Here is a 42,744-nt window from a genome sequence, read left to right as displayed (position 1 = left end):
AACAAAACCAACATATCTGCTCTTGATCTGCTCTTGATCTTGCTTCTAAGTGCGCGATAGTTCAGGCGCCACCAATTGCGACTTCAGGAGGCCGAGTGGAGTTCTTGCGTAGTGGGCGACGGCCATGGATGGCCGTCGAGCGCTGCGCCCCAGGATGGGGCGTACAGCGCGGTACCCACGGGAGCAAGAACGGAGCGAGGGAACCCCGGAGCGAAGCGTAGGGGCCGTATGAACGGAGCCGAACGGTTTTGCCTACTTTTGTCAAGACAAAAGTAGGTCGCCGTAAAGGCGAAAGGGTGACTAAATGTCGATATCGTCTACGAATGTGCTTACAAATACCAAAACAATCTCTCAAGCCAAACCCAAACCCCTCAAACCAAAACCCGCGAACTTGCCACCCCCACCACTAACACCCCAATCAACAAATTAACCCCAACCAACCGCCGAATCCGCCCCAACACCCCAGCCCCCGAAGCCCAATCCCCAGCCTCCACCGCCGCACGCAGCTCAGGCAACAACAACCCCTGAACCCGCATGAACAACGCAAACATGACAATCCCCCCGCCAATCATCACCTGCACATAACGAGGCGCGGTCTCGAACCCGGCAAACCGCAGGTGGATCATGCCGACCCCGCTGACAGCCAGCACCGCCACCGCCAGCCAGACCCATCTGAAGAACCGCTGGAAAACCTCCACCCACAATCGCAGCCGCGCAGGCCCCTCCAGCGCTGCAACCGTGGCCGGCCGCAGCACCAGCCAGGCGAAGAACATCCCGCCGACCCAGACGAGGGCGGCCAGGACATGCAAGGTGTAGGGCAGGGCAAAGGCAAGCATCCGGATCTCCATGCGGCACAAAGGGCAATAGCGGGGTATGATAGCCGGCCCATGCGAAACACTGAAAATATATCCAGCCCTCCGGGCGCCTGCAGACCATGATCAGCAACGAACTCAAAGCCACCATCCAGGGCGCCTACTCGCGTTTCCTCGAAGCCAAAAGCCTCAAGCCGCGTTACGGCCAGCGCCTGATGATCGCCGAAGTGGCCAAGGTCCTCGGCGATATCGCCAGCGACGATGAAGGCCGCCGTGCCGGCGAGCCCGCGGTGGTTGCCGTCGAGGCCGGTACCGGTACCGGCAAGACCGTCGCCTACAGCCTGGCCGCGATCCCCGCCGCCAAGGCCGCCGGCAAGCGCCTGGTGATCGCCACCGCGACTGTGGCGCTGCAGGAGCAGATCGTCTTCAAGGACCTGCCCGACCTGATGCGCAACAGCGGGCTGAACTTCAGCTTCGCCCTGGCCAAGGGCCGTGGCCGTTACCTGTGCCTGTCCAAGCTCGACGTCCTGCTGCAGGAAGGCCACGCCCAGTCGGCCACCGCCCAGCTGTTCGAGGAGGAGGGCTTTCGCATCGAGGTCGACGAGCGCAGCCAGAAGCTGTTCAACAGCATGATCGAGAAGCTCGCCGGCAACCGCTGGGACGGCGATCGCGACAGCTGGTCGGAGGCCATCGAGGACCAGGACTGGGCACGGCTGACCACCGATCACAGCCAATGCACCGGCCGGCACTGTCCCAACTTCCAGCAGTGCGTGTTCTACAAGGCCCGTGAAGGCATGGGCAAGGTCGACGTGATCGTCACCAACCACGACATGGTCCTGGCCGACCTGGCACTTGGCGGTGGCGCCGTGCTGCCCGACCCGCGCGACACAATGTACGTGTTCGACGAAGGCCACCACCTGCCGGACAAGGCCATCGGCCATTTCGCCCATTATTCGCGGCTGCGCTCCACCGCCGACTGGCTGGAGCAGACCGCCAAGAACCTGACCAAACTGCTGGCCCAGCATCCACTGCCGGGCGACCTCGGCAAGTACATCGAGCAGGTGCCGGAGCTGGCCCGCGAGGTGCGTACCCAGCAGCAGTTCATGTTCACCCTGTGCGAGCAGGTGGCGGACTTCCGCGCCGGCGAGGACATGGAAGGTCGCGACCGCCCGCGTTATCGCTTCGAGGGCGGCGTGGTACCGGAGCAGATCCGTGAAGTAGGCATCGAGCTCAAGAAAGGTTTCGCCCGCCTCAACGACCTGTTCACCCGCCTGGCCGACCTGCTCAAGGAAGGCATGGACGGCGAGAACAACATCGGTATCGCCAGCCACCAGGCCGAGGAGTGGTACCCACTGTTCGGCAGCCTGGTGACCCGTGCCCAGGGCAACTGGGAGCTGTGGACCGCCTTTACCGCTGAAGACCCCGAAGACAACCCGCCCATGGCTCGTTGGCTGACCCTGGCCGAAAGCGGCGCGCTGTTCGACATCGAGGTCAACGCCAGCCCCATCCTCGCTGCCGAGATGCTGCGCAAGAGCCTGTGGAACGTCGCCTATGGCGCCCTGGTGACCTCGGCGACGCTCACTGCGCTGGGCAAGTTCGACCGCTTCCGCATGCGTTCGGGCCTGCCACGCGACGCGGTTCAGTGCGTGGTGCCCAGCCCGTTCGTGCATGGTGACGCCGGGCTGCTGCGGGTGCCCGACCTGGGTGCCGATCCGCGCGACGCCACGGCGCACACCGCGGCGATCATTCGCGAGCTGCCAGCCATCGTCGAGGACGCCCGCGGCGCGCTGGTGCTGTTCTCCTCGCGCAAACAGATGCAGGACGTGTTCGACGGCCTGGACCGCGACTGGCGCAAGCTGGTGCTGATCCAGGGCAACCTGTCCAAGCAGGAAACCCTGAACAAGCACAAGGCGCGGGTCGACGACGGCCAACACAGCGTGCTGTTCGGCCTGGCCAGCTTCGCCGAGGGTGTCGACCTGCCGGGCGCCTATTGCGAGCATGTGGTGATCGCCAAGATCCCCTTCGCGGTGCCGGACGATCCGGTCGAGGCCGCGCTGGCCGAATGGATCGAAGCCCGTGGCGGCAATCCGTTCATGGAAATCGCCGTGCCCGACGCCTCGCTGCGCCTGATCCAGGCCTGTGGCCGGCTGCTGCGTACCGAGCAGGACCGTGGCGTGATCACCTTGCTTGACCGCCGTCTGGTCACGCAACGCTATGGCAAGGCTATTCTCAATGCGCTGCCACCTTTCCGACGGGAAATCGGCTGACTGCCGGAGCAACACTCACAACCCGTTGTCCATTACTCGATTGCGAGCCCATGACGGGCTCCGAAGGAGAGCCACCGCCCCATGATCCGCCGCGCCTTGCCTGTCGTGTTCTCCGTGTTGTTCAGTGCGCCTTTGCTGGCCGGGCAGCAGACCCTGTTCAGCTTCGTGCGCCCGGCCTCGGTGGTGAATGTCATCACCCAGGACACCAGCCTGCCGCAGTACAACGCGGAGCAGACAGCCGAAGGCGAGGTGTTGCGGCGCGTGGTGTTCAACCCGGTGGCGCAGCCGACACTGCGCCTCGCGCCGCAGAGCGGGGCGTGGGACTGGTCTGCCGGCCAGGCGCTGACCCTGCGCCTGCAGAGCGGCATGGACTGGGCGCTGACCGTTGATGTGGTGGTGCAAAGCAGCGACGGACGCACACTCACCAGCCGCATCGACCTGCCGGCCGGGCCTGCGCAGACCGTGATGATACCGCTCAAGGCCCGTTCACCACTGAGCCAGGGCATGCGCGCCGGGCCGCCGATGCCCTGGACCTACGAAGGCCAGCGCCTGCTGCTGGCAAGCAGCGAAGGAGCAGCCGACCTGGCCCAAGTCACCTCGGTCAGCTTGAGCATCCCCGGCCCCAAGGTTGCGCAGAGCCTGTTGATCGAGAAGGTCGGCGTGCAGGATGACGACCAGGCGTTCAAGGCTGCCTACGACCAACTGATCGATGTCTATGGGCAATCGACCCGTGGTCGCTGGCCGGAAAGAATCGTCAACGACGAGCAGCTCAAGGCTGCCGACAGCCGTGAACAGGCACAGCTCAAGGGCTGGCTGGCCGAGCGCGACAAGCTCAAGCTGGATACCTATGGCGGCCTGCTGGAGGGTCCTGTGTTCGAAGCCAAGGGCTTCTTCCGCACCGAGAAACGCGACGGTCGCTGGTACCTGGTGACGCCGGAAGGGCATCCGTTCTATTCGCTCGGCGTCAATGCCGTCGCCGCCGATGGCGGGCGCACCTATGTCGCCGGCCGTGAGGGCATGTTCAAAGCCTTGCCGGGAGAAGGCGACACCCTGAGTGCCTTCTATGGCGAAGGCAACAACGATGACGGCAATGCGTCGTCCCAAGGACGTGGTTTCAAGCAGGGGCGCTGGTTCGACTTCTACGCGGCCAATCTTCAGCGCACCTACGGCAAGCCTTGCCCGCAGGGAGAGGTGGCGTGCCCGGTGGCGGTGCTGGACGCCCAGCGCTGGCAGACCCATACCCTGGATCGCCTGCAGGCCTGGGGCTTCAATACCCTTGGCAACTGGAGCGATGCGTCGCTCGGGCAAGCCAAGCGCCTGCCGTACACCCTGCCGCTGTCGATCGTCGGTGACTACGCCAGCATCAGCACCGGCATGGACTGGTGGGGGCGCATGCCCGACCCGTTCGACCCGCGTTTCGCCATGGCCACCGAGCGTGCCGTGGCCATTGCTGCCCGGGATCACCGTGACGATCCTTGGCTGATCGGTTACTTCGCCGACAACGAGCTGGCCTGGGCCGCGCCGGGGGACGACCCCAAGGCACGGTATGGCCTGGCCTATGGCACCTTGCGCCTGACCACCGATGTGCCGGCCAAGCGCGCTTTCCTCAAGCAACTGCGCGACAAGTACCGCAACCAGCAGGGGCTGTCGAAGGCCTGGGGTATTGAGCTGACCGCCTGGGAGCTGATGGAAGACCCGGGTTTCGAGGCGCCGTTGCCCAACCCGGAGCATCCGGAAATCGAGCGCGACTACCAGTACTTCCAGCAGGTGTTTGCCGAAACCTATTTCAAGACCATTTCCGACGCGCTGAAATGGCATGCGCCCAACCATCTGCTGCTCGGTGGCCGCTACGCGGTCAGCACCCCCGAGGCGGTGAAGGCCTGCGCCGAGTTCTGTGATGTGCTGAGCTTCAACTTCTATACCTTGAAGCCTGACGACGGCTACGACTTCGCCCGTCTGGCCGAGCTCGACAAGCCGGTGCTGGTCTCGGAGTTCCAGTTCGGCTCGCGCGACCGTGGTCCGTTCTGGCCAGGCCCGCTGGAAGTGGCCCGCGAGGAAGACCGTGGCCCGGCGTATGCCAACTTCCTCAAGGCCGCCATGAATCAGCCGATGATCGTCGGCGCGCACTGGTTCCAGTATCTCGATCAACCCGCCAGTGGGCGCCTGCTCGATGGCGAGAACGGTCATCTTGGCCTGGTCGCTGTCACCGATGTGCCTTATGCGGGGTTCATCGAGGCGGTACGCCGCAGCAACCTGCAAGTCCTTGGGCATTTGCGCACAGCGTTGGACAAGCCGTAGTTCCGGATAACCACCCAGCCATCTTCAGTAGGCAAATCGCCCAACTACTGAAACAATGCACCCCTTTGCAAGCCAGGCAGTAAAGAGAGGTAGTCGGGTGCAGATCCAGGGTCACTATGAGCTGAAGTTCGAGGCGGTGCGCGATGCTTTCGCCGCGTTGTTCGAGGATCCCCAGGAACGTGGTGCCGCGTTGTGCATCCAGGTCGGCGGAGAAACCGTGGTCGACCTGTGGGCCGGCAGTGCCGACAAGGATGGCCGCGAGGCCTGGCACAGCGACACCATCGCCAACCTGTTCTCCTGCACCAAGACCTTTACCGCCGTCACCGCCCTGCAACTGGTGGGCGAGGGCAAGCTCGCCCTCGACGCGCCGGTGGCGCGCTACTGGCCGGAATTCGCCCAGGCCGGCAAGGAGCAAGTCACCCTGCGCCAGCTGCTCAGCCACCGCGCCGGCCTGCCGGCCATCCGCGAGCTGCTGCCGGCCGAAGCCCTGTATGACTGGCAGGCCATGGTCGATGCCCTTGCCGCTGAAACGCCCTGGTGGACGCCCGGCAGCGAGCACGGGTACGCGGCGATCACCTACGGCTGGCTGATTGGCGAATTGATCCGCCGCGCCGATGGTCGTGGTCCGGGCGACTCCATCGTCGCCCGCACCGCCAAGCCGCTGGGCCTGGACTTCCACGTTGGCCTGGCGGATGAAGAGTTCCACCGCGTGGCGCATATCGCCCGCGGCAAGGGCAACCCTGGCGATGCCACCGCCCAGCGCCTGCTGCAGGTGACGATGCGCGAGCCCGAGGCCTTGTCCACCCGGGCCTTCACCAACCCGCCAGCGATCCTCACCAGCACTAACAAGCCCGAATGGCGGCGCATGCAGCAGCCGGCGGCCAATGGCCATGGCAATGCCCGCAGCCTGGCGGGCTTCTATGCCGGCCTGCTCGACGGCAGCCTGCTCGAATCCGAACTGCTTGACGAACTGACCCGCGAGCACAGCCTCGGCCAGGACCGCACGCTGCTCACCCAGACCCGTTTCGGCCTGGGTTGCATGCTCGACCAGCCGGAGGTGGCCAACGCCACCTTCGGCCTTGGCGCACGTGCCTTCGGTCACCCCGGCGCCGGTGGCTCGGTCGGTTTTGCCGACCCCGAACATGACGTGGCCTTCGGCTTCGTCACCAATACCCTCGGCCCCTACGTGCTGATGGATCCCCGCGCGCAGAAACTGGTGCGGGTGCTTGGCAGTTGCCTTTGATCGGGTAACGCGGGTATTGCCAGTTCCCTTTGACTATCCTCAATGCCAACGCCTGAAGCGTATGGGCAAAATTTCTTTCTATTTCATGGTGTATCGCTGATGTCTTCACATAAAACCTTAGCACTCGCCCTGTGCCTGGCCATGACCGGTTGCGCCAGCCACTCCCCGGACGCCGCAAAGGACGGTGGCCTGAACTGGTGGCCATTTGGTTCGGACAAGGTCGCTGACAAGGAAGTGAAGGAGGCCGTCGTCGAGAACGTGGCCAAGGCCGACGCCAAGTCCGAAAGCGGCAGCCGTTGGTGGTGGCCGTTCGGCAGCGATGAGAAAAAGGATACGGTCGCGGCGGTGCCGAAGATCGACCACAAGGCCACGCAGGCCTGGCTCGACCAGTACGAGCCGAAGGTCCGCGAAGCGATCAAGGGCAGCAAGTTCGAGCTGGAGCGCCGCGAGGATTTGCTGGCGGTGACCATCCCCGTTGACAGCTCCTACAACCCTGATCGCCCGAACATGCTGCTGCCCGCGACCCTTGGCCCGATCACCCAGGTCGCCAAGGTCATCGAGACCGATACCAAGACCGCTGTGCTGATCCTCGGCCACGCCGACACCAGCGGCGCCACGGCCGCCAACCAGAAGCTCAGCCTCGAGCGCGCCGCTTCGGTGTCGGCGATCTTCCGGCTCAGCGGCCTGCAGCGCGACCGCCTGATGCTCAAGGGCATGGGCGCGGTGATGCCGCGTGCCGCCAACGACAGCGCCGAAGGCCGTGCCTTGAACCGCCGTGTCGAACTGCTGCTGACCCCGCAGAACACCATGGTCGCATTGCTCGCCAAGTACCAGCAGGCCGCCCCGGCGCCGGCTCCGGCGGCGATGGTTGCCACCCAGGACGCCAAGGCCCCGGCCGCCAAGCCTGTCGCCAAGGCCGCCGCCAAGCCGGCTGCGAAGAAACCTGCCGCCAAAGCCAAGGCGCCGGTCAAGGCCAGCACCACCGCCAAGAAGAAAGCCGCTGTGGCCAAGCCAGCCGCGAAGAAGGTCGCCACCGACAAGAAAGTCGCCGCCAACAGCCCTGCGAAGACCAACTGATCGTCAAGGAAACGCAGCATGACCCAATCCCTGGCCGATATGCGCCGCGACTACACCCGTGATGGCCTGGCCGAAGCCCAGGCTCCCGGGGAGCCGTTCGCGCTGTTCCACCACTGGTTCGCCGATGCGGTGAAGACCGAGCAGCTACCGGTGGAAGCCAACGCCATGACCCTGGCCACCGTTGATGCCGAGGGGCGTCCGCATTGCCGGGTGTTGCTGCTCAAGGCGCTGGACGCACGCGGTTTTACCTTTTTCACCAACTATGAAAGTGCCAAGGGCCAGCACATTGCGGCCAACCCTTATGCGGCGATGACCTTCTTCTGGCCGGCGCTGGAGCGCCAGGTGCGGATCGAGGGGCGGGTGGAGAAGGTCACGGCCAAGGAGTCGGACGACTATTACCAGGTGCGCCCGCTGGGCAGCCGGCTGGGGGCCTGGGCGTCGCCGCAGAGCCGGGTGATTGCCGATCGCGAGGAGCTGGAAGGCCTGGTCAGGGCCACCGAGGCGCGATTTTCCGACAGCCAGCCGCATTGCCCGGAGCATTGGGGCGGTTACCGCTTGCTACCCGAGCGCATCGAGTTCTGGCAGGGGCGAGCGAGCCGCTTGCATGACCGCCTGAACTACCGCCTGGTCAATGGCCAGTGGGCGCGCGAGCGCCTGGCGCCCTGACAAGAATGGGGCCGCAACGCGGCCCCATCATCAACGATACCCCGCCGCCTCCCGTTCCAGCCACGCCGCCAACTCCTTGCGTCGCACCTTCTCCACCCGCGCCCGCTCCAGCAACTTGAGCATGAAGTCCTGCTTCGCCGGATCCTCCCCGGCCATCGACAGCGCCAGGTCCCGGTCCATCCAGCGGCGCATGCGCACATACAGCCACCCGTGAAAATACAGCCCGGCGACCGTCACGATGACGACGATGAAGTAATCCATGGCTATCCTTGGTCTCACCTGTAGGCCCGCAAATCAGCCAGCAACGGCTGTACCTGAGCTGAATGAGAACAATTTTATAACGTTTGCGCCGTGACACTTGTCAAGGCGCGGAGTCTAATGGACACCTGTCTTATGGAGATTGTCCCCATGCGTAAATCCGCTTTGCTGCTGGCCAGCTTCACCACCGTGTCGCTGCTGTTGGGCGGCTGCCAATCGTCGCTGACCGGCGACAGCTACTCCCGTGATGAGGCCCGCCGCGTGCAGACCGTGCGCATGGGCACCATCGAATCCCTGCGTCCGGTGAAGATCGAAGGCACCAAGACGCCAATCGGTGGCGGCGCTGGCGCCATTGTCGGTGGTGTCGCCGGCAGTGCCGTCGGTGGTGGCCGTGGCAGCATCGTCGCGGCGGTGATCGGTGCCGTGGCCGGTGGCTTGGCAGGCTCCGCCGCCGAAGAAGGCCTGACCCGTACCCAAGGCGTCGAGATCACCGTGCGTGAAGACGACGGCAGCATGCGCGCCTACGTGCAGCAAGTGCAGCAGAACGAGATCTTCCGTGTGGGTGAGCGTGTTCGCATCATGACTGTCGACGGCACCAGCCGCGTCACTCACTGACGGCACGCTTGAAAAGAAAACCCCGACCGGCTTGGCCGTGTCGGGGTTTCTTTTTGCCTGCAAAAGGCGATCGGGTTAGTCGTTCAGCCCGAGGATATCCCGTGCCACCGCTTCGGCGATGCGAATCCCGTCGACACCAGCGGACAGGATGCCGCCGGCGTAGCCTGCGCCTTCACCTGCCGGGAACAGGCCCTTGAGGTTGAGGCTCTGGAAGCTGGCGTCACGGGTGATGCGCAGTGGCGACGAGGTGCGGGTTTCGATGCCGGTCAGCACCGCGTCGTGCAGGTTGTAGCCCTTGATCTGGCGGTCGAAGGCCGGCAGCGCTTCACGGATCGCCTCGATGGCGAAGTCCGGCAGGCTCGGTGCCAGGTCGCCCAGGGTCACGCCCGGTTTGTACGACGGCTCGACGCTGCCCAGCGCGGTGGACGGGCGCCCGGCGACGAAGTCACCGACCAACTGCGCCGGTGCCTGGTAGTTGCTGCCGCCCATCACGTAGGCATGGGCTTCCAGGCGCTCCTGCAGCTCGATACCGGCCAGCGGGCCACCCGGGTAGTCGCGCTCGGGGTCGATACCGACGACGATGCCGGAGTTGGCGTTACGCTCATTGCGCGAGTACTGGCTCATGCCATTGGTCACCACACGGCCAGGCTCGCTGGTGGCGGCGACCACGGTGCCGCCCGGGCACATGCAGAAGCTGTAGACCGAACGACCGTTCTTGGCGTGGTGCACCAGCTTGTAGTCGGCGGCGCCGAGTTTCGGGTGGCCGGCGTACTTGCCCAGGCGCGCCTTGTCGATCAGCGACTGCGGGTGCTCGATACGGAAACCGACCGAGAACGGCTTGGCCTCCATGAACACGCCCTTGGCGTGGAGCATGCGGAAGGTATCGCGGGCGCTGTGCCCCAGGGCCAGCACCACATGCCGCGAGTGCAACTGTTCACCGCTCTGCAGTACAACGCCGGTGAGCTGCTCGCCGTCCATCAGCAGGTCGGTGACCTTCTGCTCGAAGCGTACCTCACCGCCCAGGGTGATGATTTCCTCGCGCATCTTCTCGACCATGCTGGTCAGGCGGAAGGTACCGATGTGCGGCTTGTTGATGTAGAGGATCTCGTCGGGCGCGCCGGCCTTGACGAACTCTTCCAGTACCTTGCGCCCGTGGTGATTCGGGTCCTTGATCTGGCTGTATAGCTTGCCGTCGGAGAAGGTCCCGGCGCCGCCTTCGCCGAACTGTACGTTGGATTCGGGGTTGAGCACGCTCTTGCGCCACAGGCCCCAGGTGTCCTTGGTACGCTGGCGCACCTCTTTACCGCGCTCGAGCACGATCGGCTTGAAGCCCATCTGCGCCAGCAGCAGCCCGGCGAAGATGCCGCAGGGGCCGAAGCCGACCACGATCGGGCGCGCAGGCAGCTCGGCCGGGGCCTGGCCGACGAACTTGTAGCTGACGTCCGGGGCCACGCCGATCTTGGCGTCGCTTTCGAAGCGGCGCAGCAGTTCGTCTTCGTTGCTGGTTTCAAGGTCGATGGTGTAGATGAACAGCAGCTCGCTGTTCTTCTTGCGCGCATCGTAGCTGCGCTTGAACAGGGTGAAGCCGAGCAGTTGCTCATCGCTGATGCCCAGGCGCTGGACGATGGCGGCGCGCAGCTCGTCGTCGGAGTGGTCCAGGGGCAGCTTCAGTTCGGTGATTCGTAGCATGGCAGGGTCCAGTATCCCGGCCATGGGCGGCCGGCGGCTTTACACAAACCGCCAAGTATAAGCTGTTAGCCGCCCCGACTGGCAGGATAAAAGCACCCGGTGATCAGAGGTCGCGGGCGCCGCCGTAGTAGGCGCAGCCCTGCAGGGTCTTGCCGTCGATGCGCAGCTCGGCCTTGAGGTGACGGATGGCGCCGGTGGCGCCGTCGACGCAGCGCTGTGGCGCGACCCACAGTTCGACACGCTGGCCGTTGGCCTCGCTGGACAGGCTCAGGCCACCGCCGGGCAGCGCTTCTTCCAGGTAAGGCAATGGCAACGGCTCCTGGCCGATGCGGTTGAGCACCATGCCCTTGCCGCTGGCCTTGATGTCCCAGTCCGGCTCGTGGCCGCCGGCGCGCAGGGTCAACTGCTTGAAGTTGGGGTCTTCGCAGCCACGGTATTCGGAGGTGTCGAGGCGGTACAGGCGGGTCACGTCGAGCTGGCCGTCGCTGCCTGCCTGCTTGCTGCCGGCCATGCGCGCGCGGACATCGGCAAACAGCTTGTCACCGGCGTCGTCGGCCAGGGTGGCGGCCTCTTGCAGGATGCCGGTGCTGGCAGCGTCGTTGACGATGAAGCGGCGGCTCTCGTTGCAGGGTTTGAACAGCAGATGGCCGCCGGCCGCGCTCAGTTCGCCTTGCAGACGGGTGGTGCCCAGGTTCGGGTCGACCGGTTTTTCGGCCAGCATCTGGCAGCCTGCGAACAGCGGCAGCAGGGCGGTGAGCAGCAGGGAAGGGGTGAGGCGCATCAGGCGGGCTCCGGTGTTCGGGCAAAAAGTGCCGGTCACGTTACCGAGCCTGCCGGGCCTCTACAAGAGGCACGGCCTCATCGCGGCGCAAGAAAAAAGGGCCCGAAGGCCCTTTGATCATTCAACCCCCGAGGTACGCATCGCGTACCTTCGGGTCGGTCAGCAACGCTTCACCGGTACCCTGCATCACCACCTTGCCGTTCTCCAGCACATAGGCGCGGTCGGCGATCTTCAGCGCCTGGTTGGCGTTCTGCTCCACCAGGAACACGGTCACGCCATCGCGGCGCAGCTGTTCGATGATGTCGAAGATCTGCTGGATGATGATCGGCGCGAGGCCCAGCGATGGTTCGTCCAGCAACAGCAGCTTGGGCTTGCTCATCAGCGCCCGGCCGATGGCCAGCATCTGCTGCTCGCCACCGGACATGGTGCCGCCACGCTGGATGTAACGCTCCTTCAGACGCGGGAACAGTTGCAGGACCTTGTCCAACTGCTCCTGGTAGTCGCCCTTGTTGGTGAAGAAGCCGCCCATGGCCAGGTTTTCCTCGACGGTCAGGCGGGCGAACACGCGGCGACCTTCCGGCACTACCGCGATGCTCTTGCGCATGATGTGCGACGACGGTTGGCCGACCAGTTCCTCGCCCAGGTACTTGATGCTGCCGCTGCTCGCCTGGGGCGAGCCGCACAGGGTCATCAGCAAGGTCGACTTGCCGGCGCCGTTGGCGCCGATCAGGGTGACGATCTCGCCCTGGTTGATCTCGACGTTGACGCTGTGCAGCGCCTGGATCTTGCCGTAGAAGGTGGAAACGTTCTCGAACTTCAGCATTTACGCCTCCCCCAGGTAGGCCTTGATCACATCAGGGTTGCCGCGAATCTCTTCCGGCGTGCCGTCGGCCAGGGGCGTGCCCTGGTTGATCACCACGATGTGGTCGGAAATGCTCATCACCAGCTTCATGTCGTGCTCGATCAGCAGCACGGTCACGTTGTGCGATTCGCGCAGGTAGGCGATGAGGGCCTTGAGGTCCTCGGTCTCCTTGGGGTTCAGACCGGCGGCCGGTTCGTCGAGCATGATGATCCGCGGTTGGGTCATCATGCAGCGGGCGATTTCCAGGCGTCGTTGCTGGCCGTAGGCCAGGGTGCCGGCGGTACGGTTGGCGAACTCGGTCAGGTTGACCTTCTCCAGCCAGTACTGGGCGCGCTCCATGGCCTCCTTCTCGCTGCGGCGGAAGCTCGGGGTCTTGAACAGGCCGGCGAAGAAGTTGGTGTTGAGGTGGCGGTGCTGGGCGATCAGCAGGTTTTCCAGCGCGGTCATTTCCTTGAACAGGCGCACGTTCTGGAAGGTTCGCACCACGCCCTTGCGGGCGATCTGATGGCCGGCCAGGCCCTGGATCGGCTGGCCGTCGAGCAGGATGGTGCCGCCGCTGGGCTTGTAGAAGCCGGTCAGGCAGTTGAACACGGTGGTCTTGCCGGCGCCGTTCGGGCCGATCAGTGCCACCACCTGTTTTTCCTTGACGGTCAGGGCCACGCCGTTGACCGCCAACAAGCCGCCGAAGCGCATGCTCAGGCCGCTGACTTGCAGAATTTCGCGGCTCATCGAGGCAGCTCCATGTGCGGACGTTGCATGGGCAGCAGGCCCTGCGGACGCCAGATCATCATCAACACCATCAGCGCACCGAACATCAGCATCCGGTATTCGCTGAACTCACGCATCATCTCCGGCAGCAGGATCATCACGATGGCCGCGAGAATCACGCCCAACTGCGAACCCATGCCCCCCAGCACGACGATGGCGAGGATGATCGCCGACTCGATGAAGGTGAACGACTCCGGTGTCACCAGGCCCTGGCGGGCGGCGAAGAAGCTGCCGGCGAAACCGGCGAAGCAGGCACCCAGGGTGAACGCCGAGAGCTTGATCACGGTAGGGTTCAGGCCCAGCGCGCGGCAGGCGATCTCGTCTTCACGCAGCGCTTCCCAGGCACGGCCGATCGGCATGCGCAACAGGCGGTTGATCACGAACAGCGCCAGCAGGGCCAGCAGCAGGGCGACCAGGTAGAGGAAGATGACCTTGTTGATCGAGTTGTATTCCAGCCCGAAGAACTCGTGGAAGGTCTGCATCCCCTCGGCGGCGCGGCGCTCGAAGGTCAGGCCGAAGAACTCCGGCTTGGGGATGTTGCTGATGCCGTTGGGGCCGCCGGTCCAGTCGGTGAGGTTACGCAGGAACAGGCGGATGATCTCGCCGAAGCCCAGGGTCACGATCGCCAGGTAGTCACCGCGCAGGCGCAGCACCGGGAAGCCGAGCAGGAAGCCGAAGGTCGCGGCCATCAGGCCGGCGATCGGCAGGCACACCCAGAAGCTCCAGCCCAGGTAGTGCGAGAGCATCGCGTAGCTGTAGGCGCCGACGGCGTAGAAGCCGACGTAACCCAGGTCGAGCAGGCCCGCAAGGCCGACCACGATGTTCAGGCCCAGGCCCAGCAACACGTAGATCAGGATCAGCGTGGCGATGTCGACCGCGCCGCGGGAGCCGAAGAACGGCCAGATCAGGGCGGCGACGATCAGGCCCATGATCACCCAGCGCTGGGTTTTCGGCAGGGTCAGGAAGTTGCTCACTGAAGGCGGTACCAGCTTGCGCTCCGAGCGGCGGCCCATCACCGCGCTCCACTGCTTGTCGAACAAGACCCGCAGGAACATCAGCACCGAGCACGCGGCGATGATGCCGATGGTGAACGAACCCTGGCTATGCACCACCAGGCTGATGCCATCGATGCTGAGTTTCAGGCCCAGCACCGGGAAGGCCACGGCCCAGACCAGCAAGGCGCTGAAGAACGCCTGTTTCAGATTTCTGTTCATACTTTTTCAACCTCCGGGCGGCCCAGGATGCCGGTCGGCCGGAACAGCAGGACAAGAACCAAAAGACCGAATGCCACCACGTCCTTGTACTGGTCGCCGAAGATGTCGGCGCCGAACGCTTCGGCCACGCCCAGCACCAGCCCGCCGAGCATGGCGCCCGGGATGCTGCCGATGCCGCCCAGTACCGCCGCGGTGAAGGCCTTCAGACCCACCAGAAAACCGGCGTTGGGGTTGATGACTCCGTACTGCATGCTCAGCAGCACGGCCGCCACCGCCGCCAGCGCGGCGCCGATGACGAAGGTCAGGGCGATGATGTTGTTGGTGTTGATGCCCAGCAGGTTGGCCATCTTGATGTCCTCGGCGCAGGCGCGGCAGGCGCGCCCCAGGCGGGAACGGGAGATGAACAGGGTCAGGCAGGTCATGGCGACGAGGGTCACCACGAACACCAGGATCTGCATGTACGAGACCAGCACTTCCTCAGCGCCCCCCGGGCCGAACGAGAAGCTACCGGGGATCAGGTTGGGGATGGACTTGTCTTTCGAGTCCTGTGACAGCAGGACGGTGTTCTGCAGGAAGATCGACATGCCGATGGCGGAGATCAGCGGGATCAGCCGGTTGCTGTTGCGCAGCGGCCGGTAGGCGACCCGTTCGATGCTGTAGCCGTAGGCACTGGTGACGAAGATCGTGGCGACGAAGGCCACGGTCATCAGGATCGGCAACGAGTGGATGCCCATCATGGCCAGCCCGGCGAGGGCGATGAAGGCCACGTAGGAACCGATCATGTACACCTCGCCGTGGGCGAAGTTGATCATGCCGATGATGCCGTACACCATCGTGTAACCGATGGCGATCAGCGCGTAGGTACTGCCGATGGTCAATCCGTTAACCAGTTGTTGTAGGAAATGGTAGATCTCAGGCATTACAGCGCTCCTAAAAACCTGATTTGCATTTCTCTGGCGGGGGATGACCCCGGCCCCTTGTTCTCGTGGTCTTCGCCACGTGATCTTTTTGCGGGCACGGCCAGGAAACCGCGGGTGACGGTTTTAAGATTTTCAGGTGAACCGGCTCCCGGATCGCGGGAATCAGGTTCATGAACCTCGTAAAACAAAGCCCACTGCTCGCACAGTGGGCTTCTCGGTCAGCTATTAGTCACGCAGTTACTGAGGGGAGACTTCGGTCTTCGGCTTGCCGAAGTGCCATTCGTAGACCACGAACTTGAAGTCTTTCAGGTCGCCCTTGTCGTCATACGACAGGTCGCCGGTCGGGGTCTTGAAGGTGCCTTTGTGAATGGCGGCGGCCACCTTGTCGGTGTCTTCGGAGCCGGCAGCCTTGATGCCCTGGGCGATCAGTTCGACAGCCGAGTAGGCCGGGAACACGAACGGACCGCTTGGGTCCTTGCCGTCGGCCTTGATGGCGTCGACGATGGCCTTGTTCTCAGGTGCTGCGTCGAACGACTTGGGCAGGGTCACCAGCAGGCCTTCGGAGGCGCCCTGGGCGATCTGCGAGATGGAGTCGTTACCCACGCCTTCCGGGCCCATGAACTTGGCTTTCAGGCCTTTCTCTTGTGCCTGGCGCAGGATCAGGCCCAGCTCCGGGTGGTAGCCGCCGTAGTAGACGAAGTCGACGTTGTTCTGCTTGAGTTTCTGAATGATCGAGGAGAAGTCCTTGTCACCGGCGTTCAGGCCTTCGAAGACGGCGACCTTGGTGCCTTTGCCTTCCAGGGTGGTCTTGACCGCGGTGGCGATGCCTTCGCCGTACTGCTGCTTGTCGTGCAGCACCGCAACGACCTTTGGCTTGACGTGGTCGGCGATGTAGTTGCCGGCGGCCGGGCCTTGGGCGCTGTCCAGGCCGATGGTGCGGAAGATCAGCTTGTAGCCACGGGCGGTGATTTCCGGGGAGGTGGCGGCTGGGGTGATCATGATCACGCCTTCATCTTCGTAGATGTCGGACGCAGGCTGGGTGGAGCTGGAGCACAGGTGGCCGATCACGTACTTGACGCCATCGTTGACCACTTTGTTGGCGACGGCCACGGCTTGTTTAGGGTCGCACGCGTCGTCGTATTCCTTGGCTTCGAGCATCTTGCCATCGACGCCGCCCTTGGCGTTGATGTCCTTGATTGCCTGTTTGGCGCCAACGAACTGCATGTCGCCGTACTGGGTCACCGGCCCGGTCTTGGGACCGGCGATGCCGATCTTGATGGTGTCGGCGGCAAACGAATGGCTGGCGACTCCGGCCAGAACCATCGCGGCAAACAGCTTGGAAATCTTGATCATAGTGCTCCACTCATTCTGTTGTAATTCTTATAGTCCTGAGGCCAGGGCTACAGACCGGGCGGGATTTGCGGCCTGGCTACGCCAATGCCGTAAGCCCACCTTCCCCCGGAACATGTCCCGGAACTGTACCGGTACAGTGTAGAGCGCTGTCCGAGCGCTTGAAAAGCGGGCGAAAAGCGTCTGTCTCAAGGGGTGTCGCTTGATCGACATAAAGATACAGAAAAGCGCCATCACTTTGCCTGTATTCCCGGCCCGCCCCCACAAGTTCGGGCCTGATCGACCAAATTACGTATTTGAAACCGGGTTTTTCTGCAAAAATGCCGGCCTTTTTGTTGGCCGATCTTTGCGCAGGTAAACCCATGACTGATCAAGTAAGCACCCTCTATGCCAAACTGCTCGGCGAGACCGCCGTCATCGAGTGGAAAGCCCTGGAGCGTTTCTGGGCCAAGGGTGACCTGATTTGGGTCGACCCCAGCCTCGACCTGATCGCTGTTGCCGAGGCGATGGCCGAGAATCGCGGCGAGATCTTCGCCAAGTGGCGCAATGATGGCACTGTCGGGCCGGTCTCCGCCGAGCAGGCGCTCGACCTGCAAACCCGCGATCCAGAGATCTGGGCGGTGGTGGTTTCGCCGTTCATCGTGATCCAGACGAAGAAAGCGGGATAAGCGCGGGCTTTTTTAGTGCGTGAAAACGCGCAAACGCTCCGCAATGGTGCGCGTTGACGCTCACGTAAGGTGGAAGTTGGTAACAGTGGCGGGGTGATTCGGCGGGGCGGTAACAGTTTACGGGATGCGTAAATAGGGCCGCTTTGCGGCCCCAACTGAATCAGTAGTCCACACGCCCGGTATGGCTGTTCAGCGAAATCACCCGGGTCTTGCCGATGCGGTGGCGGAAGATCTCGCGCAGGTACTTCACCGCCTTCTTCACGCACTCGCGCGATAGGCGGATATCGTTGATCGAGACGAAGCGGCTCTTGTCGTTGATCAGTTCGCGGTACTTCTTCTCGTACATCGGCTTGATCGCGTACCAGTTGGTGTCGAGGATCTTCGCCGGGTTCTCGAACTCGTTGAGCAGGTCGTCGATGCTGTCCTCATCGAAGTGCTCGCTGGTGATGAAGTCGAGGATCGCATTGTCCATGGTGTCGTCGAAGCGGTACGGGTTGCGCGCGAAGCAACGCTTGATGAACGCCACGATCAGCGTGAGGAAATCGTCCGACAGGCACGGGCTCTTGGCGATCAGGGTGGTCAGCGACAGGTTGGCCGAGGCGCCGATCACCAGCGCATAGCGCTTGAGCGTGGTGTTGGGGAACAGGCTGTTGAGGTGGGTCTTGAGCCGGTTCAGGTCCATGTACGACAGCTTGTAGTCCTTGGGCAGTGAGACGATCGACACCACCGACGAACAGTTCTTGAAGAAGTGCAGGTCGTGCAGCGCCGCGGCGTCGTAGCCCGAGGCCTGGTATTGCTCCAGCGCGGCGCGGTAGCGGCGCGACTCGATCGGCAGCAGGCTGATGCCTTCGATGGCCTGGGTCTGCTTGTTGAAGTGCGGCAGGTCGATGGAGCGGAAGAACAGGTCGTCGATGTCCAGGCGCGGTTGTTCACGCTCGAACACCTTGAACTTGTCCGACCCTGCCGGCGGCACTTCCGGCACCACCGACTCGGCATAGGCGATCGCCACGGGGCCGGCCAGGCTCATGAACAGGTCGTTGGCGTCCAGGCGGATGGTCTCGCCGATATCGATGCCGGCGCGGCGGAAGTAGTTCTGGTCGTAGTCGGTGGTCACCGCCTGCGCCGTGAGGATGTTGAAGATCTGCTGGGAGATGTACTGGTTGGCGTGCTTCTCCATGGCGTTGACGTCGATGTTCTGGATCGTGCCGTCGTCGCTCTCCTCGGCGTAGCGCATGATGTCGTTGGAGATCAGCATCATCGCGTTCCACGGGCGGATGCGGCCCATGACGCTGGCCTCGCTGCTGTCTTCATTGTCGAAGTTGTACGAGAAGTCCCATTCCTCCGACAGGTATTTGCACAGCAGGCGCCCGGCGTTGATATGGAGCGCCTCGGACATTTCGCTGCGGTGATCGGAGGCATTGGGCAGCACGCAGATACCGCTGGTGAAGATCGGCTCGAACACAAACGAATGCCCGCTCTTGCCGTCGTTCTCGTCGGCCGGCTTGGTATCGAAGGTCTTGTTCATATACGAATACTGCTGGGCCAGGCCGAATTCCGAGGCCATGCCCGAGCCGGTACCGCCGCCGGCGCTGAAGATGTAGAAGTACAGGCGCGACTGGTTGGCCTTGATGCCGCAGGAGTCGATCAGGTACGAGTGGATCAGCTTCCAGTCGGCGCTGGAGAAGCGCTGGGTGTCCTTGTTGAGGATGATCTTGGCCAGGTACTGGCCGAGGATCGGCGCGTTGCCGGCGCCGCCGGCATGCACCTCGGACAGGTCCATGATCTTCATCTTGCTGTAGTCGCGCAAAAAACCGCCGCGCTCGCCCTTGCGCGAGAAGCGAATGCGCCCGGCGATGTCCTTGTCCAGGTCGCCCAGCATCACCAGCGGCTCTACCAGGAACACTGGTTTGGCGGCCTTGTTCTGCACCAGGCGCAGGTTTTGGCGGATCCAGCGTGCCGGGCTGTAGCCCGCGTCGCCCTTGAAACGGTCTTCGTTGTTGTACTCATTGAGGAAGAAGGTGCGCGCGTTGTACACCAGCTCCGCCACATCCAGGGCGATGTTCGATCCGCAGCGGCCCAGGCCGATCAGGCACACCGACGGGAACTGCTGCTCCAGGCGCAACTGGTCCTCGTCCTCGACATGCAGGTTGGCTGGAAATACCAGGTCGCGCAGGCCGTCGAGGTTGTCGAGGATGCGCTGGATGTCCTGCTCGGTGAAGTACAGGTACTGTTGAGCCGGCATGCTGCGCGCCGCGGGCAGGTCTCGAGCACCGCCGGCGGTCAGCGAGTGGGTGCTGAGGGAGGGCTCGGGAGCCGCATTGGCAGAAGTGTTCGTAGAGGTCATAGTGCGCCATTTGCCTGGAGTGGTTGGCTTCCCGGTGATGCATGTCATCTAGCCATCACGGAGAAATTTCGCGACTTTATCAGTGCGTCTTTTTCTTGTGCGATAGGGGGTTTCCTTAGTCGGACTAAGGTTTTTCCTTTCTCACCCGCATTGCATCGTCCGTTTGTCACGCTTCTTTAATCTGGAGTTGCTCATGAGTACTGCGTTGCCTTCGTTGGGGTTTGCCGGGATCGGTCTGATGGGCCTGCCGATGTGCCGTCGGCTGCTGGCCGCGGGCTATCCGCTGACCGTGTGGAACCGCAGCCCGGATAAATGCGCCGAGCTGGTTGCCGCCGGCGCCCAGCTGGCCGGCAGCCCTGCCGAGCTGTGCCAGGCGGCGGACATGGTGCTGCTGTGCCTGGCCGACACGGCGGTGGTGCGCGAGGTGGTGTTCGGTGAGCAGGGCATCGCCCGGGGCGGGCGCAGTGGCCAACTGCTGGTGGACTTCTCCAGCCTCGAGCCGACTGCCACTCGGGAGATGGCGGCGGAACTGGCGGCTTTGTGCGACATGGCCTGGCTTGATGCTCCAGTGTCCGGCGGCACGCCGGGGGCCGAGGCCGGCACCCTGGCGATCATGGTCGGGGGCGAGGCGAGCGACCTGCAGCGAGCGCGCCCGGTGCTGCAAACCCTGGGCCAACGGGTGACGCACATGGGCGCGGTGGGAGCCGGCCAGGTGACCAAGGCGTGCAACCAGATGATCGTGGCTTGCAATGCGTTAGTGATCGCCGAAGTGGTGGCGTTGGCTGAACAGTCAGGGGTCGATGCACGGCTGATCGCCGAGGCGCTGGCCGGCGGGTTTGCCGACTCGAAACCCTTGCAGATCCTCGCCCCGCAAATGGCCGAAAGCCGCTTCGAGCCGGTCAAGTGGCACGTGCGCACCTTGCTCAAGGATCTCGACACCGCAGTGAAATTCTCCCGCGAGCAGGGCTCGGCGACGCCGCTCAGTGGCCTCGCCGCGCAACTGATGCGCCTGCACGGTAGCCAGGGTTATCTGCAAAAAGATCCGGCGACCCTGGTAGCGCTGTATCGCAGCAAGGATTGAGCTCGCCCGGCTGGCGGCCTAGCCGTTCGAGGATCGGCCGCAGCTCGGCCAGCGGCACCGGGCGGCTGAGCAGGTAGCCTTGCAGGTAGTCGCAGCCGTGGCTGGCGAGGAATTCGTGCTGCTCGACAGTCTCGACGCCTTCGGTGACCACTTTCAGGTGCAGGGTATGGGCCATGATGATGATCGCCTGGACGATCTCGCGGTCTTTCTGGCTGCCGGGCACGTCCTGGATGAACGAGCGGTCGATCTTCAGCACGTCCAGCGGCAGGCGCTTGAGGTACGCCAGCGATGAATAGCCGGTGCCGAAATCATCGATCGACAGCGCCACGCCCTGGGCACGGATGTGCTTGAGCAGGCTGATGGTGTGGTGGATGTCGCCCATCAGGGCGTTTTCGGTGACCTCCAGCTCCAGCTGGCGGGGCGCGAGGCCGGCCTGGAACAAGGCCATTTCCACCTCGGTGGCGAGCTCCTCGCGGCCCAGGGTGAGGGCCGAGCAGTTCACCGTGACCTTGAGATCGCCATAGCCATGGCGGTTGAGCTGGGCCAGGTCCTCACAGGCCCGGCGCAGTACCCACAGGTCCAGTTCGGCGATCAGGCCGTTGGCTTCGGCAATACAGATGAAACGGTCGGGGCTGAGCAGGCCATGTTGTGGGTGTTGCCAGCGCACCAGGGCCTCGAGCTTGGCCACCTGGCCGCTGCGCAGGTCGAAGATCGGCTGGTAGTGCACGCACAGGCCGCGCTCTTCGAACAACGCCACGCGCAGTTCTTCTTCCAGTTGCAGCTCGAGGGTGGCGCGGGTCTTCAGGCCGTTGTTGAAGAAGTTCAGGCTGTTGCGCCCGCAGCCTTTGGACTGGTACAGCGCCAGGTCGGCGTTCTTCAGCAGTTCCTCGGTGCTCTGGCCGTCGTCGGGGAAGATGCTGATGCCGATGCTGGTGGTCATCACCATGCGCCGGCCCGCCAGGTCGATCGGCTCCTTCATGCGCTGCATGATGCGCTGGGCCAGGTGGCGCGCCTCGTCGCGGCTGTTGAGGCTGGTGACGATGCAGAACTCGTCGCCACCGAAGCGGGCCACCAGGTCCTGGCCGCGCGTGGCCGCCTTGATATGGTCGGCGATGACCTTGAGAAGCTCGTCGCCAGCGGCATGCCCGAGGCTGTCGTTGATCCGCTTGAAGTGGTCGATGTCGAGGAACATCACCGCGAGCATGCCCTCATTGGCGGCCTGCTCGGCCAGGCGCTCGGCGAATACCTGGTTGAAGCCGCGGCGGTTGACCAGGTTGGTCAGGGCATCGTAGTGGGCGGCCTGCTGCAGCGAGGCACGGGCCTGGTCGAGCTGGCTGAGCAGTACGTTGACCCGGCGCAGGTCGTGCTCCTTGCTCTGCAGCTTCTTGTCGGCCAACGCCGCGCTGATGCTGCCAGCGCTGATCAGCAGCGTGATGACGGCGATGGTCAGCGCCAGTTGCAGGCTGTTGTCGGCCGAAGGCAGGCGCAGCGCGGTCTCGCTGGGGATCACCAGGGTCATCGCCGCCATGCCAGTGAAATGGGTCAGGACGATACCTGCGGCCATCAACAGGCTGGCGCCGTACTTGAGCAGCAGGTGCAAGGTGCCGCTGCCCTTGTTGAAATAGCGCGCCATCAGCAGCGCCACCAGGCTGGTGAGCACGGCGATGCCGATAGAGGCGAGGAGCAGGCCGGTCTGGTAGTACTGCTGGGCGCTGGTCTGCAGGGCGGCCATGCCGGTGTAGTGCATGACACTGATGCCCAGGCCGATGAACAGCGCGGTCTGCAGGTAGTGGCGCAGGCGCATCTGGCTGCGGTTGAGGCTGTTCATCGCCAGCCAGGCAGCCAGCAGCGCCACCAGCAGTGACAGGCCGGTCAGCGGGGCGTCGAAGTGGATTTCCAGGGGCGCCTGGAAGGCCAGCATGCTGATGAAATGCATTGCCCAGATGCCCCCGGCCAGGCAGCAGGCACCGAGCACACGCCATTGGCGGCGGGCGAAGCGGTCTTCGCATTGGCTCTGGCGTTCGCTCATGTCCAGGGTGGCGAAACAGGCGGCGCTGGCCACGATGAAGGCAAGCAGCACCAGGAAGGGGTTGTGTCGGCAGTCGAGGATGATCTGTCCGGTCGCCGGCAGCTCGGCGAACAATTGCAGTCCCAGCCACTCCATTGCAGGCCTCTTCGTCGAGTCTTCACTCGTCCCCAAAAAGCACGGATGGAGACTGTTCCTGCTGGAGTATAGGAACGGGTACCTAAGCCTTCCTGATTAATGGCAATTTGATTTCTACCATTTGGATATGGAGGCAATAGCCAGATGGTCTAAATGAATGGTTTGCAGGCCGTAACGAGCGCGGGGCAAGCCTGCTCCCTGCAATTCCGGGCCGGAATTGTGGGAGCGGGCTTGCCCCGCGATGACCGCCATGGGATCAACCGGCGACGAGCACCCGGATTGCCTCGAGGCGCAGTGCCGCTTTTTCCAGCGCCGCCAGGCCCTCTTCGCGCTGCTTGCGCAGGGCGTCGATCTCGCTGTCGCGCACGCTCGGGTTGACGGCCTTCAACGCAGTCAGGCGCGCCAGCTCCTCGTCGGCTTCGGCGGCGAGGCGTTGGCGGGCCTGGGCCACGCGCTCGTCGTGGGTTGGCAGGACCTTGGCCTCGCCCGCGGCGATGCGTTTGGCCAGCACGTCGCGCTGGGCCTGGATGAACTTGTTGGCGCTGGCCTTGGGCACGCTTTCAAGCTGGTCGTTGAGGGTTTCGAAGGCTACCCGCGGACCCAGGTCGTTGCCGTTGGTGTCGAGCAGGCAGCGCAGCGCGGCCGGCGGCAGGTAGCGCCCCAGCTGCAGGCTGCGCGGTGCCACCACTTCGCTGACATAGAGCAGTTCGAGCAGCACGGTACCGGGCTTGAGCGCCTTGTTCTTGATCAGCGCCACGGCGGTGTTGCCCATCGAGCCGGACAACACCAGGTCCATGCCACCCTGGACCATCGGGTGCTCCCAGGTGAGGAACTGCATGTCCTCGCGCGACAGCGCCTGGCCGCGGTCGTAAGTGATGGTCACGCCTTCGTCGTCACCCAGCGGGAAGCTGGCGTCGAGCATCTTCTCGCTTGGCTTGAGGATCAGGGCGTTTTCCGAGTGGTCCTCGCTGTCGATACCGAAGGCGTCGAACAGGGTTTCCATGTAGATCGGCAGGGCGAACTGGTCGTCCTGCTCAAGGATTGCCTCGACCAGCGCCTGGCCTTCGCCTGCGCCACCGGAGTTGAGCTCCAGCAGGCGGTCGCGACCGGTGTGCAGCTCGGCCTCCAGGCGCTCGCGTTCGGCGCGGGCCTCGCCGACCAGCTGGGTCCAGCCTTTGTCGTCGCCACCGGCCAGCTGTTGCAGCAGGCGCGGGCCGAACTGATGTTGCAGGGCGTTGCCGGTCGGGCAGGTGTTGAGGAAGGCGTTGAGGCCTTCGTGGTACCACTGGAACAGGCGCTCTTGCGGGCTGTCCTGCAGGTACGGGATGTGCAGTTGGATCGTGTGCTTCTGGCCGATCCGGTCGAGGCGGCCGATGCGTTGCTCGAGCAGGTCCGGGTGGGCCGGCAGGTCGAACATCACCAGGTGATGGGCGAACTGGAAGTTGCGGCCTTCGCTGCCGATCTCGGAACACACCAGCACCTGGGCGCCGAACTCTTCGTCGGCGAAGTAGGCGGCGGCGCGGTCGCGCTCGAGGATGCTCATGCCTTCATGGAACACCGAGGCCGGGATGCCGGAGCGCACGCGCAGGGCGTCTTCCAGGTCCATGGCGGTCTCGGCGTGGGCGCAGATCACCAGGACCTTGGTGCGCTTGAGCATCTTCAGGGTGTCGATCAGCCAGTCGACCCGAGGGTCGAAACGCCACCAGCGCTCGTCGTCGCCGGCTTCGCCCTGGGCCTGGAAGGCCACTTCCGGGTACAGCTCGGCGCGCTCGCCCGAAGGCAGGTCGGCGTAGGCCTCGGGGTTGGCCAGCGGGTAGGGGTGCAGTTGGCGCTCGGGGAAGCCCTGGATCGCCGCACGGGTGTTGCGGAACAGAACGCGGCCGGTACCGTGGCGGTCGAGCAGTTCGCGGATCAGGCGCGCGCTGGCCTGGCTGTCGCCATCGCTGACTGCGGCCAGCAGTGCTTCGCCTTCGGCGCCGAGGAAGCCCTGAATGGTGGCGTGAGCGTTCGGCGACAGACGGCCTTCGTCGAGCAACTCCTGTACGGCTTCGGCCACCGGGCGATAGTGCTCGCTTTCGGCGCGGAAGGCGGCCAGGTCGTGGAAGCGGTTGGGGTCGAGCAGGCGCAGGCGGGCGAAGTGGCTGTCCTGGCCGAGCTGTTCAGGCGTGGCGGTGAGCAGCAGCACGCCGGGAATCACCTGGGCCAGCTGCTCGACCAGCGAGTATTCGGGGCTGGCCTGCTCTTCGTGCCAGACCAGGTGGTGGGCCTCATCGACCACCATCAGGTCCCAGCCGGCGGCGAACAGCGCGTCCTGGGCCTTTTCGTCCTCGACCAGCCACTCCAGCGCCACCAGCGCCAGCTGGGCATCCTCGAACGGGTTGCTGGCGTCGCTTTCGATGAAGCGCTCGGCGTCGAACAGCGCAACCTGCAGGTTGAAGCGCCGGCGCATTTCCACCAGCCACTGGTGCTGGAGGTTTTCCGGTACCAGGATCAGTACGCGACTGGCGCGACCGGACAGCAGCTGGCGGTGGATGACCAGGCCGGCCTCGATGGTCTTGCCCAGGCCCACTTCGTCTGCCAGCAGTACGCGGGGAGCGATGCGGTCGGCCACTTCACGGGCGATGTGCAACTGGTGGGCGATAGGTTGGGCGCGCACGCCACCCAGGCCCCACAGCGTGGAGAGCATCTGCTTGCTGGTGTGCTGCAGGGTGTTGTAGCGCAGGGAGAACCACGACAGCGGGTCGATCTGCCCGGCGAACAGGCGGTCGCTGGCCAGGCGGAACTGAATGAAGTTGGACAGCTGCGTCTCGGGCAGTGTGCGCGGCTGGTTCTGCGGGTCGATGCCGTGGTAGACCATCAGGCCGTCGATGTCCTCGACCTCCTGCACGGTGAGCTTCCAGCCTTCGAAATGGGTGATCAGGTCGCCTGGCGAGAAACGCACGCGGGTCAGCGGCGCATTGCGTAGCGAGTACTGGCGGGTGTCGCCCGTGGCCGGGTAGAGCACGGTCAACAGGCGGCCATCCTGCGCCAGGATGGTCCCAAGACCGAGCTCGGCCTCGCTGTCGCTGATCCAGCGTTGCCCCGGTTGATACTGCTGCGCCATACTGCCAAAACTCCCGCGATGAAAAAGCTGGCCATGTTACCGGATCGGCTGCGCCAGACCAAAGAATCTCAGTGAGTCTAGCGTGTTCATCGACGAACACCCGTCACGAGGGCCATGCGCCAACATGTTTGCCAAGCACCGCTGGTTGAACGTCACCTTGGGCCTGGGCAGCCTGGCGCTGCTGGCCGCCTGCGAACAGAAAAGCTTCGAGATCCTGCCGCCAATCCCGGTCGAACAACTGGAAGTGCTCGGTGTGCAGACGCCGATCAAGAGCGTGCATTTTCATGACCGCGAGGGCGAGGGCCTGCTGGTGCTGAGCCGGGTCGACGGCCAGGCCACCGACCCCGATACCGAGGAGGAAGTCGACAAGGTGGTGCTCAAGGCCACCCTGTATGGCCGTGCCGCCAGTGCCGATGTCTTCAAGCCGCGCTGGCAGATCGAGCAGGAGACCACCTGCGCTGGCCTGGACCTGGACGTCGACTTCTATACCGATGTCAGTGATGTCGGCGACCTGAACAAGGACGGTGTCGCCGAAGTGACAGTGGCCAGCCATGCCTTCTGCGGTGGCGGTATCGACCCCCACGACATCGCCATCGAGATGCGTGAAGGCCAGGCGATCTACACCATCACCGGTCAGTCGCTGATCAGCCCGCCCGGTGAGGACCCGTTCGGCGGCGAGCGCGAAGACAGCGCATCGTTGAAGAATGCCCCGCCAGGTGTGCGCGAACATATGGATGCGGTCTGGCAGCAGGTTTACAAGCGGCCATGGAGCGAGGCGAGCCCTCCACCCGACGACCCGGACGAAGACGCCGAGTAGGCCCGCGCTATACTCCAGCGCAATGCGGCGTTGTGACACGCCGCACACCTTCGACCGCAGGCATTCAAGGCGGCGCACCACCAGCCGACAACAAGGCTACAGGAGACCTCCCATGCTGCCGCCAATCATCCCGCTCAGTGCCGCCCCCGTGACCTCGCAACACGACCCGGTCAAGCCGCCGCCGACCATTGCGCCGGTGGTGCCCACGCAGCCGACCTCCAGCGATGGCACGATCGACCTGAAGAATCATCGTGATCCCGAAGAGCAGGCCTTGCTGCTGCGTGACGAGCAACGCCGCCAGCAAAAAAGGCGCAAGCAGGCTGAAGGTGATCGTTACGAGGCGCTGCCGGGCGAGGAACTCAACGCCGACAACACCGTGCCGGTGGCGCCGATGGGCGAGCGCACGCGCCAGGGGTTGCTGGTGGATATCGAAGTCTGACTAGTCAGCGCCCTGGCAAGCCTTCATTATTGAGGCCTCTGCTGTCCGTCGAGCCCGCCATGAGCCAAGACAACCTGATCGATTTCGGCGCCGAACGCGCCAAACGCATTCACGACCTCAATGACAAGCGCCTGGACGACATGCGCCAGGCCTTCGAGCAGGCCATGCCACTGAGCCAGGCCAAGAAGAAAAAGCCCAAGGGCAAACCGAAGAAGCGCTGAAACTTGATGCAGGTCAACCCTGCACCCGCCTTCCGCGCCCGGCTCCGGGCGCCATTGACTCCGGTCAATTTTCCCCCTCCTCGCATTGGTTACCTTGCCCCCATCGGATGACGGCACATCAAGGGAGGAGCCGACATGTTCTTCGACAACGTGGTTATCGCCGGGGTGGTAACAGTCGGGTTGATGTTGGCCTTCTTCGCCGGTCTGGGCATTTTCATCTGGAAGGACTCGAAAAAGCGCAACCAGCGCTGATCCTTCCCGATACACGAGCACGCAAGGCATTTAGGGCGACTTCGGTCGCCCATTTTTTTTGCCTGCGAAAATCTGTCCATCTAGATGATTAGCTAGCTAATTAATCGTTTGCGCTTTATCCTCTCTTTCGTTGTCTATCTTTCTTCCTATTACCCCCTGCGCGCCCAAGGTCCGTTTCGTGCCCATCACCTTCCAGGCCCTGTTTGCCCCCAGCAGCCTCGCCCTCAAGTTCGCCATCAAGACCTTGCTCGGTGGCGGCCTGGCGTTGTGGCTGGCGATGCGCTGGGGCCTGGAGCAACCGGCGTGGGCGCTGATGACCGCCTTCATCGTCGCCCAGCCGTTGTCGGGGATGGTGGTGCAGAAGGGCTTGGCGCGGTTGGCCGGCACCCTGGTCGGCACCTGCATGTCGGTGGTGTTCATCGGCCTGTTTGCCCAGACCCCGTGGCTGTTCCTGCTGACCCTGGCCTTGTGGCTGGCCCTGTGCACCGCTGCCTCGACCCAACTGCGCAGCGCCTGGGCCTACGCGTTCGTGCTGGCCGGCTACACCGTGGCGATCATCGCCCTGCCGGCGATCGACCATCCGCTGCAGGTATTCGACCAGGCCGTGGCGCGCTGCACCGAGATCTGCCTGGGCATCGTCTGCGCCACCCTAACCAGCGCGCTGCTCTGGCCAATGCGCGTGGAGCAGCAACTGGCCGGCCAGGCTCGCCAGGCTTGGCACAACGGCCTGCAGGCGGCCAGCGCCATGCTTGGGGGCGAAGACGAGGCACGCAGCGGCCTGCTAGACAGCCTCGGGCGCATCGTCGCCATTGATGCCCAGCGCGAACACGCCTGGTTCGAAGGCAGCCGCGGCCGCCAGCGCGCCCGGGCGATCAGCGGCCTGAGCCAGTCACTGATGGTGCTTTTGCGCATCTCACGCTCGGTGCGCAGACAGTGGCGCCAGCTTGAAGAGGGCGAAGCCAGGCATCTGGCGCCATGGCTGGAAGAGGTGCGCGCTCACCTGGCCAGCCCCGACCAGCCCAGCTTGCTGCTGTTGCGCCAGCGTGTCTGGGACGCCGCCCACGACGAGCGGATCAGCCCCGCCGAGCATTACTGCCTGGCGCGCCTGAGCTTGCTGCTGGACTACACGATGGCTTGCACCCAGGCCCTCGACGACGTCGAGCAGGGGCGGGCGCCAAGAAAGGCGACACAGAGCCTGGCAACTCATCGCGACCTGTCCCTTGCCCTGCTGTTCGGTTCGCGCAGCGCCCTGGCCTTCCTGGCCATGAGCAGTTTCTGGCTGGCCACGGCCTGGCCATCGGCGCCAGGCGGCCTGGTGCTCACCTGTGTGGTCTGCAGCCTGTTCGCCAGCCGCGAGAACGGCGCGCAGATCGGCCTGAGTTTCCTGCGCGGTATCCTCCTGGCCATCCCGGTGGCGTTCCTGGTGGGGCAGATCCTGCTGCCGCAATGGAGCAGCTTCGCCATGCTCTGCCTGGGCATGGGCGTGCCGCTGTTCTTCGGCGCACTGGGCATGGCCCATCCGCGTACCGGGGCGACTGCCACTTCCTATTGCCTGCACTTCATCGTTTTGGTGGCGCCGCTCAATGCCATGCATTTCGATGTGGCGACCATGCTCAACAGCGCCCAGGCCATGCTGCTGGGCGTGGGCGCCGCGGTAATGGCGTTCCGCTTGCTGGTGCTGCGCCACCCGGCCTGGCTTGGCCGGCGCCTGCGCGCGGCCACGCAAGGCGACCTGGTGCGCCTGACCCGGCGCGACCTGCGCGGCGCCGACAGCTGGTTCGGTGGGCGCATGGCCGACCGCCTGATGCAACTGGCGCGGCATGCCAGTGAGCTGCCCGAAGCCGAGCGCAAGCGCTGGGACGATGGCCTGCACGGTCTGGATATCGGTGACGAACTGGTGCACCTGCGCATGTGCCTGGCCGTGGCCAAGGCGCCGCTGGGCAATGCCGAGCGCCAGTACCTGCAGCAGTTGCAGGCGGTACTCGCCAGCGGCCCGGCGCCGGGGCGGGGCCAGCGCCTGGACGCCGCCAGTGAAGAGTTCATCGAGGCCCTGCGCCGCCAGCCGCCCAGTGACCCGCTGCGCCTGGCCATCGGCGCGGTGCTGCAATTGCGCAAGAGCTGGGGCAAGTGGTGCCGCTGGCAGGAGGAAGCCCATGGAGTTGCGTGAGTGGGCAGTGGGCGGCGTGCTGCTCAGCCCGTTTTTGATCTATGTGTTGCTGGCGCTGGTGCTCACCGGGCTGTTGCGCTTCGTCGTGCAGGCCACCCCCCTGGGGCGCTGGATCTGGCACGAGGCGTTGTTCGACGCGGCACTGTTCGTCTGTGTGCTGTATGGGGTGGTGCGCCTGTCAGGCCCTTTGTAAGGAGTAAGTCCATGCGTACAGTCGTACGTACCCTGGTCACCTTGTGTGTGGTGATCCTCGCTGTTTTTGCCGGCTATCAACTGTGGCAGTACTACATGCTCACGCCCTGGACCCGGGATGCCCGGGTGCGTGCCGACGTGGTGGTGATCGCCCCAGACGTGTCTGGCTGGGTCAGCGCGTTGAAGGTGCATGACAACCAGCAGGTGAAGGCCGGCGAGCTGCTGATGAGCATCGACCGCGAACGCTTCCAGGCCGCCTTCGAGCAGGCCACCGCCGTGGTCGAGACGCGTACCCAGCAGTTGCGCCTGCGCGAGCGTGAGGCCGCCCGGCGCACTGCCCTGGGCCCTGAGGCGATCAGTGCCGAGTTGCGTGAGAACGCCCAGATCAACGCCGCTGTCGCCCGCGGCGAACTGCACGAGGCCGAGGCCCAGTTACAGGTGGCAAAGATCAACCTGGCCCGCAGCGAAGTCCGAGCCCCGCGCGGCGGGCATATCACCAATCTACGCCTGGCCGAGGGCAATTTCGTCAACACCGGGCAATCGGTGATGGCGCTGGTGGACGATGCCACTTTCTATATCCAGGCGTATTTCGAAGAAACCAAGCTGCCGCGGATTCGCGTCGGTGACCCGGTCAAGGTCTGGCTCATGGGTGCCGGCGATGCGATGCAAGGGCAGGTGGAAAGCATCAGCCGAGGGATCACCGACCGCAACTCGACGCCGGATGGGCAGTTGCTGCCCGAGGTGGAGCCAACGTTCAACTGGGTGCGGCTGGCGCAGCGCATTCCCGTGCGCATCCGCCTGGACCAGGTGCCCGAGGGCGTGACCCTGAGCGCCGGCATGACGGCGAGCGTGCAGGTGCATGAAACGCCTTGAAGGCGCAGGCCTGCGCCCACTGGATTGCGCATGACTTGAACCCGGTGCGGTCGGTTTGGGAGCCGGCTCGCCGGCGAACGGGGCGCATGGCGCCCCCGGTACTCAGCCTCAAGGCTGCTGGGCAGTCGCCGCCAGCACGATCTCGCGAATGCACACTTGCTGCGGCTGCTGGTAGGCCCAGACGATCGCCCCGGCGACATCCTCCGCCGACAGCACCACGCCGCCCATGTCATTGGCCTTCCACGCTTCGTAGTCGCGCTTGATGCCCTCGTCGGTGGTATGCCCGAGCAGCTCGGTCTCCACTGCGCCCGGCGCGATGGTCACCACCCGCACATTGTGCGGCGCCAACTCCTCGCGCAGGTTCTCCGACAACCCGTGCACGGCGAACTTGCTGCCTACGTAGGCCACATGGTTGGGGAAGGTCTTGCGTCCGGCCACCGAGCTGACATTGATCAGGGTGCCATGGCGCCGCTCGACCATCCCGCCGATCAGCGCGTGCACGCCGTTGAGCAGGCCTTTGACGTTGATGTCGAACATGCGCTCCCATTGTTCCGGGTCCTGTTCGTGCATCTGCCCCAGCAGCATCACCCCGGCATTGTTCACCAGGGCATCGGCCGGCCCGTACACGGCTTCGGCCTCGGCCACGGCGGCCACCAGCGCCGCGCGGTCGCGGATATCCACGGCGCGGCACAGGCAATCAGGCAACGCCAGCGCCTCCAGGCGATCCAGGCGGCGGGCGATCAGCAACAGCGGATGGCCCGCGGCGGAAAAGCGTTGGGCGGTGGCGGCGCCGATGCCGGAGCTGGCGCCGGTGATAATGATCAGGGGTTTGTTCATGGTTGCCTCCCAGGCATAATCACTTTCGATGGCCAGGATTCTAGATAACCCTTTCGGCCATGAAAAACGGCTTATTTCTCTGGCTGGCATCGGTTCTATCTATGGATATCCGGCATCTCAAGGCTTTTATCGCGGTATTCGAAGCGCGCAACATCACTGTAGCCGCCCAGCGCCTGTGCGTGGCGCAGCCGACCTTGTCGGTGACTATCCGCCAGCTGGAGGATGACCTGGGCGCCGAGCTGTTCCTGCGTCAGGCCCGTGGGGTCGAAGTCAGCGAGCAGGCGCGTGAGCTGTATCCCCAGGCCTGTCGCATGGTGGCCGAGGCCGATGCGCTGCGCCTGCGCTTTCGCCAGGGGCAGGAGCGGATGCCTTTGGCCCTGGGCATCGAGGCGGACATCGCGCCGGCCCAGGTCGAGGCTTGCGTGCGCCTGGCCAACCAGGCGGTGGCGGGCCTGCAATTGACCTTGCTCGAAGGCTGCGACGGGGATGCGCGGCTGGCCGATGAGGCCCAGCGCTGCGAGGACGAACTGTTCCTGCCGTTGTGGGAGGAGGCCTTTGTGCTGGTGATGGCGACCGGCAGCCAGCCGGACGGGCGCTGGATCACCTGTCCGCAGCATCCTTCGCACCAGCGCCTGATGGGGTTGTACGGCGAAGGCGAGCAGGTTGGCCAGGCCGGTTCGTTGCAACTGGCGCTGGCCATGGTCGCCGCCGGGCTGGGCGCGGCATGGTTGCCGCAGTCCCTGGCCGAGCGCTGTCCCGGGGTCTACTGGCGGCCCGGCAGCGGCCTGGCACTGCGGCGCCGGATCGGCTTGTGCATCACCCATGAGGCTTTGTCACTCCCTGCCGTCGCCGCGCTGCACCAGGCCTTGAACAGAGCTTGAGCGCATTGCGCAGCGTGCGCCTCAGAGGAACATGCCCCCCGACACCTCCAGCCGCTGCCCGCTGATCCAGCCATTGCCATCTTCCAGCAACAGGGCGATGGCCGCGCCGATATCGTCGGGCAGGCCGACCCGGCCCAGCGCGGTGTTGCCAGCGATGTAGTCATTGACCTGCTGATTGTCACGCACCACGCCCCCGCCGAAATCGGTCTCGATGGCGCCCGGCGCGAGAATGTTCACCCGGATGCCGCGCGCGCCCAGTTCCTTGGCCTGGTAGCGGGTCAGTACTTCCATGGCGCCCTTCATGGCCGCATAGGCGGCATAGCCGGGCAGGGCGAAGCGGGTCAGGCCGGTGGAGATGTTGACGATGCGCCCGCCGTCGGCCAGCAGCGGCAGCAGGCGCTGGGTAAGGAAGAACGGGCCTTTGAGCTGGATGTTCAGCAACTGGTCGAACTGCGCCTCGCTGGTCTCGCTGAATGGCACGTTCAGGCCGATGCCGGCGTTGTTCACCAGGAAGTCCAGCTGACGGCGGCCGAACTGCTGTTCGAGGGTGTCGCCCAGGCGTTCGACGAAACCTGCGAAGCTGACGCTGTCGCTGACGTCCAGTGGCAGCATGGCGGCGCGCACGCCGGCCTGCTCCAGCGTGGCCGCAACGGCGCGGGCTTCGTCGGCCTTGCTGTGGTAGGTGCCGATGATGTCGATGCCACGGGCGGCCAGGTGTTCGGCGGTGTTCTTGCCCAGGCCGCGGCTGGCGCCGGTGATCAGTGCGATCTTGCGAGTCATGTCGGATACCTCGTTATGGCTGGCTGTTGCGGACAGGTTATTGATCGTGGATAGGCTGTTAAATCCACGGATTCCGGAAATACTGTTCGTATAAATAGGACAATGAGGATGGGTATGAACAAGCTGGATCTGCTGCGTACCTTTGTCAGGGTCAGCGAACTGAGCAGTTTCACCCTGGCCGGCGAAAGCCTGGGGCTGCCGCGCTCGACTGTCTCCGAACAGGTGCGGGCGCTGGAAAACCTGCTCGGCACGCGCCTGCTCAACCGCACCACGCGCCGGGTGCGCACGACCCAGGACGGCGCCTTGCTGTACGAGCGCAGCAAGGACCTGTTGTCGGGCATGGATGAGATTGAAAGCCTGTTCAGCGCCGACGACGCCGAGCTGGCCGGGCGTCTGCGGATCGACCTGCCTACCATGATGGCGCGACGGGTCATCGTGCCGGCGCTGCCGCGGTTTCTCGAGCGTTTCCCGCGCCTGGACGTGGAGATCAGTTGCACCGACCGCCAGGTCGACCTGCTGCGCGAAGGTTTTGACTGCGTGATGCGCATCGGCATGCTCAGCGACCTGGATGTGGTAGCGCGCCCGGTTGGGCGGCTGAGCATGCGCAACTGCGCCAGCCCCGCCTATCTAGAGCGGCATGGCCTACCCCGCAGCCTGGAGGACCTGGCCGACCATAGATTGGTCCACTACGTGCGCAACCTCGGCGCGCGCAGTGCCGGATTCGAATACGAGCAGGGCGGCGAACTGCGCTTCCAGGCCATGGCCGGCGTGGTCACGGTGAACAATGCAGAGGCCTATTCCGCTGCCTGTCTTGCTGGGCTCGGTCTGATTCAGGTGCCGGCGGTAGGCGTCGACGAGCATCTGCGTGACGGTGAACTGGTGTCGCTGCTCGAGCCCTGGCAGGCGCGGGCCATGCCGGTTTCGCTGTTGTATGCGCGGCAGCGCCATGTGCCGCGCCGGGTCCAGGCGTTCATGAACTGGCTCTCGGTGCTGCTGGAGTCGCAGGTCGATCCGCCGGCAGGTGAACACTGAACAGCGTGCCCGCCTCGGCACTGGACGTCACCTCCATGTGACCGCCGTGGGCCAGGGCGATCTGCTTGGCGATGTACAGGCCCAGCCCCAGGCCTGCCTGGGGCGCGCCGGAGATCGGTCGGGTGAAGGGCTCGAACAGCAGGGGTAGGGTTTGTGGGTCTATCGGCGTGCCCTGGTTGTGCACGCTAAGGTCGAACGTATTATCGCTGAGGGTCGCACGCACGGTGACCGGGCCCTGTGGATCGCCATGAAGCAGGGCATTGGCTATCAGGTTGGACAACAGTTGCGTGATCCGTTCGCGGTCACACAACAGTCCTCCAACTTGGCCAATGTCAAGGATGATGCGCCGTCGCGGGTGCACACGCTGCAGTTCGGAGGCCACATGGCCGAGGGCTTCGGGCAGATCGTGGCAAGGCTGCAAGTTCAAAGGGATCCCCGCACCGAGGCGGCCACGGGCAAAGTCCAGCATATCGCGCACCAGTTCGGTGGCTCGCCGGCCGCAGGTACGGATATGCAGGGCGATAGCACGTTGTTTGTCGTCCACCAGCCGTTGGCTGAGCAATTCGGCACCGGCAGTGATGGCGAACAGCGGGTTGCGCAGGTCGTGTCCGAGTACCGCAATGAACTGCTCACGGACCTCGGCCATGGCGCGCTCTTTGTGCAGGGCACGCTCAGTGCGCTGGGCGCTTTCCTCGCTTTCGATCTGGATGGCCAGCAGGCGGGCGAACGATTCCATCATTGGCTGGATTGCCGTGCCTTTGAGTTGCGTTGGCTGGGCGTCCAGGGCACAGATGGTACCGAAGAAGCTGCCGTCGGTACGTAGCACCGGAACTGAAATGTAGCTTTCGAAGCGATACTGGTGCGGGGCGTGGTGGCGGCAGTACTGCTCATCCTCGCTGGCCTTGTCGATGATGATGGTCTGGCGTGTACTGCGGATTTCGTGGCACAGCGTGGAGGCGACCTCGAGTTCACCGCCTACTTCGAGGCCGAATCCCAGGGTGTCGAGCACCGCGCAGGCCGTCCAGCTGCTTTCGGTCACCCGGGCCACGGCGGCAAAGCGCAGGCCCGTGGTCTCGCAGATGACCTGGAGGATGGCCGGCACGGCGTTGATGCGACCAATGATGGCGATGTCGGCGGTGACGGCCTGGGTCATGAGGGGCGGATCCGATAACGACGAAGGGGCTCGAAAATCCAGTCTAGCGGGCCTTGGCGCGATGGGTGAAAAACCTTGGCGAACGGTCTGGCACTTGGGTTAGGCTGGCACTTGCGCGTTGCCCGCCAGAGGCGACCGCCCCCTCTGCGTGCGTCACTTCCGAATTCTTTGCGAGGTTACGCCATGGCCATCACATCCCAGGACATCTGCATCGCCGCCGACCAGCTCAAGGGCTTCGTCGGCTTTCACGGCAAACGCGGCACCCATATCGTGCGGTTTTCAGAGGACGCGTTCGGCATGGACGTGGCCGACGACAGCATCACGCCCTGCAGCGAGTTCGTCTGGCGGCCCGAGGCCGATGCACGCATGGCGCTGTGCCGAGAGCGCCTGGCGTTGCTGCTGGAACAGCATGTGGATGACAGGTTAAATATCGGCGAGCCGTTGCGCATCTACCTCAACCGTACCGATTTGCCCGAGATTGTCGCTGAGCGCAACCTGCGTTGAGCCTGGGCAGTGCATTCAGGACGCATCCTGGCGAACTTCCCGGTTAGCCAGCAGCGCCTCGAACGCGGCCCGGTCCACCGGCCTGCTCAAGTAGTAGCCCTGCACCTCATGGCACTGCTCCTTGTCCAGCGCCTTCAATTGCTGCTCGGTCTCCACGCCCTCGGCGGTCACGGTCAGCCCCATGGCCTTGCCGAGGTTGATGATCGCCTGGACCACGGCCCGGTCGTTGCCGCTCTGGCTGCTCAATCCGGCGATGAAGCGCTTGTCTATCTTGATGCTGTCGAAGGGGTAGGTGCGCAGGTAGCCCAGTGACGAGTAGCCGGTGCCGAAGTCGTCCATGTTCAGGCGCACGCCCAGTTCCTTGAGCGCGAGCATGGTGCCCAGGGCGCCTTCGATGTCGTTGAGCATCACGTTCTCGGTGATTTCCAGCTCCAGGCGCTGGGCGGGGAATCCGGTGTCCAGCAACACCTGGCGCACATCGGCGACCACATCGCTACGGGAGAACTGCGCGGGCGACAGGTTGACCGAGACCAGCAGCTCTTCGGGCCAGTCACGGGCATTGCGGCAGGCTTCTTCGAGCACCCAGCGGCCCAGCGGGACGATCAGGTCGCTCTGTTCGGCCAAGGGAATGAAGGTGTCTGGCCCGATAAGCCCTTCCTGGGGATGCTCCCAGCGCAAAAGAGCTTCCACCGAAACAATGCGCAGATCGTCCAGGCGGTAGCGTGGCTGGTAGTGCAGCACGAACTCGTGCTGCTTGATCGCCCGGCGCAGGTCGTTTTCCAGCTGGCGGCGGTACTGGATCTGCTGGTTCATTTCCGGCGAGAAGTAGCGCCAGGTGTTCTTGCCGTCGGCCTTGGCCTGGTACAGGGCAATGTCGGCGCAACGGATCAGTTCGCCGGCATCGTAGCCCTGTGCCCGGGTCTGGGCGATGCCGATGCTGGCGCCGATGTGCAACTGGTGCTCCTCGAAACCGATGGGTTGTTGCAGCAGGTCGAGCAGGCGTGCGCAGAAGCGGTCGATCTCGCTGCGGTTGTCCAGGCCATGCAGGGCCAGGACGAACTCATCGCCACCCAGGCGGGCAACCAGGTCATCGTCGCGGGTAGTATCGCGCAGGCGGCTGGCCACTTCCTGCAACACCGCATCGCCGGCGGGGTGGCCGAGGGAGTCGTTGATCGGCTTGAAGCTGTCCAGGTCGAGCAGCAACAGCGTCAGCGGCGGCGAGTCGCTGCCGCGCAGCAGGGCTTGTTCGAGATGGCGCGAGAGTTTGTTGCGATTTGCCAGGCCCGTCAGGGCGTCGTGCATCGACAGGTGCTGGATGCGGGCATGGGCGGCAACCTCGTCGGTGATGTCGCTGGCGGTGCCGCGAAACCCGGCGAGCTTGCCTTCATAGATGATCGAGCGCGCCGACACACGGCAGTAACGGTTCTGCCCGGTGGCGTCATCGTAGTTGCAACGCAGGTTGGCCAGTTGCTGCGTGTCGCTGTCGGCCTCGTTGTCGAGCCAGGGCAGCAGGGGCGTGGTGTCGCAGGCCAGCAACTGGTTGAGCGGCTGGCCTAGCCAGTCCTCGATGCGGTAGCCGGTGACGCTGACGAAGCGCTGCGACAGGTAGGTCAGGCGGTGATGGCGGTCGGTTTCCCAGATCCAGTCGGAGGCTGCTTCGGCCACTGCGCGAAAGCGCTGCTCGCTGGCCTCCAGGGCGCGGTTGCTCTGCTGCAATCGCAGCAGGCTTTCATCTATTGCCCGGGAACTGCGCAGGGCGTGGCGGAACAGGTAGAGCACCACCAGGCCAAGCATCAGGAATACCGCCAACAGCGGCGGCAGGAAGGCATGGAGCAGTTGGCGGCCCGGCAACGGCGTGTTCCATACCAGGTGATAACCGGTTTCGCCGAGGGCGATATGCGGTTGTCCGGCCTCAGCGACGGTGCTTTTCTCCAGGCGCATGCCGGTCAAACCCGCGCCTTTGCCCAGAACTGCGAGCTTGGTTTCGGTCAGCTGGTCGACGAACACCATCACCGGCGCCTGTTTTACATCAGCCTCGGTCACTTCCTTGTCCGGGCGTACTGCCGCGGCGCTGAGCACTGCGGGCCAGCCGTTGAAGCGTACGAAGTGGGTTACCTGCTCGCGGGCCGGTGCTGCCCTGCGCGCCGCGTCGATGATTGCCGCCAGGGGGCTGTCGATATGGGCGCTAGCCGGCGAGTCGGTGGGTTTGCCCTTGAACAGGGCGTAGGTGGTGCGCTCATCCTCGACCACGAACACACCTTCGTAGCCGCTGGCGCTGTACAGCGACTCACCGACGTTCTTTTCGTCATATGCCCACTGCCAGTCGACCTTGCCTACCAGATGTGCGTAGGCGGCGTCCCAGACGGCGTAGCTGGAGAGGAACTGGCGCGAGGCCACCAGCCGTTGTTCCAGTGCCTGAGAGGCCTGGAAGGTGCTTTGCTGCAGCGCCTGGCGGTCCAGCGTGGTGGCGATGTTGAACAATGCCACCAGGGTGAACACGCAGGCGAGCCCGAACAGCGCGCAGAAACCGCCGACCAGGCGGCGCACCTGCAGGCGCGAGGTGGGTCTGGAGGATGAAAGGTCGACGTTCCTGTCCATGTACGGGCGACTCCTTCAACTGCTGTCTTGCGCCCGAGGCCTGGGCGAAGGTTCAGTCAGGATAGGCCAGCCTGAGCGTGGCGGCCTCGCCGCGAGCGAAATTGACCTGGTCGCGCCCCTGGTGCTTGGCGGCATACAGGGCCTTGTCGGCCTGTTCCAGCCAGTGCTCCGGTGAGGCGAGGCCCGGACGGAAGTCGGCCAGGCCGATGCTCAGGCTGATGCGCAAGCCCGGCAAGTGCGGGTTGCGGTAGGCGGCCACGTGTTCGCGCAGGCGCTCCATGGCCTGGCAGGCCTGGGCTTCGTGGGTGCCGGGGAGGATTACGCAGAACTCGTCGCCGCCATAGCGCCCGGCCAGGTCGTCTTCGCGCAAGCTGCGCTTGAGCTCCTGGCTGAGTTGGCGCAGCACGCAGTCGCCGACCACATGGCCGTAGGTATCGTTGATGGTCTTGAAGTGGTCGATGTCGATCAGCGCGATGACCGCCGGCAGCCTTTGCTGCTGGCAGATCTGGAACTTGAGCAGCAGCAGGTCTTTCCACGAGCCATGGTTGAGCAGGCCGGTCAGGCTGTCGGTACGGCTCAGGGCGCTGAGGCGGCGCTTGTGTTCGGTCAGCTTGATCGCCAGCTGATAGCACACCCAGCCCAGGGCCAGGGGGTAGAGGGTCAGCATCGGCAGGCAGGCGAGGACCTGCAACTGCGTGGCCTGTGTCTGCAGGCCTGTGCCGAGCAGCGCGGTGGCCAGGAGCATGCCGCACAGCTGCGCAAACAGGCCGCGTAGCAGCACGCGTTTGCCACCGGCGGCGACGTTGTTCATGGTCATCATCGACAGGATGGTGACGCTGGGTAGCGGGTTGAAGTGGATAGCCGCAGTCCAGAAACCGCCCATCAGCGAATCCAGCAGGATGTTGCGCTGCTCGGCCTGGTAGGGAGTGGCCGAGCGCAGGGCCCACAGGTAGGCCGCATGTGGCCAGACCAGGCCATTGAGCAACAGCAAGGCCCAGGCCCAGGTCGGTGGGTTCAGCGGGGCGATGGCGGCCATCACGGCGAACAGGCCGATCCCCAGGCCGATGATGCGCGGCAGGTAGATGCGCCTGACGAAAGAGAGCCCCTTGCCGCTGCGGTTGTCGATCATGGTTATCGTTCTTCTGTGGAGCGCCGTTTATCGCATAAGTAATGTGAATATTGTTGAACAATCCTTCATCGGCGAAAAATGACCTTGCAAGCCATTTCACGGTTGATCCGACCCTGTGGAGTAATATGAAGGCTTTCCTCTTTTGCGGAGTGCTGCTGCTCATGGTCCCCATGGCTATCCCCGCTGGCGAGCCGGCACCGCAGCGTGACGGACGCTTTCTCAACCAGGTCGAACTGCCCAAGGATGGCGTGCTCAAGAAGCTGCGCATCGGCGTCAAGTACCTGTTGCTGCGCAAGCCACCGCAAACACGACCGGATGCGGCGCTGACCCTCCAGCCGATGACCCGCCAGCAGGTGGCTGACGCACCGGATCACAGCCTGTGGCGCCTCGGCCATTCCACCGTGCTGCTCAAGTTGCGCGGGCGCTTCTTCATTACCGACCCGGTGTTCGCCGAGCGCGCCTCGCCGGTGCAATGGGCCGGGCCGTTACGCTTCCATGCGCCGCCGCTGGCGCTGAGCGACCTGCCGCCACTGACTGCGGTGATTCTCTCCCACGACCATTACGACCATCTGGATGAGCAGGCCATCCGCCAACTGGCACCGCGCACCGAGCATTTCCTAGCACCGTTGGGCGTGGGGGACCTGCTCATCGAGTGGGGCGTGCCACCGGCCAAGGTGCGACAACTGGACTGGTGGCAGGAAACCGAAGTCGAAGGGGTGCGCTTCGTCGCCACGCCTGCCCAGCATTTTTCCGGGCGCGGGCTGTTCGACAGCAACCGCAGACTCTGGGCGTCCTGGGTGATGATCGACGAAGGGCTGCGGCTGTTCTTCAGTGGCGATACCGGCTATTTCGACGGTTTCCGTGAAGTCGGCGAGCAGTATGGGCCGTTCGATCTGACCCTGATGGAGACTGGCGCCTATAACGTTGCCTGGCCCAATGTGCACATGCAGCCGGAACAGACCCTGCAGGCGCACCTGGACTTGCGAGGTCGCTGGCTGTTGCCGATTCATAACGGCACCTTCGACCTGTCCATCCACGGTTGGCAGGAGCCCTTCGAGCGTATCCTGGCCCTGGCCAATACCGCCCAGGTGCTACTGAGCACGCCGCAGATGGGCGAGCGGGTCAGCCTCGACTCGCCGCACCCCGGGCAGAACTGGTGGCGGCCACGGCCATTGCCGCAGCGGGGCAGGGGAGCCGAACGGGCGGTTGCGGCGCGCTAGTCCTTGGTCTGTTTGTCGTCCTTCAATAGCTTCGAGGGAGGCTTGCCGCTGTCGCTGCGTACCTGGGCGTGGCTGATCAGGGCGAAGATGAAGCTGCCGCCGATGATGTTGCCCGCCAGGGTGGGCAATGCGAAGTCGAGCCAGAACGCTTGCCAGGTTTCATCGCCGGCCCAGACCAGGTACGACACCTCCACCGAGCCCACGACAATGTGGGTGAAGTCGCCGAGGGCCATCAGGTAGGTGATCACCAGGATGATCCAGATCTTGGCGTGCTCCATGGACGGGATCATCCAGACCATGGTGGCGATCATCCACCCGGAGACGATGCCCTTGGCGAACATCTGGCTGATGTCGTTGGTCATCACCTTGCGGCCCACCTCAAGGAAGGCGATGTCGGTCTTGCTGTCGAAGATCGGCAGTTCGAGCATCACCCAGGCCACCAGCAGCGTGCCGGCCAGGTTGCCGAGCAGGACGACGCACCACAGGCGCAGCAGCCGGCCGAGATTGCTCAGGGTGGGCGCGGTCATCACCGGGAGCACGGCGGTCAGGGTGTTCTCGGTGAACAGTTGCTGGCGGGCGAGGATCACCGCCAGGAAGCCTGCGCTGTAGCCCAGGCTGGCGACTACCTGGGCGCTGTCGCCTTCGGGCAGGCGGGCATAGAACAGCCCCATGGCCATCAACGACAGGCCCATGGTCAGACCGGCCGCCAGCGCGGACCACCACAAGGCGGCGAGGGTGCGCTCCAGTTCCTGGTCGCCCTGGTAGCGGATGATCTCGTGCAAGACAGCCGCCCGCGGCGGCTGGTTGTGGCTGACTTCCTGCTCTTCGTCCGCCGATAGCCCCGGGGTCTTCTCATTCTGTGCATCGCTCATGGCAAAGCCGCTCCGCTTGCGTGTTTCTCTACAGAGCGGCAACCGTGGCGAATAGTTGCCGACGTGCCGTCGGATGGTGATCGAAAGTTTTTCAGATCAAGGTGTTGACTCTGAAATCAAACCGCGTATTATTCGCCTCCTCGCAGCGTTGAACGCCACGAGGCAAGCGGTAAGTTGTTGAGGTAGAAGGTGTTTTGCAAAAAGCGGCTTCTGAAAAACTTCAAAATAAACGCTTGACAGCAAATGAGGAAAGCGTAGAATGCGCGCCTCGGTTGAGACGAAACGCTCTTAACCAAACGCTCTTTAACAAATTGAATCAAGCAATTCGTGTGGGTGCTTGTGAGTATGGATTGATAGTCGCCAAGATTATCAGCATCACAAGTGGCCATGCGAGAAATCACATAGTCATTTGAGATTGCTGAGCCAAGTTTAGGGTTTCTTAAAAACCCAAGCAGTATTGAACTGAAGAGTTTGATCATGGCTCAGATTGAACGCTGGCGGCAGGCCTAACACATGCAAGTCGAGCGGATGACGGGAGCTTGCTCCTTGATTCAGCGGCGGACGGGTGAGTAATGCCTAGGAATCTGCCTGGTAGTG

The 42,744-nt window shown here is 64.2% G+C and carries 37 protein-coding genes and 1 rRNA gene; 20 read left to right on the top strand and 18 right to left on the bottom strand.

Annotation, left to right across the window (positions count from 1 at the left end):
- Positions 1-371 precede the first annotated feature (371 nt).
- Positions 372-836, bottom strand: coding sequence for a CopD family protein (locus BMY03_RS25175; RefSeq protein WP_046854476.1), 465 nt, complete (start codon positions 834-836; stop codon positions 372-374).
- Positions 837-934: 98 nt separating this feature from the next.
- Here BMY03_RS25175 and dinG point away from each other — a divergent pair, with 98 nt between their 5' ends.
- From dinG to pdxH, 5 genes are all read left to right on the top strand, one after another.
- The gene (dinG, locus tag BMY03_RS25170; protein ID WP_046854477.1) at positions 935-3,079 is read left to right on the top strand and encodes an ATP-dependent DNA helicase DinG; all 2,145 of its coding nucleotides are present in this window, start codon (positions 935-937) and stop codon (positions 3,077-3,079) included.
- Positions 3,080-3,160: 81 nt separating this feature from the next.
- The gene (locus tag BMY03_RS25165; RefSeq protein WP_094012566.1) at positions 3,161-5,377 is read left to right on the top strand and encodes a beta-galactosidase; all 2,217 of its coding nucleotides are present in this window, start codon (positions 3,161-3,163) and stop codon (positions 5,375-5,377) included.
- A 97-nt stretch (positions 5,378-5,474) separates the two neighbouring features.
- Positions 5,475-6,620, top strand: a complete 1,146-nt coding sequence (locus BMY03_RS25160) for a serine hydrolase domain-containing protein (protein WP_094012565.1) — start codon at positions 5,475-5,477, stop codon at positions 6,618-6,620.
- A gap of 99 nt (positions 6,621-6,719) precedes the next feature.
- Positions 6,720-7,697: an OmpA family protein gene (locus tag BMY03_RS25155; RefSeq protein WP_038706649.1), complete on the top strand. Its 978-nt coding sequence runs from the start codon at positions 6,720-6,722 to the stop codon at positions 7,695-7,697.
- Between the two features lie 18 nt (positions 7,698-7,715).
- Positions 7,716-8,363: a pyridoxamine 5'-phosphate oxidase gene (pdxH, locus tag BMY03_RS25150; RefSeq protein WP_094012564.1), complete on the top strand. Its 648-nt coding sequence runs from the start codon at positions 7,716-7,718 to the stop codon at positions 8,361-8,363.
- A gap of 30 nt (positions 8,364-8,393) precedes the next feature.
- On the opposite strand, the gene BMY03_RS25145 is transcribed toward pdxH, so the two are convergent.
- On the bottom strand, positions 8,394-8,624 hold the full coding sequence (locus BMY03_RS25145; RefSeq protein ID WP_094012563.1) for a hypothetical protein: 231 nt from the start codon (positions 8,622-8,624) through the stop codon (positions 8,394-8,396).
- Between the two features lie 147 nt (positions 8,625-8,771).
- Here BMY03_RS25145 and BMY03_RS25140 point away from each other — a divergent pair, with 147 nt between their 5' ends.
- Complete coding sequence (locus tag BMY03_RS25140) at positions 8,772-9,236, top strand: outer membrane lipoprotein (protein WP_023632818.1); 465 nt, start codon at positions 8,772-8,774, stop codon at positions 9,234-9,236.
- Positions 9,237-9,311: 75 nt separating this feature from the next.
- On the opposite strand, the gene BMY03_RS25135 is transcribed toward BMY03_RS25140, so the two are convergent.
- The 7 genes from BMY03_RS25135 to BMY03_RS25100 form a co-directional block, all read right to left on the bottom strand.
- Entirely contained in the window at positions 9,312-10,925 is a 1,614-nt protein-coding gene (locus BMY03_RS25135) for an NAD(P)/FAD-dependent oxidoreductase (protein ID WP_094012562.1), read from the bottom strand.
- Between the two features lie 103 nt (positions 10,926-11,028).
- Complete coding sequence (locus BMY03_RS25130) at positions 11,029-11,706, bottom strand: COG3650 family protein (protein WP_094012561.1); 678 nt, start codon at positions 11,704-11,706, stop codon at positions 11,029-11,031.
- Between the two features lie 121 nt (positions 11,707-11,827).
- Positions 11,828-12,529: an ABC transporter ATP-binding protein gene (locus BMY03_RS25125; protein WP_023631160.1), complete on the bottom strand. Its 702-nt coding sequence runs from the start codon at positions 12,527-12,529 to the stop codon at positions 11,828-11,830.
- The gene (livG, locus tag BMY03_RS25120) at positions 12,530-13,297 is read right to left on the bottom strand and encodes a high-affinity branched-chain amino acid ABC transporter ATP-binding protein LivG (RefSeq protein WP_023631159.1); all 768 of its coding nucleotides are present in this window, start codon (positions 13,295-13,297) and stop codon (positions 12,530-12,532) included.
- Positions 13,294-14,550, bottom strand: a complete 1,257-nt coding sequence (locus tag BMY03_RS25115; RefSeq protein WP_094012560.1) for a high-affinity branched-chain amino acid ABC transporter permease LivM — start codon at positions 14,548-14,550, stop codon at positions 13,294-13,296. The genes livG and BMY03_RS25115 overlap by 4 nt, the downstream gene beginning before the upstream one ends.
- Positions 14,547-15,470, bottom strand: a complete 924-nt coding sequence (gene livH / locus BMY03_RS25110; RefSeq protein ID WP_028692119.1) for a high-affinity branched-chain amino acid ABC transporter permease LivH — start codon at positions 15,468-15,470, stop codon at positions 14,547-14,549. The genes BMY03_RS25115 and livH overlap by 4 nt, the downstream gene beginning before the upstream one ends.
- 237 nt (positions 15,471-15,707) lie before the next feature.
- The gene (locus BMY03_RS25100; protein WP_038706647.1) at positions 15,708-16,823 is read right to left on the bottom strand and encodes a branched-chain amino acid ABC transporter substrate-binding protein; all 1,116 of its coding nucleotides are present in this window, start codon (positions 16,821-16,823) and stop codon (positions 15,708-15,710) included.
- Positions 16,824-17,182: 359 nt separating this feature from the next.
- Between BMY03_RS25100 and BMY03_RS25090 the strand changes: the two genes are divergently transcribed.
- A complete protein-coding gene (locus BMY03_RS25090; RefSeq protein WP_094012559.1) occupies positions 17,183-17,488 on the top strand; it encodes a DUF2288 domain-containing protein in 306 nt (101 codons plus the stop codon).
- Positions 17,489-17,648: 160 nt separating this feature from the next.
- Here BMY03_RS25090 and BMY03_RS25085 read toward each other — a convergent pair whose 3' ends face one another.
- Positions 17,649-19,730: a hypothetical protein gene (locus BMY03_RS25085; RefSeq protein WP_371041630.1), complete on the bottom strand. Its 2,082-nt coding sequence runs from the start codon at positions 19,728-19,730 to the stop codon at positions 17,649-17,651.
- A 295-nt stretch (positions 19,731-20,025) separates the two neighbouring features.
- Between BMY03_RS25085 and BMY03_RS25080 the strand changes: the two genes are divergently transcribed.
- A complete protein-coding gene (locus BMY03_RS25080; protein ID WP_094012558.1) occupies positions 20,026-20,913 on the top strand; it encodes an NAD(P)-dependent oxidoreductase in 888 nt (295 codons plus the stop codon).
- Here the strand turns inward: BMY03_RS25080 and BMY03_RS25075 are convergent.
- Both BMY03_RS25075 and rapA read right to left on the bottom strand, forming a co-directional pair.
- Entirely contained in the window at positions 20,813-23,077 is a 2,265-nt protein-coding gene (locus tag BMY03_RS25075; protein ID WP_038706645.1) for a putative bifunctional diguanylate cyclase/phosphodiesterase, read from the bottom strand. The two genes, BMY03_RS25080 and BMY03_RS25075, sit on opposite strands and share 101 nt — an antisense overlap.
- 256 nt (positions 23,078-23,333) lie before the next feature.
- The gene (gene rapA / locus BMY03_RS25070; RefSeq protein ID WP_094012557.1) at positions 23,334-26,180 is read right to left on the bottom strand and encodes an RNA polymerase-associated protein RapA; all 2,847 of its coding nucleotides are present in this window, start codon (positions 26,178-26,180) and stop codon (positions 23,334-23,336) included.
- Between the two features lie 124 nt (positions 26,181-26,304).
- On the opposite strand from rapA, the gene BMY03_RS25065 reads away from it, so the two are divergent.
- From BMY03_RS25065 to BMY03_RS25040, 7 genes are all read left to right on the top strand, one after another.
- Positions 26,305-26,997, top strand: a complete 693-nt coding sequence (locus BMY03_RS25065; RefSeq protein ID WP_023629473.1) for a M949_RS01915 family surface polysaccharide biosynthesis protein — start codon at positions 26,305-26,307, stop codon at positions 26,995-26,997.
- 112 nt (positions 26,998-27,109) lie between these two features.
- Complete coding sequence (locus BMY03_RS25060; RefSeq protein ID WP_023629474.1) at positions 27,110-27,436, top strand: hypothetical protein; 327 nt, start codon at positions 27,110-27,112, stop codon at positions 27,434-27,436.
- A 59-nt stretch (positions 27,437-27,495) separates the two neighbouring features.
- A complete protein-coding gene (locus BMY03_RS26455; RefSeq protein ID WP_094012556.1) occupies positions 27,496-27,657 on the top strand; it encodes a hypothetical protein in 162 nt (53 codons plus the stop codon).
- Between the two features lie 135 nt (positions 27,658-27,792).
- A complete protein-coding gene (gene ccoM / locus BMY03_RS26790) occupies positions 27,793-27,909 on the top strand; it encodes a cytochrome c oxidase subunit CcoM (RefSeq protein ID WP_023629476.1) in 117 nt (38 codons plus the stop codon).
- Between the two features lie 178 nt (positions 27,910-28,087).
- On the top strand, positions 28,088-30,076 hold the full coding sequence (locus BMY03_RS25050; RefSeq protein WP_094012555.1) for an FUSC family protein: 1,989 nt from the start codon (positions 28,088-28,090) through the stop codon (positions 30,074-30,076).
- Positions 30,063-30,269 (top strand): DUF1656 domain-containing protein, encoded by a 207-nt coding sequence (locus BMY03_RS25045; protein WP_023632903.1) that lies wholly within the window; start codon positions 30,063-30,065, stop codon positions 30,267-30,269. Before BMY03_RS25050 ends, BMY03_RS25045 begins: the two co-directional genes overlap by 14 nt.
- Positions 30,270-30,280: 11 nt before the next feature.
- On the top strand, positions 30,281-31,141 hold the full coding sequence (locus BMY03_RS25040; protein ID WP_038706642.1) for an efflux RND transporter periplasmic adaptor subunit: 861 nt from the start codon (positions 30,281-30,283) through the stop codon (positions 31,139-31,141).
- Positions 31,142-31,249: 108 nt separating this feature from the next.
- On the opposite strand, the gene BMY03_RS25035 is transcribed toward BMY03_RS25040, so the two are convergent.
- Positions 31,250-31,978 (bottom strand): SDR family oxidoreductase, encoded by a 729-nt coding sequence (locus BMY03_RS25035; protein WP_038706641.1) that lies wholly within the window; start codon positions 31,976-31,978, stop codon positions 31,250-31,252.
- Between the two features lie 101 nt (positions 31,979-32,079).
- On the opposite strand from BMY03_RS25035, the gene BMY03_RS25030 reads away from it, so the two are divergent.
- Complete coding sequence (locus BMY03_RS25030) at positions 32,080-32,859, top strand: LysR family transcriptional regulator (protein ID WP_023633149.1); 780 nt, start codon at positions 32,080-32,082, stop codon at positions 32,857-32,859.
- Between the two features lie 21 nt (positions 32,860-32,880).
- Here the strand turns inward: BMY03_RS25030 and BMY03_RS25025 are convergent, their stop codons facing one another.
- A complete protein-coding gene (locus tag BMY03_RS25025) occupies positions 32,881-33,639 on the bottom strand; it encodes an SDR family NAD(P)-dependent oxidoreductase (protein ID WP_038706640.1) in 759 nt (252 codons plus the stop codon).
- Between the two features lie 114 nt (positions 33,640-33,753).
- Here BMY03_RS25025 and BMY03_RS25020 point away from each other — a divergent pair, with 114 nt between their 5' ends.
- Positions 33,754-34,671, top strand: coding sequence for a LysR family transcriptional regulator (locus tag BMY03_RS25020; RefSeq protein WP_038706639.1), 918 nt, complete (start codon positions 33,754-33,756; stop codon positions 34,669-34,671).
- Here the strand turns inward: BMY03_RS25020 and BMY03_RS25015 are convergent.
- Positions 34,610-35,824, bottom strand: coding sequence for a GAF domain-containing sensor histidine kinase (locus BMY03_RS25015; protein ID WP_023629579.1), 1,215 nt, complete (start codon positions 35,822-35,824; stop codon positions 34,610-34,612). The genes BMY03_RS25020 and BMY03_RS25015 overlap by 62 nt on opposite strands.
- A 183-nt stretch (positions 35,825-36,007) precedes the next feature.
- Between BMY03_RS25015 and BMY03_RS25010 the strand changes: the two genes are divergently transcribed.
- Entirely contained in the window at positions 36,008-36,328 is a 321-nt protein-coding gene (locus BMY03_RS25010; protein WP_023629578.1) for a DUF2025 family protein, read from the top strand.
- Positions 36,329-36,343: 15 nt separating this feature from the next.
- Here the strand turns inward: BMY03_RS25010 and BMY03_RS25005 are convergent, their stop codons facing one another.
- Positions 36,344-38,926: a bifunctional diguanylate cyclase/phosphodiesterase gene (locus tag BMY03_RS25005; protein WP_094012554.1), complete on the bottom strand. Its 2,583-nt coding sequence runs from the start codon at positions 38,924-38,926 to the stop codon at positions 36,344-36,346.
- Positions 38,927-38,978: 52 nt separating this feature from the next.
- Positions 38,979-40,055 carry a diguanylate cyclase gene (locus BMY03_RS25000; RefSeq protein ID WP_177182956.1) on the bottom strand — a complete coding sequence of 359 codons (1,077 nt, stop codon included), beginning with the start codon at positions 40,053-40,055 and terminating at the stop codon, positions 38,979-38,981.
- A gap of 125 nt (positions 40,056-40,180) precedes the next feature.
- Between BMY03_RS25000 and BMY03_RS24995 the strand changes: the two genes are divergently transcribed.
- Positions 40,181-41,275: an MBL fold metallo-hydrolase gene (locus BMY03_RS24995; RefSeq protein WP_094012553.1), complete on the top strand. Its 1,095-nt coding sequence runs from the start codon at positions 40,181-40,183 to the stop codon at positions 41,273-41,275.
- Here BMY03_RS24995 and BMY03_RS24990 read toward each other — a convergent pair.
- Positions 41,272-42,147, bottom strand: coding sequence for a formate/nitrite transporter family protein (locus tag BMY03_RS24990; protein ID WP_094012552.1), 876 nt, complete (start codon positions 42,145-42,147; stop codon positions 41,272-41,274). The genes BMY03_RS24995 and BMY03_RS24990 overlap by 4 nt on opposite strands.
- Positions 42,148-42,606: 459 nt before the next feature.
- On the opposite strand from BMY03_RS24990, the gene BMY03_RS24980 reads away from it, so the two are divergent.
- A 16S ribosomal RNA gene (locus BMY03_RS24980) occupies positions 42,607-42,744 on the top strand; the annotation flags it as partial.

Source organism: Pseudomonas soli (assembly GCF_900110655.1).
GTDB classification, from domain to species: Bacteria; Pseudomonadota; Gammaproteobacteria; order Pseudomonadales; family Pseudomonadaceae; genus Aquipseudomonas; species Aquipseudomonas soli.
Note: the sequence above shows the minus strand (reverse complement) of the source record. Positions and strands in the feature narration are given on the sequence as shown.

Excerpts from the sequence above, each read along its gene's own strand:
- BMY03_RS25175 (WP_046854476.1), bottom strand. The coding sequence starts at position 836 with ATGCTTGCCTTTGCCCTGCCCTACACCTTGCATGTCCTGGCCGCCCTC.
- dinG (WP_046854477.1), top strand. The coding sequence starts at position 935 with ATGATCAGCAACGAACTCAAAGCCACCATCCAGGGCGCCTACTCGCGT.
- BMY03_RS25165 (WP_094012566.1), top strand. The coding sequence starts at position 3,161 with ATGATCCGCCGCGCCTTGCCTGTCGTGTTCTCCGTGTTGTTCAGTGCG.
- BMY03_RS25155 (WP_038706649.1), top strand. The coding sequence starts at position 6,720 with ATGTCTTCACATAAAACCTTAGCACTCGCCCTGTGCCTGGCCATGACC.
- pdxH (WP_094012564.1), top strand. The coding sequence starts at position 7,716 with ATGACCCAATCCCTGGCCGATATGCGCCGCGACTACACCCGTGATGGC.
- BMY03_RS25145 (WP_094012563.1), bottom strand. The coding sequence starts at position 8,624 with ATGGATTACTTCATCGTCGTCATCGTGACGGTCGCCGGGCTGTATTTT.
- BMY03_RS25140 (WP_023632818.1), top strand. The coding sequence starts at position 8,772 with ATGCGTAAATCCGCTTTGCTGCTGGCCAGCTTCACCACCGTGTCGCTG.
- BMY03_RS25135 (WP_094012562.1), bottom strand. The coding sequence starts at position 10,925 with ATGCTACGAATCACCGAACTGAAGCTGCCCCTGGACCACTCCGACGAC.
- BMY03_RS25130 (WP_094012561.1), bottom strand. The coding sequence starts at position 11,706 with ATGCGCCTCACCCCTTCCCTGCTGCTCACCGCCCTGCTGCCGCTGTTC.
- BMY03_RS25125 (WP_023631160.1), bottom strand. The coding sequence starts at position 12,529 with ATGCTGAAGTTCGAGAACGTTTCCACCTTCTACGGCAAGATCCAGGCG.
- livG (WP_023631159.1), bottom strand. The coding sequence starts at position 13,297 with ATGAGCCGCGAAATTCTGCAAGTCAGCGGCCTGAGCATGCGCTTCGGC.
- BMY03_RS25115 (WP_094012560.1), bottom strand. The coding sequence starts at position 14,550 with ATGAACAGAAATCTGAAACAGGCGTTCTTCAGCGCCTTGCTGGTCTGG.
- livH (WP_028692119.1), bottom strand. The coding sequence starts at position 15,470 with ATGCCTGAGATCTACCATTTCCTACAACAACTGGTTAACGGATTGACC.
- BMY03_RS25100 (WP_038706647.1), bottom strand. The coding sequence starts at position 16,823 with ATGATCAAGATTTCCAAGCTGTTTGCCGCGATGGTTCTGGCCGGAGTC.
- BMY03_RS25090 (WP_094012559.1), top strand. The coding sequence starts at position 17,183 with ATGACTGATCAAGTAAGCACCCTCTATGCCAAACTGCTCGGCGAGACC.
- BMY03_RS25085 (WP_371041630.1), bottom strand. The coding sequence starts at position 19,730 with ATGCCGGCTCAACAGTACCTGTACTTCACCGAGCAGGACATCCAGCGC.
- BMY03_RS25080 (WP_094012558.1), top strand. The coding sequence starts at position 20,026 with ATGAGTACTGCGTTGCCTTCGTTGGGGTTTGCCGGGATCGGTCTGATG.
- BMY03_RS25075 (WP_038706645.1), bottom strand. The coding sequence starts at position 23,077 with ATGGAGTGGCTGGGACTGCAATTGTTCGCCGAGCTGCCGGCGACCGGA.
- rapA (WP_094012557.1), bottom strand. The coding sequence starts at position 26,180 with ATGGCGCAGCAGTATCAACCGGGGCAACGCTGGATCAGCGACAGCGAG.
- BMY03_RS25065 (WP_023629473.1), top strand. The coding sequence starts at position 26,305 with ATGTTTGCCAAGCACCGCTGGTTGAACGTCACCTTGGGCCTGGGCAGC.
- BMY03_RS25060 (WP_023629474.1), top strand. The coding sequence starts at position 27,110 with ATGCTGCCGCCAATCATCCCGCTCAGTGCCGCCCCCGTGACCTCGCAA.
- BMY03_RS26455 (WP_094012556.1), top strand. The coding sequence starts at position 27,496 with ATGAGCCAAGACAACCTGATCGATTTCGGCGCCGAACGCGCCAAACGC.
- ccoM (WP_023629476.1), top strand. The coding sequence starts at position 27,793 with ATGTTCTTCGACAACGTGGTTATCGCCGGGGTGGTAACAGTCGGGTTG.
- BMY03_RS25045 (WP_023632903.1), top strand. The coding sequence starts at position 30,063 with ATGGAGTTGCGTGAGTGGGCAGTGGGCGGCGTGCTGCTCAGCCCGTTT.
- BMY03_RS25040 (WP_038706642.1), top strand. The coding sequence starts at position 30,281 with ATGCGTACAGTCGTACGTACCCTGGTCACCTTGTGTGTGGTGATCCTC.
- BMY03_RS25035 (WP_038706641.1), bottom strand. The coding sequence starts at position 31,978 with ATGAACAAACCCCTGATCATTATCACCGGCGCCAGCTCCGGCATCGGC.
- BMY03_RS25030 (WP_023633149.1), top strand. The coding sequence starts at position 32,080 with ATGGATATCCGGCATCTCAAGGCTTTTATCGCGGTATTCGAAGCGCGC.
- BMY03_RS25025 (WP_038706640.1), bottom strand. The coding sequence starts at position 33,639 with ATGACTCGCAAGATCGCACTGATCACCGGCGCCAGCCGCGGCCTGGGC.
- BMY03_RS25020 (WP_038706639.1), top strand. The coding sequence starts at position 33,754 with ATGAACAAGCTGGATCTGCTGCGTACCTTTGTCAGGGTCAGCGAACTG.
- BMY03_RS25015 (WP_023629579.1), bottom strand. The coding sequence starts at position 35,824 with ATGACCCAGGCCGTCACCGCCGACATCGCCATCATTGGTCGCATCAAC.
- BMY03_RS25010 (WP_023629578.1), top strand. The coding sequence starts at position 36,008 with ATGGCCATCACATCCCAGGACATCTGCATCGCCGCCGACCAGCTCAAG.
- BMY03_RS25005 (WP_094012554.1), bottom strand. The coding sequence starts at position 38,926 with ATGGACAGGAACGTCGACCTTTCATCCTCCAGACCCACCTCGCGCCTG.
- BMY03_RS25000 (WP_177182956.1), bottom strand. The coding sequence starts at position 40,055 with ATGATCGACAACCGCAGCGGCAAGGGGCTCTCTTTCGTCAGGCGCATC.
- BMY03_RS24995 (WP_094012553.1), top strand. The coding sequence starts at position 40,181 with ATGAAGGCTTTCCTCTTTTGCGGAGTGCTGCTGCTCATGGTCCCCATG.
- BMY03_RS24990 (WP_094012552.1), bottom strand. The coding sequence starts at position 42,147 with ATGAGCGATGCACAGAATGAGAAGACCCCGGGGCTATCGGCGGACGAA.